Annotated in this window: 67 protein-coding genes and 1 riboswitch (2 of these 68 running past the window's edge); of the genes, 16 read left to right on the top strand and 51 right to left on the bottom strand. The window is 40.4% G+C overall.

Annotation, left to right across the window (positions count from 1 at the left end):
- From AC3E9F_RS00925 to AC3E9F_RS00905, 5 genes are all read right to left on the bottom strand, one after another.
- A protein-coding gene (locus tag AC3E9F_RS00925) for a GNAT family N-acetyltransferase (RefSeq protein ID WP_263393977.1) crosses the window boundary here: on the bottom strand, positions 1–56 show its start. 436 nt of this gene lie to the left of the window's left edge; only the first 56 of its 492 coding nucleotides appear in the window; its start codon is at positions 54–56; its stop codon lies off the left edge, out of view.
- Positions 31–450 carry a ParB N-terminal domain-containing protein gene (locus AC3E9F_RS00920; protein ID WP_263393978.1) on the bottom strand — a complete coding sequence of 140 codons (420 nt, stop codon included), beginning with the start codon at positions 448–450 and terminating at the stop codon, positions 31–33. The genes AC3E9F_RS00925 and AC3E9F_RS00920 overlap by 26 nt, the downstream gene beginning before the upstream one ends.
- Before the next feature lie 27 nt (positions 451–477).
- A complete protein-coding gene (locus AC3E9F_RS00915) occupies positions 478–1,128 on the bottom strand; it encodes a phosphatase PAP2 family protein (protein WP_263393979.1) in 651 nt (216 codons plus the stop codon).
- The gene (locus AC3E9F_RS00910; protein ID WP_214262338.1) at positions 1,118–1,681 is read right to left on the bottom strand and encodes an ECF transporter S component; all 564 of its coding nucleotides are present in this window, start codon (positions 1,679–1,681) and stop codon (positions 1,118–1,120) included. Before AC3E9F_RS00910 ends, AC3E9F_RS00915 begins: the two co-directional genes overlap by 11 nt.
- A gap of 150 nt (positions 1,682–1,831) precedes the next feature.
- Positions 1,832–2,050, bottom strand: a riboswitch (FMN riboswitch).
- 54 nt (positions 2,051–2,104) lie between these two features.
- The gene (locus tag AC3E9F_RS00905) at positions 2,105–2,608 is read right to left on the bottom strand and encodes a tRNA (cytidine(34)-2'-O)-methyltransferase (RefSeq protein ID WP_263393980.1); all 504 of its coding nucleotides are present in this window, start codon (positions 2,606–2,608) and stop codon (positions 2,105–2,107) included.
- Between the two features lie 426 nt (positions 2,609–3,034).
- Between AC3E9F_RS00905 and trkA the strand changes: the two genes are divergently transcribed.
- The 4 genes from trkA (at position 3,035) to AC3E9F_RS00885 (ending at position 7,386) form a co-directional block, all read left to right on the top strand.
- A complete protein-coding gene (trkA, locus tag AC3E9F_RS00900; RefSeq protein WP_263393981.1) occupies positions 3,035–4,384 on the top strand; it encodes a Trk system potassium transporter TrkA in 1,350 nt (449 codons plus the stop codon).
- Positions 4,385–4,387: 3 nt separating this feature from the next.
- Positions 4,388–5,827, top strand: coding sequence for a TrkH family potassium uptake protein (locus AC3E9F_RS00895; protein WP_263393982.1), 1,440 nt, complete (start codon positions 4,388–4,390; stop codon positions 5,825–5,827).
- Between the two features lie 167 nt (positions 5,828–5,994).
- On the top strand, positions 5,995–6,621 hold the full coding sequence (locus AC3E9F_RS00890; RefSeq protein ID WP_490672685.1) for a hypothetical protein: 627 nt from the start codon (positions 5,995–5,997) through the stop codon (positions 6,619–6,621).
- Between the two features lie 153 nt (positions 6,622–6,774).
- Complete coding sequence (locus AC3E9F_RS00885) at positions 6,775–7,386, top strand: CPBP family intramembrane glutamic endopeptidase (protein WP_490672684.1); 612 nt, start codon at positions 6,775–6,777, stop codon at positions 7,384–7,386.
- Positions 7,387–7,739: 353 nt separating this feature from the next.
- Here the strand turns inward: AC3E9F_RS00885 and AC3E9F_RS00880 are convergent, their stop codons facing one another.
- From AC3E9F_RS00880 to AC3E9F_RS00860, 5 genes are all read right to left on the bottom strand, one after another.
- Positions 7,740–9,284 carry a peptide chain release factor 3 gene (locus tag AC3E9F_RS00880; protein WP_247921858.1) on the bottom strand — a complete coding sequence of 515 codons (1,545 nt, stop codon included), beginning with the start codon at positions 9,282–9,284 and terminating at the stop codon, positions 7,740–7,742.
- A 180-nt stretch (positions 9,285–9,464) separates the two neighbouring features.
- Positions 9,465–9,785, bottom strand: coding sequence for a hypothetical protein (locus tag AC3E9F_RS00875; RefSeq protein ID WP_490672683.1), 321 nt, complete (start codon positions 9,783–9,785; stop codon positions 9,465–9,467).
- A gap of 10 nt (positions 9,786–9,795) precedes the next feature.
- On the bottom strand, positions 9,796–10,203 hold the full coding sequence (locus tag AC3E9F_RS00870; protein ID WP_490672682.1) for a helix-turn-helix transcriptional regulator: 408 nt from the start codon (positions 10,201–10,203) through the stop codon (positions 9,796–9,798).
- Between the two features lie 123 nt (positions 10,204–10,326).
- Positions 10,327–11,025, bottom strand: coding sequence for a YwaF family protein (locus AC3E9F_RS00865; protein ID WP_490672681.1), 699 nt, complete (start codon positions 11,023–11,025; stop codon positions 10,327–10,329).
- A 34-nt stretch (positions 11,026–11,059) separates the two neighbouring features.
- Positions 11,060–11,734 carry a YwaF family protein gene (locus AC3E9F_RS00860; protein WP_490672680.1) on the bottom strand — a complete coding sequence of 225 codons (675 nt, stop codon included), beginning with the start codon at positions 11,732–11,734 and terminating at the stop codon, positions 11,060–11,062.
- 212 nt (positions 11,735–11,946) lie between these two features.
- Here AC3E9F_RS00860 and gatC point away from each other — a divergent pair, with 212 nt between their 5' ends.
- The 9 genes from gatC to nusB all read left to right on the top strand — a co-directional run bounded on the left by gatC (position 11,947) and on the right by nusB (position 19,410).
- Positions 11,947–12,249: an Asp-tRNA(Asn)/Glu-tRNA(Gln) amidotransferase subunit GatC gene (gene gatC / locus AC3E9F_RS00855; protein WP_490672679.1), complete on the top strand. Its 303-nt coding sequence runs from the start codon at positions 11,947–11,949 to the stop codon at positions 12,247–12,249.
- Positions 12,249–13,715: an Asp-tRNA(Asn)/Glu-tRNA(Gln) amidotransferase subunit GatA gene (gene gatA, locus AC3E9F_RS00850; protein ID WP_490672678.1), complete on the top strand. Its 1,467-nt coding sequence runs from the start codon at positions 12,249–12,251 to the stop codon at positions 13,713–13,715. The genes gatC and gatA overlap by 1 nt, the downstream gene beginning before the upstream one ends.
- A complete protein-coding gene (gene gatB / locus AC3E9F_RS00845; protein ID WP_263393988.1) occupies positions 13,715–15,160 on the top strand; it encodes an Asp-tRNA(Asn)/Glu-tRNA(Gln) amidotransferase subunit GatB in 1,446 nt (481 codons plus the stop codon). The genes gatA and gatB overlap by 1 nt, the downstream gene beginning before the upstream one ends.
- Before the next feature lie 58 nt (positions 15,161–15,218).
- On the top strand, positions 15,219–15,611 hold the full coding sequence (locus AC3E9F_RS00840; protein WP_263393989.1) for a hypothetical protein: 393 nt from the start codon (positions 15,219–15,221) through the stop codon (positions 15,609–15,611).
- 7 nt (positions 15,612–15,618) lie between these two features.
- Positions 15,619–16,605, top strand: coding sequence for a zinc-ribbon domain-containing transport protein (locus AC3E9F_RS00835; protein ID WP_263393990.1), 987 nt, complete (start codon positions 15,619–15,621; stop codon positions 16,603–16,605).
- 9 nt (positions 16,606–16,614) lie between these two features.
- Complete coding sequence (locus AC3E9F_RS00830) at positions 16,615–17,943, top strand: SPFH domain-containing protein (RefSeq protein WP_490672677.1); 1,329 nt, start codon at positions 16,615–16,617, stop codon at positions 17,941–17,943.
- A gap of 80 nt (positions 17,944–18,023) precedes the next feature.
- The gene (gene efp / locus AC3E9F_RS00825) at positions 18,024–18,584 is read left to right on the top strand and encodes an elongation factor P (RefSeq protein WP_004251910.1); all 561 of its coding nucleotides are present in this window, start codon (positions 18,024–18,026) and stop codon (positions 18,582–18,584) included.
- A gap of 21 nt (positions 18,585–18,605) precedes the next feature.
- On the top strand, positions 18,606–18,995 hold the full coding sequence (locus AC3E9F_RS00820) for an Asp23/Gls24 family envelope stress response protein (RefSeq protein WP_006150382.1): 390 nt from the start codon (positions 18,606–18,608) through the stop codon (positions 18,993–18,995).
- Entirely contained in the window at positions 18,988–19,410 is a 423-nt protein-coding gene (gene nusB / locus AC3E9F_RS00815) for a transcription antitermination factor NusB (protein WP_178895406.1), read from the top strand. The genes AC3E9F_RS00820 and nusB overlap by 8 nt, the downstream gene beginning before the upstream one ends.
- A gap of 118 nt (positions 19,411–19,528) precedes the next feature.
- Here nusB and AC3E9F_RS00810 read toward each other — a convergent pair whose 3' ends face one another.
- The 13 genes from AC3E9F_RS00810 to AC3E9F_RS00750 form a co-directional block, all read right to left on the bottom strand.
- Complete coding sequence (locus AC3E9F_RS00810; RefSeq protein ID WP_263393992.1) at positions 19,529–20,296, bottom strand: acetyl-CoA carboxylase carboxyl transferase subunit alpha; 768 nt, start codon at positions 20,294–20,296, stop codon at positions 19,529–19,531.
- Entirely contained in the window at positions 20,296–21,159 is an 864-nt protein-coding gene (gene accD, locus AC3E9F_RS00805; RefSeq protein ID WP_263393993.1) for an acetyl-CoA carboxylase, carboxyltransferase subunit beta, read from the bottom strand. Before accD ends, AC3E9F_RS00810 begins: the two co-directional genes overlap by 1 nt.
- A gap of 34 nt (positions 21,160–21,193) precedes the next feature.
- Positions 21,194–22,561 (bottom strand): acetyl-CoA carboxylase biotin carboxylase subunit, encoded by a 1,368-nt coding sequence (gene accC, locus AC3E9F_RS00800; protein WP_049508931.1) that lies wholly within the window; start codon positions 22,559–22,561, stop codon positions 21,194–21,196.
- Between the two features lie 11 nt (positions 22,562–22,572).
- Complete coding sequence (gene fabZ / locus AC3E9F_RS00795; protein WP_214262358.1) at positions 22,573–22,995, bottom strand: 3-hydroxyacyl-ACP dehydratase FabZ; 423 nt, start codon at positions 22,993–22,995, stop codon at positions 22,573–22,575.
- Positions 22,992–23,474, bottom strand: coding sequence for an acetyl-CoA carboxylase biotin carboxyl carrier protein (accB, locus tag AC3E9F_RS00790; RefSeq protein WP_263393995.1), 483 nt, complete (start codon positions 23,472–23,474; stop codon positions 22,992–22,994). The genes fabZ and accB overlap by 4 nt, the downstream gene beginning before the upstream one ends.
- Positions 23,475–23,476: 2 nt before the next feature.
- Positions 23,477–24,712, bottom strand: coding sequence for a beta-ketoacyl-ACP synthase II (gene fabF, locus AC3E9F_RS00785; RefSeq protein WP_263394539.1), 1,236 nt, complete (start codon positions 24,710–24,712; stop codon positions 23,477–23,479).
- Between the two features lie 22 nt (positions 24,713–24,734).
- The gene (gene fabG / locus AC3E9F_RS00780; RefSeq protein ID WP_263393996.1) at positions 24,735–25,469 is read right to left on the bottom strand and encodes a 3-oxoacyl-[acyl-carrier-protein] reductase; all 735 of its coding nucleotides are present in this window, start codon (positions 25,467–25,469) and stop codon (positions 24,735–24,737) included.
- A gap of 32 nt (positions 25,470–25,501) precedes the next feature.
- Positions 25,502–26,422, bottom strand: a complete 921-nt coding sequence (gene fabD / locus AC3E9F_RS00775; protein ID WP_263393997.1) for an ACP S-malonyltransferase — start codon at positions 26,420–26,422, stop codon at positions 25,502–25,504.
- A complete protein-coding gene (gene fabK, locus AC3E9F_RS00770; RefSeq protein ID WP_004251880.1) occupies positions 26,415–27,389 on the bottom strand; it encodes an enoyl-[acyl-carrier-protein] reductase FabK in 975 nt (324 codons plus the stop codon). The genes fabD and fabK overlap by 8 nt, the downstream gene beginning before the upstream one ends.
- Before the next feature lie 116 nt (positions 27,390–27,505).
- Positions 27,506–27,730: an acyl carrier protein gene (locus AC3E9F_RS00765; RefSeq protein ID WP_000257840.1), complete on the bottom strand. Its 225-nt coding sequence runs from the start codon at positions 27,728–27,730 to the stop codon at positions 27,506–27,508.
- Positions 27,731–27,788: 58 nt separating this feature from the next.
- Positions 27,789–28,763, bottom strand: a complete 975-nt coding sequence (locus AC3E9F_RS00760) for a beta-ketoacyl-ACP synthase III (RefSeq protein ID WP_049494246.1) — start codon at positions 28,761–28,763, stop codon at positions 27,789–27,791.
- Positions 28,763–29,197, bottom strand: coding sequence for a fatty acid biosynthesis transcriptional regulator FabT (gene fabT, locus AC3E9F_RS00755; RefSeq protein WP_263393998.1), 435 nt, complete (start codon positions 29,195–29,197; stop codon positions 28,763–28,765). The genes AC3E9F_RS00760 and fabT overlap by 1 nt, the downstream gene beginning before the upstream one ends.
- Before the next feature lie 91 nt (positions 29,198–29,288).
- Positions 29,289–30,074 (bottom strand): enoyl-CoA hydratase, encoded by a 786-nt coding sequence (locus tag AC3E9F_RS00750; protein ID WP_263393999.1) that lies wholly within the window; start codon positions 30,072–30,074, stop codon positions 29,289–29,291.
- Between the two features lie 253 nt (positions 30,075–30,327).
- Here AC3E9F_RS00750 and AC3E9F_RS00745 point away from each other — a divergent pair, with 253 nt between their 5' ends.
- The 3 genes from AC3E9F_RS00745 to serS all read left to right on the top strand — a co-directional run bounded on the left by AC3E9F_RS00745 (position 30,328) and on the right by serS (position 33,554).
- A complete protein-coding gene (locus AC3E9F_RS00745; protein WP_263394000.1) occupies positions 30,328–31,692 on the top strand; it encodes an aspartate kinase in 1,365 nt (454 codons plus the stop codon).
- Positions 31,693–31,694: 2 nt separating this feature from the next.
- Entirely contained in the window at positions 31,695–32,066 is a 372-nt protein-coding gene (locus AC3E9F_RS00740; protein WP_263394001.1) for a DUF956 family protein, read from the top strand.
- 213 nt (positions 32,067–32,279) lie between these two features.
- Entirely contained in the window at positions 32,280–33,554 is a 1,275-nt protein-coding gene (serS, locus tag AC3E9F_RS00735) for a serine--tRNA ligase (RefSeq protein ID WP_490672674.1), read from the top strand.
- Positions 33,555–33,647: 93 nt separating this feature from the next.
- On the opposite strand, the gene groL is transcribed toward serS, so the two are convergent.
- The 28 genes from groL to ccrZ all read right to left on the bottom strand — a co-directional run.
- Entirely contained in the window at positions 33,648–35,267 is a 1,620-nt protein-coding gene (groL, locus tag AC3E9F_RS00730; RefSeq protein WP_263394002.1) for a chaperonin GroEL, read from the bottom strand.
- Between the two features lie 15 nt (positions 35,268–35,282).
- Positions 35,283–35,567 (bottom strand): co-chaperone GroES, encoded by a 285-nt coding sequence (gene groES, locus AC3E9F_RS00725; protein ID WP_049494252.1) that lies wholly within the window; start codon positions 35,565–35,567, stop codon positions 35,283–35,285.
- Between the two features lie 136 nt (positions 35,568–35,703).
- Complete coding sequence (locus tag AC3E9F_RS00720) at positions 35,704–35,997, bottom strand: hypothetical protein (RefSeq protein ID WP_000256768.1); 294 nt, start codon at positions 35,995–35,997, stop codon at positions 35,704–35,706.
- 101 nt (positions 35,998–36,098) lie between these two features.
- A complete protein-coding gene (locus AC3E9F_RS00715; protein ID WP_029689583.1) occupies positions 36,099–36,953 on the bottom strand; it encodes a PTS system mannose/fructose/sorbose family transporter subunit IID in 855 nt (284 codons plus the stop codon).
- On the bottom strand, positions 36,937–37,779 hold the full coding sequence (locus AC3E9F_RS00710) for a PTS mannose/fructose/sorbose/N-acetylgalactosamine transporter subunit IIC (RefSeq protein WP_000156207.1): 843 nt from the start codon (positions 37,777–37,779) through the stop codon (positions 36,937–36,939). Before AC3E9F_RS00710 ends, AC3E9F_RS00715 begins: the two co-directional genes overlap by 17 nt.
- A 57-nt stretch (positions 37,780–37,836) precedes the next feature.
- Positions 37,837–38,331, bottom strand: a complete 495-nt coding sequence (locus tag AC3E9F_RS00705) for a PTS sugar transporter subunit IIB (protein ID WP_000261775.1) — start codon at positions 38,329–38,331, stop codon at positions 37,837–37,839.
- A 14-nt stretch (positions 38,332–38,345) separates the two neighbouring features.
- A complete protein-coding gene (locus AC3E9F_RS00700; protein WP_214262372.1) occupies positions 38,346–38,783 on the bottom strand; it encodes a PTS sugar transporter subunit IIA in 438 nt (145 codons plus the stop codon).
- Positions 38,784–38,921: 138 nt separating this feature from the next.
- Positions 38,922–40,220 carry an ABC transporter substrate-binding protein gene (locus AC3E9F_RS00695; protein WP_263394003.1) on the bottom strand — a complete coding sequence of 433 codons (1,299 nt, stop codon included), beginning with the start codon at positions 40,218–40,220 and terminating at the stop codon, positions 38,922–38,924.
- A complete protein-coding gene (locus tag AC3E9F_RS00690; protein ID WP_025173290.1) occupies positions 40,217–40,900 on the bottom strand; it encodes a response regulator transcription factor in 684 nt (227 codons plus the stop codon). Before AC3E9F_RS00690 ends, AC3E9F_RS00695 begins: the two co-directional genes overlap by 4 nt.
- A 21-nt stretch (positions 40,901–40,921) precedes the next feature.
- Positions 40,922–42,223: a sensor histidine kinase gene (locus AC3E9F_RS00685; protein ID WP_263394004.1), complete on the bottom strand. Its 1,302-nt coding sequence runs from the start codon at positions 42,221–42,223 to the stop codon at positions 40,922–40,924.
- Entirely contained in the window at positions 42,223–43,146 is a 924-nt protein-coding gene (locus AC3E9F_RS00680) for a substrate-binding domain-containing protein (RefSeq protein WP_414254505.1), read from the bottom strand. The genes AC3E9F_RS00685 and AC3E9F_RS00680 overlap by 1 nt, the downstream gene beginning before the upstream one ends.
- A gap of 249 nt (positions 43,147–43,395) precedes the next feature.
- Complete coding sequence (locus AC3E9F_RS00675; protein WP_263394006.1) at positions 43,396–43,791, bottom strand: single-stranded DNA-binding protein; 396 nt, start codon at positions 43,789–43,791, stop codon at positions 43,396–43,398.
- 73 nt (positions 43,792–43,864) lie between these two features.
- Positions 43,865–44,626: an SDR family NAD(P)-dependent oxidoreductase gene (locus AC3E9F_RS00670; RefSeq protein WP_263394007.1), complete on the bottom strand. Its 762-nt coding sequence runs from the start codon at positions 44,624–44,626 to the stop codon at positions 43,865–43,867.
- 41 nt (positions 44,627–44,667) lie between these two features.
- On the bottom strand, positions 44,668–45,294 hold the full coding sequence (gene ytpR, locus AC3E9F_RS00665) for a YtpR family tRNA-binding protein (RefSeq protein ID WP_263394008.1): 627 nt from the start codon (positions 45,292–45,294) through the stop codon (positions 44,668–44,670).
- A gap of 9 nt (positions 45,295–45,303) precedes the next feature.
- Positions 45,304–45,621 (bottom strand): thioredoxin family protein, encoded by a 318-nt coding sequence (locus AC3E9F_RS00660; protein ID WP_263394009.1) that lies wholly within the window; start codon positions 45,619–45,621, stop codon positions 45,304–45,306.
- On the bottom strand, positions 45,618–45,908 hold the full coding sequence (locus AC3E9F_RS00655) for a DUF4651 domain-containing protein (protein WP_263394010.1): 291 nt from the start codon (positions 45,906–45,908) through the stop codon (positions 45,618–45,620). Before AC3E9F_RS00655 ends, AC3E9F_RS00660 begins: the two co-directional genes overlap by 4 nt.
- Before the next feature lie 75 nt (positions 45,909–45,983).
- Complete coding sequence (locus AC3E9F_RS00650; protein ID WP_263394011.1) at positions 45,984–46,238, bottom strand: DUF1912 family protein; 255 nt, start codon at positions 46,236–46,238, stop codon at positions 45,984–45,986.
- A 9-nt stretch (positions 46,239–46,247) separates the two neighbouring features.
- On the bottom strand, positions 46,248–47,582 hold the full coding sequence (locus AC3E9F_RS00645; protein WP_263394012.1) for a DUF438 domain-containing protein: 1,335 nt from the start codon (positions 47,580–47,582) through the stop codon (positions 46,248–46,250).
- Positions 47,582–47,815 (bottom strand): DUF1858 domain-containing protein, encoded by a 234-nt coding sequence (locus AC3E9F_RS00640; protein WP_000368732.1) that lies wholly within the window; start codon positions 47,813–47,815, stop codon positions 47,582–47,584. The genes AC3E9F_RS00645 and AC3E9F_RS00640 overlap by 1 nt, the downstream gene beginning before the upstream one ends.
- 101 nt (positions 47,816–47,916) lie before the next feature.
- A complete protein-coding gene (locus tag AC3E9F_RS00635; protein ID WP_263394013.1) occupies positions 47,917–48,696 on the bottom strand; it encodes a hypothetical protein in 780 nt (259 codons plus the stop codon).
- Positions 48,697–48,848: 152 nt separating this feature from the next.
- Positions 48,849–49,199: a 30S ribosome-binding factor RbfA gene (gene rbfA, locus AC3E9F_RS00630; RefSeq protein ID WP_001273601.1), complete on the bottom strand. Its 351-nt coding sequence runs from the start codon at positions 49,197–49,199 to the stop codon at positions 48,849–48,851.
- Between the two features lie 250 nt (positions 49,200–49,449).
- Positions 49,450–52,191, bottom strand: a complete 2,742-nt coding sequence (infB, locus tag AC3E9F_RS00625) for a translation initiation factor IF-2 (RefSeq protein ID WP_263394014.1) — start codon at positions 52,189–52,191, stop codon at positions 49,450–49,452.
- Positions 52,192–52,207: 16 nt separating this feature from the next.
- On the bottom strand, positions 52,208–52,507 hold the full coding sequence (locus AC3E9F_RS00620; protein ID WP_263394015.1) for a YlxQ-related RNA-binding protein: 300 nt from the start codon (positions 52,505–52,507) through the stop codon (positions 52,208–52,210).
- Positions 52,500–52,793, bottom strand: coding sequence for an RNase P modulator RnpM (rnpM, locus tag AC3E9F_RS00615; RefSeq protein WP_006144965.1), 294 nt, complete (start codon positions 52,791–52,793; stop codon positions 52,500–52,502). The genes AC3E9F_RS00620 and rnpM overlap by 8 nt, the downstream gene beginning before the upstream one ends.
- Before the next feature lie 21 nt (positions 52,794–52,814).
- On the bottom strand, positions 52,815–53,951 hold the full coding sequence (nusA, locus tag AC3E9F_RS00610; protein WP_263394016.1) for a transcription termination factor NusA: 1,137 nt from the start codon (positions 53,949–53,951) through the stop codon (positions 52,815–52,817).
- A gap of 41 nt (positions 53,952–53,992) precedes the next feature.
- Positions 53,993–54,472, bottom strand: coding sequence for a ribosome maturation factor RimP (gene rimP, locus AC3E9F_RS00605; protein ID WP_004251813.1), 480 nt, complete (start codon positions 54,470–54,472; stop codon positions 53,993–53,995).
- Positions 54,473–54,598: 126 nt separating this feature from the next.
- Complete coding sequence (trmB, locus tag AC3E9F_RS00600) at positions 54,599–55,234, bottom strand: tRNA (guanosine(46)-N7)-methyltransferase TrmB (RefSeq protein ID WP_074324355.1); 636 nt, start codon at positions 55,232–55,234, stop codon at positions 54,599–54,601.
- Positions 55,231–55,332, bottom strand: the 3' end of a protein-coding gene (gene ccrZ, locus AC3E9F_RS00595; RefSeq protein ID WP_263394017.1) for a cell cycle regulator CcrZ. Its footprint extends 693 nt past the window's final position; 102 of the gene's 795 nt are visible here — the last part of the coding sequence; the start codon falls outside the window, past its right edge; the stop codon is at positions 55,231–55,233. The genes trmB and ccrZ overlap by 4 nt, the downstream gene beginning before the upstream one ends.

Raw genomic sequence — 55,332 nt, 5'->3', positions numbered from 1 at the left:
GCTAAAAAATAGGGAACTAGACGTAGGGAATCATCTATCTGAATAATCTTTGGCATCTTTTTTTGCTCCTAACAACTGCTTCGCTGCTTGATTAAAACCATCACACCAATTGTACCATTTTGCTTCATACTCATCTTCAGGTAAGATATGATTTTTTAAATCCAGAACAGAGTATACCTTTCTTTCCTCGCAAACTTGCGCATAGAGATGATATAGTTCATCACCACCATCTTTATCCCACTCAGCAGAAATCGTATTTTGACCTGCTAACAAAGCTTGGTAAGCTCTGTGATGCCCGTCTGTAATCAACAAGCGATCTCCAAACACAAGAATACTAATTGGATCCATATTGATGATTTCAGCCGACTGATAAAGCATCTGAATATAATGCAACTTCTTTTCTGATAAGTATAGTTGAGTCGGATGAAGATCTTTTATGTTGACTTCCATTTTTATCTCCTCAAGAAGGGCTAAACCCTACTTTTGTTTGCCTGTAAAGCGCCATTGAAAGCGAAGTTTGTCATAAAACGGAAATTCAATGAATAGAATTCCAAGACCCAGACAGAGACTGGCAAGAACATCTGATGGGTAATGAACTCCCAGATAGACTCTAGAAATGATTACACTTACTAGATAGACTCCAAGTAAAATCTGGAAAATGAGCTTTACAGTCCTATCTTTCACTCTCTGTCCCACAATGATAATTAGAGAACCGATTAAGAGGGTTACTGCTAGCGAGTGACCACTAGGGAAAGAAAAGCCCTCTTCTTCGACCAAGTGTAAAATTTCAGGTCGCGGACGTTGATAGAGGTGTTTTAAGGACACAATTAAAATTCCAGCCAAACTAAGATTGCCAGCTACTAAAAGGCTTTCTGACTTCCACTTTTTCAGATAAAAAATAACAGTCAATAGAATTGCCCAAGAAATAACGATTGGTAAGTCAATCAGACGAGTAATTCCACGAAAGATAGTTGTTAATATAGCTGGTAAATCTCCACGGATTGCTGTCTGAATAGACGAATCAAATGGTATCAATTGTTCTGGATAAAACTTAACTACATAACCCAGAATCACAAATAGTAAAAGGGCAAAAGAGCCCTTTGTTAAAAATGTTTGTTTATTTTTCATAGCGTTTCAAAGTTGGTTTTAGAAGGACAAATAATAACCAGAATGAGATGGCAAAAATAAGACCTTCAATCAAATTAAATGGCAAGACCATTGTCAACAAGTAATTACTAAGTCCTAAAATATTCTCAATATCGAAGTTAGCAAATTTTGCATACAAAGGTACAGCATAAACGTAGTTTAGAACGAGCATCGCTATAGTAAGACCAATCGTTCCGGCTAATGAAGCTAGGACAAAACGCATGGTTGTACGCTCTTTTTTCCAAATCAGACCAAAAGCAAGAACAAAGACTCCTAAGGCTACGATATTCATCGGCAAACCAATGTAGGTACTAACTCCTTGGTTGTTCAGAAGGATTTTCAGCAAGGACCGAAGGAATAGCACTCCTAAAGCTGCTGGTAAATCCAAGACCACCAAGCCCACAAGGACAGGTAAGATACTGAATTCAATCCTCAAAAAGGACGCCGCAGGCAAGAGCGGAAAGTCAAAGTACATCAACACAAATGAAAGTGCTGATAAAATTGCAATGGTCGAAAGTCGACGTGTGTTTGTCATAACAGGTTCCTCCAATTTTCTATAAAATCAGAAGAAGTTGGAAAGTTTCTCTCTATCTACTCTCTTAACTATCTCAAAAAATAACCTAGATTTCTAACAAAACCGGTTTTGTTTCTATTATATGTTGAAGCAGAATAGACAAAGCTATCCTTTCGTCTTCTCCCATCCAGACTATACTGTCGGTTGTGGAATCTCACCACATCAGCTTGCGCTCGCGGACTTATTTGGCTAAGATATTTTAGATTTATCTAGATGTCTCAGTCGAAGATAATACTTAAAGTATATCGAGACAAGACAACGAAGAGAAAGCTAAAATAGCTAGTCAAATTTACCGCCGGTCGGGAATCACACCCTGCCCTGAAGACCCTTTTATGATAACAAAAAAAGCATGCAAGCGCAAGCTTTTGATATCTTATAACTATTTTATTTCAACTTATCTGTTTCATAGGTGTGAACCAATTCAAGACCTGCAAAGTTTTGCTGACGGAGAGCCTCGTAGACAATCATACATACTGTATTAGATACATTCAGACTACGAACATGTTCATCATTCATAGGAATTCTGAGAGCTTTTTCTGGATGTTCACGCATAAAATCTTCAGGCAAGCCCTTATCTTCGCGTCCAAAGAGAAAATAGTGATCCCCTTCTGTCGTAAAGTCTGCATCGGAATAGACCTTTTCTGCAAATTTGGAAATCAGGTAAAGTTGACCATTCATTTTTTCAATAAATTCATCTAAACTATCATAGAAATAAATCTCAAGCTTGTCCCAATAGTCGAGCCCAGCACGCTTCATTTTACGATCATCAATTGGGAATCCCATAGGTCTAATAATATGAAGGGGTGCATTCGTCGCTGCACAGGTACGTGCAATATTCCCCGTATTTTGTGGAATTTGTGGTTCAAACAATACAATATGATTTACCATGTCTTGCTTCCTCTCACTGGTGCAAAAAAATAGCCACACTGCCCGGAGTCAAGCTCAGCAAACAGCGTGGTTAAGGCATCGTTAACTTACCTCACAACAGGTTTGAAGTAAATCAGCGAAACTACTGTTTTAGTATATCACTTTCAGCCTGATTGTCAATAGAAATGACTTGATTTTTTTCATTTTTTTTACAAGCATATTTACAAAAGTTAAAAATTTAACTTTAAGGCAGCTATATCCTTGAATTTACCTAGATTGAGAATTTTCGGAACAAGTTTTTTTCATAAATAGATTTTGTATAAAGCAAAATATTCCTTCAAATCCACCGAATCCCTTTATTAAAGAAGGAAACAGTCGGTTGTTGAGTGCTTTTTTTTCTAAAAAAAGGTATGATAGAGACATATTGAAAAAGTAGGTTAACTAACTATGAAGATTATTCTTGTCGGAGGGGGAAAAGTAGGTTCTGCCCTCTGTCGTTCACTCGTTGCTGACAACCATGATGTTGTCTTAATTGAACAGAACGAAACTGTTCTAAAATACTTGACCAGCCGTTTTGACATTATGGGAATCTCAGGTAACGGAGCTGACTTTGCTATGTTAGAGGCAGCCAACGTCCAAGATTGTGATATTTTCATTGCCATGACTCAATACGACGAGGTCAACATGGTTTCGGCTGTTCTCGCTAAAAAAATGGGAGCAAAAGAAACTATTGTTCGTGTGCGCAATCCTGAATATTCCAACCCTTACTTTAAAGAAAAAAATATTCTTGGATTTTCAGTCATTGTAAACCCAGAACTCCTAGCAGCTCGTGCTATCGCTAATATTATAGACTTCCCCAATGCTCTTTCTGTTGAGCGTTTTGCAGGCGGATTGGTCAGTTTGATGGAATTTAAAGTTCGAAATAATAGCAATATTTGTCAGATGTCTATTGCAGATTTTCGTAAAAAGTTTGGTAATGTTATTGTCTGTGCTATCGAACGCGACCATAAACTCATGATTCCTAGTGGAGATATGATTTTAGAAGATAAAGACCGTATCTTTGTGACAGGAAGTCGTGTCGATATGATGCTCTTCCACAACTATATTAAGTCCAGAGTTGTTAAGAGTTTACTCATCATAGGAGCTGGGAAAATTGCTTACTATCTCTTAGGTATGTTAAAAGACAGTCGTATCGATACCAAGGTTATTGAGGTCAATCCTGAAAGAGCTGCCTTTTTCAGTGAGAAATTCCCTAAACTCTACATCGTACAAGGAGATGGAACAACTAAGGATACGCTTTTAGAAGAAAGTGCCCAAAACTACGATGCCGTTGCAACTCTTACAGGCGTTGATGAAGAGAATATTATTACCTCTATGTTCTTGGATAGCGTAGGTGTTCAGAAAAACATCACCAAAGTAAACCGCACTAGCTTGTTAGAAATAATCCACGCAACAGATTTCTCAAGTATCATCACCCCTAAAACAATCGCTGTTGATACCATCATGCACTTTATCCATGGTCGTGTAAATGCGCAATATTCTGACCTTCAAGCTATGCACCACCTTGCAAACGGACAAGTAGAAACTCTTCAATTCCTAATCAAGGAAGCCAATAAAATGACTGGCAAGCCTTTATCTCAATTGAAGCTCAAAAAAGATGTCTTGATTGCGGCTATTATCCGCAATGGAAAAACGATCTTCCCAACGGGAGAAGATATACTCCAGGTCGGTGATAAGTTAGTGGTTATCACTTTGCTTTCAAATATCACCAAGATTTATGACTTGTTAGAGAGGTAAGCTATGAATAGAAGTATGGTACGCTTTCTTCTTGCAAAACTACTCTTGATTGAAGCCGGACTGCTATTAGTTCCAGTTGGTATCGCTCTTTACTATCGAGAATCTAGTCAAGTTTTTACAGCTCTTTTCTCTACCATCGGGATTCTTGTTGTCCTAGGTCTACTCGGAATCATCAGTAAACCTAAAAAACAACGTATCTATGCTAAAGAAGGAGTCTTAATTGTTGCCCTATGTTGGATCCTCTGGTCTTTCTTTGGCTCCCTTCCCTTTGTCTTTTCAGGTCAAATCCCCAATTTTATCGATGCCTTCTTCGAAACTAGTTCCGGCTTCACTACTACGGGAGCAACTATCTTAAATGATGTTTCTGTCTTAAGCCGTTCTCTTCTATTTTGGAGAAGTTTCACCCACCTCATTGGAGGGATGGGGGTGCTAGTTTTTGCCCTAGCTATTATGGACAATGCAAAAAACAGCCACTTAGAGGTTATGAAGGCCGAGGTCCCTGGACCAGTATTTGGTAAGGTGGTATCTAAGCTAAAAAATACAGCACAAATCCTCTACATCCTGTATCTGGCAATGTTCGCCCTCTTTGTAGTGATTTATTATCTTGCTGGTATGCCACTCTACGATAGTTTTGTCATCGCTATGGGAACTGCTGGGACTGGTGGCTTCACTGTTTACAATGATGGAATCGCCCACTATAATAGTTCTCTCATTACCTATCTAACCAGTGTTGGGGTCTTGATGTTTGGTGTCAATTTCAACCTCTACTACTATCTCATGCTTCGTCGAGTCAAGGAATTCTTTTTCGATGAGGAGCTTCGGGCTTATCTCTTGATTGTCGTTGTTTCTACCGGCTTAATTACTCTCAATACACTCCACCTTTATAGTGGCGTTTCACAAAGTTTTGAGATGGCCTTCTTCCAAGTTTCTAATATCATTACGACAACTGGTTTCGGTTACGGAAACATTACAAATTGGCCTTTATTTTCTCAGTATATCCTACTGATGCTGATGGCCATTGGTGGTTCTGCTGGATCTACTGCTGGTGGTCTCAAAGTGATGCGTGGAGTTATTCTAGCTAAAATTGCTAAAAATCAATTTTTGTCTACCATATCACCTCACCGTGTTTTAACTCTCCATGTTAACCAAACAGTAATTGATAAGGATACCCAGCATAAGATTCTGAAGTACTTTGTAGTTTACGTCATGATTCTACTCAGCTTAATGTTCATTATCAGTTTAGATGCTGACAATTTAATGATTGTTACGAGTGCCGTTTTCAGTTGCTTTAACAACATCGGCCCAATTCTCGGAACAACTGCAAGTTTCTCAATTTTTAGTCCATTTTCAAAACTCCTCCTATCCTTTGCAATGATTGCAGGACGTCTTGAAATTTATCCAATCATACTACTCTTTATGAAGCGAACCTGGTCTAAACGTTAGAAATTGTATTATCAAAAGCACATCCCTCAACAAATGAGAGATGTGCTTTTTCTGTTGGATAAGATTTTTTAAAAGACAGTTGAGAATCAAAAAATAACACTTGGGATAAAGTTGATTTTTCGTGAATCATTTTAGTTATAATTTTAAAAAAAACGTAGGGGTATTATATGGAAAAAATGAACAAATCAATCCAACTTCTTTTATTGATTTCCTTGGTATACTTAGGATTCTGTAGTTGCTTATTTTGGCCTGGCATTGTTTTAACTCTCAAACAATCCTGCTTTTACTTTTTACTTCTCTTACTGTTATTAGCAGCCATCTGTACATTTATCCACTATCTCTCAGGACATGATCATGTGAGAAGTCAGCTACACAATCGTAGTCGATCCTTCTTTTTATTGTATGGCAGCATGGTGATCATTAACGTTGCTGGCGCAAGTTTTATTTTATTTGAAAGCATAAACACTGACAGTCTACTACAAAAAGAAATAGTGGACTTGTTACTAATCTCTTTCTTTTTCCTTTTCGGACTTGATCTTGCTACTTTTCTGCCGTTAAACAAATGGAAAAAATTACCAACTCATAAAAAGACAGGCAAGCTCACGACCCTTATCTTTTTTAGTTTGTTTTTTCTGCATAATCCCTTAACCATACTTTCTGTTGGCTTTTATATCCTTTTGGGAGCCAGCTTTCTAAACTTTATATTCCCTAAAACCTTAAGACAAGATTTATCTTTTTATAGTCATATCATCCGAAATATCTTACTTGTATTATCAACACTTATGTTCTGGTAGTTAATAGAATTCCTGTGAGAAGTGTGCTATAATGAAATAAATTTTTTAGGAGATATATGAATGAATTTTTTTAAAGATTATCGTAAACGATTGATTTGGCTAGGAATCTTTCTTGTAGCAATGTGCCTATCGCAAGTTCCTATCGTGACTTTAATGTTACTTCAGAAAACTCAACTTGGATCTATCTGGTCATCTCTAATAGTGGGGCTTGTCTCTACCGCTATTGTGACACTCTTTTTATACGGTGCTCACAAAAGTAAGTTATTAAATTTAAAATCGAAACTCTTTGCTATTAATGACGCCCCTCGAATTGCTCTTAGTTATGTAGCCATTGTCACAGGAAATCTGATTGGTGCGATTTGGTTACAACTTCTGAAGCAAACAACTACTTCGAATCAAGAGGCTATCAATAGCATCATGTCAGAAAGCTCTCTAATTTCCAGCATTTTCGTGGTTGCAATAGTGGCACCTATTTGTGAGGAAGTTATCTGTCGGGGTATCATCCCTACTAAACTCTTCGAAGGATACGAGAAAATTGGATATATTTTAGGTTGGTTTCTCTTCACTATAGCCCATATACCAAATAATCTCCCTTCTTTCTTGATCTATGGCTGGATGTCTGCAGTACTAACTTGGACTGCTTATCGCACCAAACGACTAGAGATGTCTATCTTCCTCCATTTAGTAATTAATGGAGTCAGCATTCTATTGCTTATCCTCCTTACATTCCTTATCAAGGTTGTTGGTATAGATGCCATTCAATAAATGAAGGTTCCACTACTAGTATAATTTAAAATAAAAAGACTAGAAATCTATTTAATTTCTAGTCTTTTTGTTTATTCTTTGAGTGATTCCAAACTAAGTTAATGAGGCAGGTAGCTAATCCACTTTTTAACTGTTACGACGAAAAAGTCCACGAATCGATACCATCCGTGGACTTTTCCTAGTGAAACGTTTAGGTGAACTGCCATAACTGTTACCGTTTATTAGATTACGACACGGAGTTTGGCAAATCGATTATATTTGCCAAACGTAGTTAGTAGGGCAGTTAGCTAGTTCGCCGAATAGCGACTAGCGTCCAACAATTAGGAACTTTAGTTCCAATTGTTGGTACTGAGTTACATTTTTTCTTCCAACTCCACATCTGGATACTTGTCCGCAAACCAGCGGAGGGCAAAGTCATTTTCGAAAAGAAATACTGGTTGATCAAAGCGGTCTTTAGCCAAGATGTTTCGACTTGAAGACATGCGCTCATCTAAGTCTTCTGGTTTAATCCAACGAACGGTCTTTTTACCCATTGGAGTCATGACCACTTCAGCGTTATACTCGCCTTCCATACGGTGCTTAAAGACTTCGAACTGGAGTTGCCCAACAGCACCTAGCATATACTCACCTGTTTGGTAATTCTTATAAAGCTGGATGGCTCCTTCTTGTACCAACTGTTCCATTCCCTTGTGGAAGGATTTTTGTTTCATAACGTTCTTAGGTGAAACCTTCATGAAAATCTCTGGAGTAAAGGTTGGCAGTGGTTCAAACTCAAACTTGTTCTTCCCAACAGTTAGCGTATCTCCAACCTGGTAGGTCCCTGTATCATAAACCCCGATGATATCTCCAGCTACGGCATTGGTCACATTTTCACGACTTTCCGCCATAAATTGGGTGACATTAGAAAGTTTAGCTCCCTTACCAGTTCGAGGCAAATTGACACTCATACCACGCTCGAATTCACCCGATACGATACGGACAAAGGCAATGCGGTCACGGTGACGAGGGTCCATGTTGGCTTGGATTTTAAAGACAAATCCTGAGAAGTCTTTATCATAAGGATCAACAATTTCTCCATCTGTCTTCTTATGACCGTGTGGTTCTGGAGCAAACTTGAGGAAGGTTTCAAGGAAGGTCTGTACACCAAAGTTCGTCAAAGCTGAACCAAAGAATACTGGTGTCAAATCACCCGCAAGAATGGCTTCCTCTGAGAATTCATTTCCTGCTTCATTCAAAAGCTCAATATCGTCTTTCACTTGTTCATAGAAAGGATTGCTAGCAAAGAGTTTATCGCCATCTTCTAGGCTGGCAAAACGTTCATCCCCTTTATAAAGTTCTAGACGTTGGTTATAAAGGTCATAAAGTCCTTCAAAGGCTTTCCCCATCCCAATCGGCCAGTTCATTGGGTAACTCGCAATTCCCAAGACTTCTTCCAATTCTTGCAAGAGATCTAGTGGTTCACGACCGTCACGGTCCAGCTTGTTCATAAAGGTAAAGACTGGAATTCCGCGGTGTTTGACAACCTCAAATAATTTTTTGGTTTGGGCTTCGATACCCTTGGCAGAGTCCACTACCATGACCGCAGCATCCACCGCCATCAAGGTACGATAGGTATCTTCTGAAAAGTCCTCGTGTCCTGGAGTGTCTAGGATATTGACTCGTTTCCCATCGTAGTCAAACTGCATAACAGATGAGGTTACCGAAATCCCACGTTGTTTCTCGATATCCATCCAGTCTGACTTAGCAAAGTTTCCTGTTTTCTTCCCTTTTACAGTACCTGCCTCACGAATCTCTCCTCCAAAATAGAGCAATTGCTCAGTGATGGTTGTTTTCCCCGCGTCCGGGTGAGAGATGATGGCAAAGGTACGGCGTTTCTTAATTTCTTCTTGAATAGTCATATTTCTCTTTCTTTCTACTTTTTTAATGATTTCAATTTATAATCACTCTTTATTACATCGGACCCTAACATTCCTTTCAACACTCCATTATATCGGATTTGGCCTTTTTTTTCAATTATCTAAAGAATAAAAAAATCGCTCTATTAGAGCGATTCTATCTTTTTATTTGAATGTGTTTTATTAGATATTAACAATAAAGCTACTGAAAAGAAAAATTGCGAATATGATGTTCAAAATTAATAAATAAAGCAGGCGCTTTTTTCTATTTTCCAGTTCTTCTTGTTCTTCAATTTCCATTGGATAAACAGCTTTATCCCGCATCAATAGATAGAACAACAGTCCTTCACCTCTTTGACCACCCGCTGTTAAGATTCCCCAAAATTTAGGGTGTTTCATTCCACGAATCGAAGCATCTAATTCAACCAATTTAAACAATTGATAAACAAATATCCCATTTGTCACAACAAGTAAACAAATCAAAGTCAATACATACCAAGTCATGATAAACCTCCTATATTTTACGAATAATCTGCACTAAGATATAGCCCGTCGTACTGATGACGAGTGTTACAGCTAATAAGGTTAGCAGGTAACTTTTCGAAATTGGAATAATAAAAATAAAGAAGAGAAATAGCAAGCAAATATTACATAAAAAAGCTAACATAATCTTGCGATTACTCTTAACAGTATTAGTTGATTCTTCCAAATGCTGAATCATGCTCTCATCTCCTTTCAGCAATTCATCCAAGCTAACTTGGTACAAGTCGCTTAGTTGTAAAACATATAAAATATCTGGATAAAATTTTTCTGTTTCCCAATTTGAAATAGTCTGTCTCGATACATTTAATTTCTCTGCAACACTTTCCTGTGTCATACTACACATTTGTCGAGCTTCTTTTAATTTTTTTCCAATTTCCATCGCTTTTCTCCTTGTTTTTATATCTACATTTTACTCTTTTCCTGTCTAAAATCTAGCAAAATTTTTTTACATCGGCAAAAAATAACCAAAAATCCTGTCAAATTATCTTGACAGGAGTGTAAATTATGAGTTGATTTGTCTTTTGTTAAAATTTAATTGTTTTTGCCAGCGTTTCTTAAACAAGATATCAAAGAGTACTAGGGCTGAAGATAGAATGATTGAAACCAGCAGATACTTTATCCAAATAGGAGCATCCGGAATAAACGGCGTCGTATTCAAAAGCCCGTAATTCCCACCCGTTACTTGATTGACCCCAACCAAGAATAGATTGAGAATAAACGTGTAGGCGATAATCTGATATTTTTTAAGTAAGGTTTTATCGTAATGATTCATCAGATAAACCAGAGAATTAACTAAAAGAGCGTAATGCCCTATCAAGAATGAAAAGCTAGTGATATGAGGGAAATCATATGGATCAAAAACGGGATAGCCCAAAGCAAATACTGCGCCACTGGCTCCCATTAGGGCAAAATACTGCTTGGTTTTACATTTATCTGGTAAGAAAACAACCGCAAACATGGCCAAACGACAATGGTAAAGAGGTAGGCTGTTCGAAAATGGAATGCTAAAACCAATATTCCAAGTGTAAAGAGCCAGCAGTTGCGCTATTTGAATCCACTTAAATAATCGAACAAATTTAGGATTTTTATAGTAAGTAAGGGACCCATATATAGACAAGGCAAGAAGACCTATCATGACTCCATACCAAAAAATGGGAATGGGAGGTGGTGTGGTTTGGGTTCTTGTAATAAAATGATGCATAAAATCTCCTTAAGGTAACGAATTCAGTTGTATATTACCTATTCTTATGTTTATATTTAACGAGTTGATTGATAAGGATGAGAATACCTGTCATCAAACTAGTCACTATCAAATAGTTAAGCAAAACGCCATGATCCCCAATCACAGGGGGTTTGCTCATAAAGCCGTAATTCCCTCCTGTCAAGAGGTTGGCTAGACAGATAATGGCATTGACTCCAAAAGTCATCTGGCATATTTTCCAAATATCCCCTTTTTCAACCTCATAATATCTAACAAGATAAATCAAACAGTTGGCTGAGAGTGCCCAGTGTCCGAAAACATTGTTCAGCGAGGAGACATGAGGGAAAGGAAAGGGATAAAAGACTGGATAAACTAAAGCCATGATAGAACCAAAGACTCCCACTAAGGCAAAATATTGCTTTAAAAATGTCTTATTAGGGGCAAAAAGAATCATCCACATAGCCATCCGACTATGGTAAAAAGGGAGGGCCTCAGACAGCGGTAGGCGCGCTGAAATATACCATGCGTTGATAATCAGCAGTTGAAGCAATTGTCCCCAATACCAAAAATCTCGATAACGTTTAGAGCTTGCATAACGAATCGATAAAGCCGCTACAAGCACCAATGATGTTGGCAATAAAAAGTACCATACTCCCAAATGAGGAGGGACAGTCTTTTTACTGGTAAAAAACAATTCCCAAATTGTCATGTGTCATCCTTAACTTCCAGTAATTCATAAAGAATTCTACCTTTTTGGAATACCAAAATCCCATGCAATTGTATTTTCTAATTTCAACTATTATATCGAAATAAAAAGTATTTTTCAATTTCTACTTCTTTTCAGCTTGACTTGCCTTATTTAGGGGAAAATATGGTAAAATAGAACAGATAAAGAATCATCATTTCACGAAAGGATATCAGATGAAAATTACGCAAGAAGAGGTGACTCACGTTGCCAATCTTTCAAAATTAAAATTCTCAGAAGAAGAAACTGCTGCATTTGCGACAACACTCTCAAAAATTGTTGATATGGTCGAATTGCTAGGCGAAGTCGACACAACTGGTGCCGCACCTACTACAACTATGGCAGACCGTAAAACTGTTCTCCGACCTGATGTGGCTGAAGAAGGAACAGACCGTGACCGCCTGTTTAAAAACGTACCTGAAAAAGAAAACTACTATATCAAGGTACCAGCTATCCTAGATGATGGAGGAGATGCCTAATGACTTTTAATAACAAAACTATTGAAGAGTTGCACAATCTCCTAGTCTCTAAGGAAATTTCAGCAACTGAACTAACCCAAGCAACGCTTGAAGATATCAAATCTCGTGAGGAAGCTATCAACGCTTTTGTGACAATCGCTGAAGATCAAGCTCTTGCTCAAGCTAAAGCTATTGATGAAGCTGGTATTGATGCTGACAATGTCCTTTCAGGAATTCCCCTGGCTGTCAAAGATAATATCTCCACAGATGGTATCCTCACAACTGCTGCCTCAAAAATGCTCTACAACTACGAGCCTATCTTTGATGCAACTGCTGTTGCCAATGTAAAAGCTAAAGGCATGATCGTTGTTGGAAAAACAAACATGGACGAGTTTGCCATGGGTGGATCAGGTGAGACTTCCCACTACGGTGCTACTAAAAATGCATGGGACCAGACCAAGGTTCCTGGTGGGTCATCAAGTGGTTCTGCTGCAGCTGTAGCTTCGGGACAAGTCCGCTTGTCACTTGGTTCTGATACTGGTGGGTCTATCCGCCAACCTGCTGCCTTTAACGGGATTGTTGGTCTCAAGCCAACTTACGGAACTGTTTCACGATTTGGTCTCATTGCCTTTGGTAGCTCATTAGACCAGATTGGTCCTTTTGCTCCAACCGTTAAAGAAAATGCGCTCTTGCTCAATGCTATTGCCAGCGAAGATGCTAAAGACTCTACTTCTTCCCCTGTTCGCATTGCTGACTTTACTTCAAAAATCGGTCAAGACATCAAGGGCATGAAAATTGCTTTGCCTAAAGAATATCTTGGCGAAGGGATTGACCCAGAGGTTAAAGAAACGATTCTGAGTGCTGCTAAACACTTTGAAAAACTCGGTGCTATCGTTGAAGAAGTTAGCCTTCCTCACTCTAAATACGGTGTAGCGGTTTACTACATCATCGCTTCATCAGAAGCTTCATCAAACTTGCAACGCTTTGATGGTATCCGTTATGGCTACCGTGCAGAAGATGCAACTAATCTTGATGAAATCTATGTAAACAGCCGCAGCCAAGGTTTCGGTGAAGAAGTTAAACGTCGTATCATGCTAGGTACTTTCAGCCTTTCATCAGGTTACTATGATGCCTACTACAAGAAGGCTGGACAAGTTCGCACCCTTATCATCCAAGATTTCGAAAACGTCTTTGCGGATTACGACTTGATTTTGGGACCAACTGCTCCTAGCGTTGCCTACGACTTGGATTCACTCAACCATGATCCAGTTGCTATGTACTTAGCTGACCTCTTGACCATCCCTGTCAACTTGGTGGGTCTCCCAGGTATTTCTATTCCTGCTGGATTTGTCCAAGGTCTACCAGTAGGACTCCAATTGATTGGTCCTAAGTATTCAGAAGAGACTATCTACCAAGTTGCTGCTGCCTTTGAAGCAACAACAGACTACCACAAACAACAACCCGTGATTTTTGGAGGTGATAATTAATGAACTTTGAAATAGTCATTGGACTTGAAGTCCACGTAGAGCTTAACACCAATTCAAAAATCTTCTCACCTACTTCTGCCCACTTTGGAAACGACCAAAATGCCAATACAAACGTGATTGACTGGTCTTTCCCAGGAGTTCTGCCAGTTCTCAATAAGGGTGTTGTCGACGCTGGTATCAAGGCAGCTCTTGCCCTCAATATGGACATTCATAAAAAGATGCACTTTGACCGCAAGAACTACTTCTATCCTGATAATCCAAAAGCCTACCAAATCTCTCAGTTTGATGAACCAATCGGTTACAAGGGCTGGATTGAAGTTGAACTAGAAGATGGTACGACCAAGAAAATCGGTATTGAACGTGCTCACTTGGAAGAAGATGCCGGTAAAAACACGCATGGTGCAGATGGTTACTCTTATGTCGACCTCAACCGCCAAGGGGTCCCATTGATTGAGATTGTATCTGAAGCAGATATGCGTTCGCCAGAAGAAGCTTATGCTTATCTAACAGCCCTCAAGGAAGTTATCCAATACGCAGGTATTTCAGACGTTAAGATGGAAGAAGGCTCTATGCGTGTGGATGCTAACATCTCCCTTCGTCCTTATGGTCAAGAGAAATTCGGTACCAAGACTGAGTTAAAAAACCTCAACTCCTTCTCAAACGTTCGCAAAGGTCTTGAATACGAAGTCCAACGCCAGGCTGAAATACTTCGCTCAGGTGGTCAAATCCGCCAAGAAACGCGTCGTTACGATGAAGCTAATAAAGCTACTATCCTCATGCGTGTTAAGGAAGGCGCTGCAGACTATCGTTACTTCCCAGAACCTGACCTACCACTCTTTGAAATCTCAGACGAGTGGATTGAAGAAATGCGCACAGAGTTGCCAGAGTTTCCAAAAGAAAGACGTGCTCGCTACGTATCTGCCCTTGGTTTGTCAGACTACGATGCTAGCCAGTTAACTGCAAATAAAGTCACTTCTGACTTCTTTGAGAAAGCTGTTGCCCTCGGTGGTGATGCCAAACAAGTCTCTAACTGGCTCCAAGGCGAGGTTGCTCAGTTCTTGAATGCAGAAGGCAAGACACTAGAACAAATCGAGTTAACTCCAGAAAACTTAGTTGAAATGATTGCCATCATCGAAGACGGTACTATCTCATCTAAGATTGCCAAAAAAGTTTTTGTTCACCTAGCCAAAAATGGTGGCGGTGCTCGTGAATACGTCGAAAAAGCTGGTTTGGTACAGATTTCAGACCCTGAAGTCTTGATTCCAATTATCCACCAAGTCTTTGCGGATAACGAAGCCGCAGTTGCTGACTTCAAGTCAGGAAAACGTAATGCAGACAAGGCCTTTACTGGTTTCCTCATGAAAGCTACTAAAGGACAAGCGAATCCACAAGTCGCCCTCAAGTTACTTGCCCAGGAATTAGCTAAGTTGAAAAATAACGAATAAACTATACTTAGATAAATAGCCTTTTCTACTGGAAAATAAACTTGGATAAGGAGAATCTATGAATAAGTTTTTAAAATTTTTATTTGCTTTTGTCGCCCTTGCAATGGTAGGAGCCTCTGTATTACAACTCTTTTTCCCATCCTATATGGCTAATCACTCAGGTTACGGTTTCTCAGTCGGATGGCAGAGAGAGATCGGAATTTGGAATCTAGCCGTTTTAATCATGATTGCTGCTGCTAATCTAAAATACGACTGGTTTTACTTGCGAATGATTCTCCTATCTCTCATCATTGGTGGTGCCGGAATAGGAACCAACCACCTCTTCAATTTTATAGATTCTCATTCGCCCGTAAATGCCATCGGCGCAATCGAAAATTACCTCTTGGTATTTGGATGGATTCTTGGTTGGGTAATTGAAAACCATACTAGGAAAAATAACTCACATAGTTAGGAGACATATGAAAAAGTTATATACTCTTATCGCTACTTTCTTGCTTCTTCTCTTTGTGACACCCCTGCAATCAATCGATGCAGGTGTTGGACATTCTCGAAGTGGTAGCTCTAGCCACAGTAGCTCACGAAGCAGTAGCAGTTCTCGAAGTAGTAGTTCTAGCCGAAGTCGTTCAAGTGGTAGTTCTTCTTCTAGAAGCAGCTATCGTTCTGGCGATAGTTACTCAAGTTTAGATGGTTCTCTAGGGACAGGAATGAGCATTCTTATCATGTTTGGTGTCGGAGCTTTCTTACTCTTCATGCTCATCAAATATTTGAGTGACCAGAATTCATCATCTGGTAAATCTTATGGCAGCTCGCCTAGCTACAATGCTGAACCAACACTTCACCGTCGAGTGATAAACAACACCTTGGCTATCGATCGTGTCCGTTCTGGGGACCCAAACTTTGATGCAGACACTTTCACTTCATGGGTTAAAGAAGTCTATATCCAATTACAGGCAGCCTGGACTAAAAAAGATTGGAATTTGGTGCGTTCTCTTGAAAGTGCCAGCCTCTACTCTCAACATAGTGCCCAACTGGAAGACTATATCCAATCTCAAACAACGAATATTTTGGAACGAGTTTATGTCGAGAATGTTCGAATCAAAGATTTCTACGAAAATCCAGATGGAAATGATACTCTAGTTGTTATCCTTTCATCTACTTTGAGAGACTATGTCATCGAAGATAAGACTCGTAAGGTTATTGAGGGAGACCCTCAAAAAGATTTATTTACAGTTTATCAAATGAACTTCATCCGCAAACATGGCAGTCAAACCGAAAGCTCTGTCCAAGATGAAGCCGTTAGCGACCGCTGTCCAAACTGTGGCGCTCCACTGAAAATATCAGCTATCAGCAAATGTGACTATTGCGGATCTGATATCACCCGTAGTCCAAACCAATGGGTTCTTGATACCTATGAAGTTGTGGATGAAGACGAACTATATAATTAGGAGGAAATTATGGGATTTATTCGTATGGCCAAAGAGCAAATTAAGGGAGTTGTTGATGTTGCCAAAACTGCTGGTATTAATAGTATTAATGACAGTAAATTTAAGGAAGCCGTTGTACTTCCCGAACACGTATCATCAGAAGCATTAGCTGTTAAAGGAATTCTTCTTACAAAAGACCCTGACGGAGTTTCTAGACAAGGTAATCAACATACCGGACTTTTAACAGATGGTTCAGTTGTCATTGTTCCTCAAGGTTATGTTGCTATCCTTGTAAATAATGGTACTTTCCTTGGTGATGTCTTAGAAGCTGGTAGCCATGAATGGCGCTCTGGCGACAACGCTTGGCTTCTAGAAAAAGGCGGAATAAGAGGAACTTGGGAAAACTTCAAGCACCGCTTTTCATTCGCTGGTCAAGTCGTTACTCAACAAGAAATCATCTTTGTCCGTGTCCAACCGATTGCGGGTAATAAATTTGGTACACAAAACGCTGTAGAATACTTCAGTGAACGTTACCAACAATTACTCAATATCCGTTTCTATGGTTTGTTTGATATCAAGATTTCTGACCCAGTACTTTTCTACGTTAGCTCTATCAGTCAACAGATTGACGAACATAAACCATTTACACTCCAAAATATTGCTCAAGGAACTCTTCGACAAAATATCTCTCCTAAAATTGCGATTGCAATTGCCAAATTTACTAATGAGTACCGAGTTGATATCTATAGCCTAAATGCTAATCAAGATACTTTTAATGAGATTGCTAAACAAGAAGTCAATAAGGTATGGACTGGTCTTTACGGTATTGAAGCAACCAATATCCTTCTTGAGGATTTGAGCTACGACCAAGAAAGCTTGGAACTTGTACGTAAACTTGATAGCGAACTCGTTGCTATGAAATACAATACCATCGAAATTGAAGAACGTCGTGCTCGTAACGAAGCTCTCATTGCTGCAGCTAATAACGAAGGTAATGGCAATGGTATGAACATGTTTATGGGTATGAATCTCGGTCAAACTCTCGGTGGTCAACTAACCCAACAAGCTCAGCCTGTTAGCCCAAATCAAACCGTTCCCCCAGTTCAACCCGCTGATCCAAACCAAGCATTTACTCCGGTCCAAACTGCAAGTCCTGAGCAAGTTGCTAGCCCAGTAGAAACTGTTATCCCTGAACAACCCGCTAACTCAGTAGAAACTACTAATCCAGAAGTAACAACTCCTGCAGAAGAAACTACTAGTCAAGAAAAACCAACTAATAAAAACTTCTACATCGAAGTCGATGGCAAGTACGTATTGGTAACCAAAGATGAAGAAGGAAACATCGTTCCTGTCAACTAATTTCACTTCCCTGATATTTGAGAAATCTTACGACTTATGATACAATAAAGAGTAAATTATTTTATTAAAGAGGTAAAAACATGATTGAAGCAAGTAAATTAAAGGCTGGTATGACCTTTGAAACAGCTGACGGAAAATTGATCCGCGTTTTGGAAGCTAGCCACCACAAACCAGGTAAAGGAAACACTATCATGCGTATGAAATTGCGTGATGTCCGTACTGGTTCAACATTTGAAACTAGCTACCGCCCAGAGGAAAAATTTGAACAAGCGATTATCGAAACTGTGCCAGCACAATACTTGTACAAAATGGATGATACAGCTTATTTCATGAACACTGAAACTTACGACCAATACGAAATTCCTGTTGTAAATGTTGAAAATGAATTGCTTTACATCCTTGAAAATTCTGAAGTTAAAATTCAATTTTATGGAACTGAAGTAATCGGTGTAACAGTACCTACAACTGTTGAATTGACAGTTGCTGAAACTCAACCTTCTATTAAAGGTGCTACTGTTACCGGTTCTGGTAAACCAGCTACAATGGAAACTGGACTTGTCGTTAACGTTCCAGACTTCATCGAAGCAGGACAAAAACTCGTTATCAACACTGCAGAAGGAACTTACGTTTCTCGTGCCTAATCTCTAGAAAGAGGTCATTCTATGGGAATTGAAGAACAATTAGGCGAAATCGTTATCGCCCCACGTGTACTTGAAAAAATCATTGCAATCGCTACAGCTAAAGTTGATGGTGTCCACTCTTTTTCAAACAAATCAGTATCTGACACCCTTTCAAAACTTTCACTCGGCCGTGGTGTCTATCTAAAAGAATCTGAAGAAGAGCTAACAGCTGATATCTATCTCTATCTTGAGTATGGTGTCAAGGTTCCTAAGGTTGCAATGGCTATTCAAAAAGCTGTAAAAGATGCCGTTCGTAATATGGCTGATGTTGAACTCAATGCTGTGAATATTCACGTTGCTGGTATTGCACCAGATAAGACACCAAAACCAGCATTAAAAGATTTGTTTGATGAGGACTTCCTCAATGACTAGTCCATTATTAGAATCTAGACGCGAACTACGAAAATGTGCCTTCCAAGCACTGATGAGTCTTGAATATGGTTCTGATATTGAAACAGCTTGTCGCTTCGCTTATACTCATGATCGAGAAGACGACGAGGTAAAACTCCCTAGCTTCCTAATCGATCTTGTATCTGGTGTTCAAGCTCAAAAAGAGGAACTAGACAAACAAATCACTCAGCATTTAAAGGCTGGTTGGACGATTGAACGTTTAACCTTAGTTGAAAAGAATTTATTGCGTTTGGGAGTTTTCGAAATCACTTCATTTGATACTCCTCAACTCGTAGCTGTGAATGAAGCTATTGAACTTGCAAAAAGCTTTTCAGATCAAAAATCAGCCCGTTTCATCAACGGACTGCTCAGCCAGTTTGTAACTGAAGAAAACTAAATATAGAAAAAAGTGTTTGACTATTATCAAACACTTTTTTACTACACTTCCATCGAAACTTGGAGTCCAGGTTAACAAAAAAGCTAGAACTTATAATAGTTCTAGCTTTTTTATGTTTTTAATATTTTCTAAAGCGTTGGTAACGATCTTCAATGAGTTGATCTAGTGGCAGTTTACCAAGTTCATCAAGTTCTGCTCGGAGTTGTTCTTTGACTTGCTTGATTAAATCTTTGCTTGATAGGCCCACCTCAGAAATAACCTTATCTACAATCTTCATATCTAGCAATTCGAAAGAAGTAATTTTCATCAACTCTGCAGCTTCCATGGCACGACTGCCATCTTTCCAAAGAATAGACGCAAATCCTTCAGGACTGAGAACTGCATAGATTGAGTTTTCTAACATCCAAACACGGTCTGCTACGGCAAGAGCGAGGGCTCCACCAGAACCACCTTCACCAATAATAATAGCGATTATCGGCACCTTAAGATCGCTCATCTCCATGAGGTTACGAGCAATAGCTTCACCTTGACCACGTTCCTCTGCTCCAACACCAGGATAGGCACCTGCCGTGTTGATAAAGGTTACAACAGGGCGGCCAAATTTTTCAGCCTGCTTCATCAAGCGAAGGGCTTTTCGATAACCTTCAGGATGAGGTTGTCCAAAGTTACGATTAAGATTATCTTGTAAGCTTTTACCTTTTTGGATCCCAACAACAGTTACCGCTTGGTCTCCCAACCAACCGATACCACCAATAATGGCACCATCATCTCGGAAAGAGCGATCACCATGTAGCTCTACAAAGTCATCAAATATTCCTGTTGCGAAGTCCAAGGCAGTTAAGCGGGTTTGTTCACGTGCTTCTCTGACGATTTTTGCAATATTCATCAACAATCCCCCTTATGTAACCTTACTAATCGAGCAATCATATCTGGCAATTCTCTCCGTTTAACAATCGCATCCACAAAGCCATGTTCTAACAAAAACTCTGCCTTCTGGAAATCCTCTGGCAAATCTTCCCTTACGGTATTTTCAATGACACGGCGTCCAGCAAATCCTACTAAACTTTGAGGCTCTGCCAAGATGATATCACCCTCCATAGCAAAGGAAGCTGTCACTCCCCCAGTTGTTGGATCCGTAAGGATCGTCAGATAAAAGAGACCTGCATTGGAATGACGTTTAACTGCAGCAGAAATCTTAGCCATCTGCATCAAACTCATGATTCCTTCCTGCATACGTGCTCCACCAGATGCTGTAAACAAGACGACTGGTAATTTTTCAGCTGTCGCGTATTCAAACAAACGAGTGATTTTTTCACCAACTACTGTTCCCATAGATGCCATGATAAAATTAGAATCCATGATTCCGAGAGCAACTTTTTCACCCTTAATCAAAGCAGTTCCTGTGACAACAGCCTCATCAAGACCTGTTTTTTCACGCATAGAGGCTAATTTTTTCTGGTAACCTGGAAATTCCAATGGATCTTGCGTCTCAATTCCTGTGAACATCTCTAGGAAGCTTCCCATATCAATGGTTAAAGCAAGGCGCTCTTGTGCTGAAATACGGAAGGTATAGCCACAGTGAGGACAAATACGTTCACTCCCCAAGTCCTTTTGGTAAATCGTATATTTGCAACCTGGACATTGGGAGAAGAGCTCATCTGGAACCTCTGGCTTGGTCTGAGGTTGATTTACAGTCGAACGATTGGGATTGATTCGAATATATTTATCTTTTTTACTAAATAGAGCCATACATCCCCCTTTTCAGTCTTATACTATTTTTACATTATTCTTTTTCTTGATAGTGTGGTAAGAAAGTTTCCATCAAGAATGAAGTATCGTAGTCTCCTGCTATCACGCGACGATCTGAAATCAAATCGAGTTGGAAATCAGCATTAGTGACAACCCCTTCAATTTCGAGCTCATAAAGAGCTCGTTGCATTTTCATGAGTGCATCAAAACGATTTTCACCATGAACAATAATTTTAGCAATCATACTATCATAGTATGGCGGAATGGTATAACCAGGATAAACTGCAGAGTCCACTCGCAAGCCCACACCACCACTTGGTAGATAAAGATTGGTAATTTTCCCTGGACTTGGTGCAAAATTAAAGGCTGGGTTTTCTGCGTTGATACGGCACTCAATAGCATGTCCTTTTAGAACAATGTCTTCTTGCTTCAAGGTCAATGGTTGACCCGCTGCGATACGGATTTGTTCCTTAACAATATCTACACCTGAAACAAATTCAGTTACCGGGTGTTCCACTTGGACACGCGTATTCATCTCCATAAAGTAGAATTTGCCAGTCGCTTCATCTAGTAGGAATTCAATCGTACCAGCATTTTCGTAGCCTACAGACTCCGCTGCACGAACTGCCGCAGCACCAATTTCATTACGAAGGGTTTTTCCAATAGCAATCGAAGGACTTTCTTCTAAAACCTTTTGGTTATTCCGTTGAAGTGAACAGTCACGCTCACCTAGGTGAATAACATGTCCCATTTGGTCGGCAAGAATCTGTACTTCAATATGGCGAGCAGGATAGATCACACGCTCAAGGTACATCGCTCCATTACCAAAGTTGGCTTTGGCTTCACTTGAGGCTGTTTCAAAGGCTGACACAAGATCTTCTGCTTTTTCAACCTTACGAATCCCTTTACCACCACCTCCAGCTGAAGCTTTCAGCATAACTGGATAACCAATTTTTTCAGCAATAGCGAGGGCCTCTTCTGCAGTATGGACTTCGCCATCTGATCCTGGAATGACAGGTACATTAGCTTTAATCATTTGAGCACGGGCGTTAATTTTATCTCCCATGACATCCATGACACGAGCTGATGGTCCGATAAATTTGATACCGACTTCTTCACACATGGTTGCAAATTTGGAATTTTCACTTAAAAAACCAAATCCAGGGTGAATAGCTTCAGCTTCAGTCAATACCGCAGCTGATAGGATGGCATTGATGTTCAGATAAGATTCTGTAGCCTTCCCAGGGCCGATACAGATAGCCTCATCAGCCAAAAGCGTGTGGAGAGCTTCCTTGTCAGCAGTTGAATAAACAGCAACTGTTGCAATTCCTAATTCTCGTGCCGCACGAATAATACGAACAGCGATTTCACCACGATTTGCAATTAAAATCTTACGAAACATGGAAAACCTCCCTAGTTTCCAATAGCAAAGGTTAGTGTACCGCTTGCTGCAAGCTTACCATCTACTTCTGCCTTCGCTTCTACAACGGCGATTGTGCCACGACGTTTGACAAAAGTTGCTGTCATGACAAGCTGATCACCAGGAACAACTTGCTTTTTAAATTTGACTTTGTCCATACCAGCATAGAAGACAAGCTTCCCTTTATTCTCAGGTTTTGAAAGTTCCAAAACACCTGCTGTCTGTGCTAAGGCTTCCATGATTAGTACGCCTGGCATCACAGGATAAGCTGGGAAGTGTCCGTTAAAGAAAGGTTCATTAATCGTTACATTTTTAATGGCAACGATTGTATCTTCATTGACTTCTAAAACACGATCCACTAAAAGCATAGGATAGCGGTGGGGTAAAGCTTCTTTAATTCCTTGAATATCAATCATTTGATACGTACCAAGCCTTTCCCGAACTCAACCATTTCTTCATTTTCAACAAGAATTTCTGTTACAACACCATCTTTAGGTGCTGGAATTTCATTCATGACCTTCATAGCTTCGATGATGACCAGGGTTTGACCTTTTTTAACAGCATCACCGACTGAAACAAAATTAGGTTTGTCTGGTCCGGCAGCCAAGTAAGCAACTCCGACAAGCGGACTTTCTACAAGGTCTCCTTCGGCTACAGATTCACCAGCACCTGATTCTGAAACTGCTTCTACAACTGGAGCTACAGTTTGGGTTTGTGGTGCAACAGTAGATTCAGTTGCTGAAACCACTGGTTGAGGTGCTGGACTTGTTTCTGAAATAAGTTTTGCTTCATTCTTACTGAAGAGCAACTCATCCGTTCCATTTTTATAAGAAAATTCTCTCAAGCTTGACTGGTCAAATTGTGCCATCAAGTCTTTGATTTCATTTAAATTCATCTTTACTTATTCTCCCAACGTTTGAAAGCAAGAACTGCATTATGCCCACCAAATCCAAAGGTGTTTGAGATAGCATAAGGAATTTCACGTTCCACGCCTTGTCCATAAATAACGTTTGCTTCGATGTAGTCTGACAACTCTGTAGTTCCAGCTGTCATTGGTACATAGTTGTTACGGATTGCTTCAATTGTTGCAATGGCTTCAACTGCACCAGCTGCACCAAGTAAGTGTCCTGTAAATGACTTGGTTGAAGATACAGGTACTTCCTTACCAAGAACCGCTACGATAGCACCACTTTCTCCCTTTTCATTAGCAGGAGTTGATGTACCGTGAGCATTGACATAAGCTACTTGGTCTGGTGTAATCTCAGCTTCATCTAAGGCAAGTTTGATAGCTTTAATAGCACCTTGGCCTTCTGGATGTGGTGAAGTCATATGGTAGGCATCACAAGTGTTCCCGTAACCAACAACTTCCGCTAGGATAGTTGCTCCGCGTTTTTCAGCATGTTCTAAGCTCTCAAGAACCAACATCCCTGAACCTTCACCCATGACAAATCCATTACGGTCTTTATCAAATGGAATAGAAGCGCGAGTTGGATCCTCTGTTGTTGAAAGAGCTGTCAAGGCTTGGAATCCGGCAATCGCAAATGGAGTAATTGAAGATTCTGATCCACCAACGAGCATGATGTCTTGGAAACCAAATTTGATAGAACGGAAGGCATCTCCGATAGCATCATTTGATGAAGCGCAAGCTGTGTTGATAGATTTACAGATACCATTGGCACCAAAGCGCATAGCTACATTTCCTGCAGCCATATTTGGCAAGGCTTTTGGAAGTGTTAATGGTTTAACACGTTTTGGTCCTTTTTCGTGAAGTCGAAGGACTTGGTCTTCGATTTCTCTGATTCCACCGATACCTGATGCAACGATGACACCAAAGCGGTCTTTATCAAGTGCTTCTACGTCAAGATTAGCATGGTCAACTGCTTCTTGAGCAGCATACAAGGCATACAAAGAATAATCATCGAAACGATTAGTATCTTTTTTTACAAAATATTTGTCAAAAGGAAAATCATTAATCTCTGCTGCATTATGGACGTCAAAAGCACTGTGATCAAACTTGGTGATTTCACCAATCCCAATCTTTCCATTCTTTAAACTGTTCCAAAATTCTTCTGGTGTATTCCCAATTGGAGATGTTAATCCATAACCTGTTACTACTACACGATTTAGTTTCATTTTCATACCTCTATTTTAACTCTTATTGCATGGTAAGTCCACCATCAATTGCAATGACTTGTCCCGTTAGATAATCTTGGCTTGCAAGAAAGGCTGTCACCTCTGCGACCTGCTCAGCTTGGCCAAATTGTTTCATCGGAATTTGTGCTAACATGGCATCTTTTACCTTATCAGATAGGACTGCAGTCATATCTGATTCGATCATTCCTGGTGCAATGGCATTGACACGCACATTACGATTGGCTACCTCACGTGCTACTGATTTGGTAAATCCAATTAGACCAGCCTTAGAAGCAGCGTAGTTCGCTTGACCGATATTTCCCATCAAACCAACGACACTGGACATATTGATAATGGCCCCTTCACGAGCTTTTATCATCTGCTTCAAGACTGCTTGCGTCATGTTGAAGGCTCCCGTTAGATTGACTTTCAAGACCTTCTCAAAATCTTCTTCTGTCATCTTCAGCATGAGAGTGTCTTGAGTAATCCCAGCGTTATTCACTAGGACATCAACTGAACCTAGCTCTTCAATGGCTTGGTCTACCATGCGTTTTGCATCCGCAAAGTCTGAAACATCACCAGAAATAGCAAGTACCTTCACACCATATGGTTTAAACTCGTCTAGAAGCTCCTCGGAGATTTCACCACGACTATTCAAGACAACGTTGGCTCCCAAGCTAGCAAATTTATGAGCAATGGCAAGACCAATTCCTCGACTTGAGCCTGTAATAAAGACATTTTTCTGTTCTAGTTTCATTTTTCTCCTTTCAGAACTTCTACCATTTTGGTCTAATTTTCTAAGAGTGCTTGTAGACTTGCTTGATCTTCAACATTTGCAAGTTGAGCAGTTTTATCAATCTTTTTGACGAATCCTGACAAGACTTTTCCAGGGCCAATCTCGATAAAACGAGTTGCACCAGCTTCTTGCATGACTGCAATGCTTTCATAAAAACGAACAGGTTCCTTAACTTGACGAGTCAAGAGTTCTGCAATTCGTTCTTTTTCCATGACCTTTGCTTCTGTATTACCAACAAGTGGACAAGCAAAGTCATTAAACTCAACATCTTCTAGGACTTGAGCTAATTTTTGACTAGCAGATTCCAATAAAGCTGTATGGAAAGGTCCAGAAACATTTAGCGGAATTAAGCGTTTTGCTCCTGCTTCTTGCAAGAGTTCAACTGCACGATCAACAGCAACCACCTCACCACCAATAACAATTTGACTTGGGGTATTGTAGTTAGCTGGAGTCACAACACCAAGTTGAGAAGCTTCTTGACAAGCTTGTTCAATAACTTCAACTGGAGTATTGAGAACGGCTACCATTTTACCAGACTCAGCAGGTGCCGCTTCTTCCATATAAGATCCACGCTTAGCAACTAGAGCCACCGCATCCTCAAAATCCAAAGCACCACTAGCTACGAGGGCAGAATATTCACCAAGAGACAGACCTGCCACCATATCTGGTTGGTAACCCTTCTCCTTTAGTAGTCGGTAAATGGAAACGGATGTAGCCAAAATAGCTGGTTGTGTGTAACGAGTCTGATTTAGCTTCGTTTCATCGTTATCAATCAAGTCACGAAGATCATAACCCAAGACCTGGCTAGCTTGGTCGATTGTTTCCTTGACGATAGCATATTGGTCATATAGTTCACGTCCCATTCCAAGGTACTGGGCTCCTTGACCTGCAAATAGAAAGGCTGTTTTAGTCATTTCTTGTAACTCCTGCCCAACGAGCGGCTTCTTTTTGAATTTTCTCAGCTGCACCATAGTAGATATCTTTTAAGATTTCTTCAACTGTTTCTTCTTTAGATACCAAACCTGCAATCTGGCCGGCCATTACTGAACCGCCATCTACATCACCATGGACAACAGCCTTAGCTAAGGCTCCAGCGCCCATTTGTTCAAAGATTTCTAGGTCTGGATTTTCTTGTTTAAAGGCATCTTTTTCAGCTTGCTCGAAATCACGAGTCAATTGATTTTTGATAGCACGAACTGCATGACCAAAATGTTGTGCTGAGATAGTTGTGTCAATATCACGAGCTTTCAAAATCTTAGCTTTGTAGTTTGGATGAGCATTTGATTCTTTAGCAACTACAAAACGAGTTCCTACTTGCACAGCTTCCGCACCAAGCATAAATCCAGCAGCAGCTCCCTCACCGTCTGCGATACCACCTGCAGCGATAACAGGAATTGAAACAGCCGCCGCAACTTGACGAACCAAGGTCATGGTTGTTAATTTACCAATGTGTCCACCAGCTTCCATACCTTCACAAATGACAGCATCTGCACCGATTTTTTCCATACGTTTAGCCAAAGCTACGCTAGGAACTACAGGAATAACAGTGATTCCTGCTTCATGAAATCGCTCCATATATTTACTTGGGTTTCCTGCACCAGTTGTGACTACCTTAACCCCTTCTTCAATCACAAGGTCAACAATATCATCAACAAATGGAGACAAGAGCATGATATTGACACCAAAAGGCTTGTCTGTTAAAGATTTAATCTTATCGATGTTGGCTTTAACCACTTCTTTAGGTGCGTTTCCTCCACCAATGATACCGAGACCACCAGCTTTTGAAACAGCTCCAGCCAAATCGCCATCTGCTACCCAGGCCATTCCACCTTGGAAGATAGGATATTTAATATTTAATAGTTCAGTGATACGTGTTTTCATATTGCCTCCATAAGTCTTGCTTACGTAATAGTTCGACTTTATTATAATTTGACGGTCAAACTATTACCTAAACAAGAGGGAGCGGGTCTCCCCTACTCCTTCTTTATTTATTCTAATTATTTAGTTTGCTCTTCAACGTAAGCAACCAAGTCGCCAACTGTTTTCAAGTTGTCTTCAGCTTCGATTTGGATATCAAAAGCGTCTTCGATTTCTGAGATTACTTGGAACAAGTCCAATGAATCTGCATCCAAATCATCAAAAGTAGATTCAAGTGTTACTTCTGATGCATCTTTTCCAAGTTCTTCAACGATAATTTCTTGTACTTTTTCAAATACTGCCATGATAGACTCCTTTAAAATAAATAGTTTTTTTATAACAATGTGATCACCACATGATTACCTAAATTGTAACAATAAGTGTGCCCCATGTCAAACCTCCACCGAAACCTGACAAGAGAATTTTTTGGCTACCATCCAAATGGATGAGCCCTTCTTCTACACACTCAGAAAGTAAAATCGGGATACTTGCCGCACTAGTATTTCCATACTTCATCATATTAGCAGGAAGCTTGTCACGATCGACACCGATTTTTCTAGCCATCTTATCTAAAATTCGAATATTAGCTTGATGAAGCAAGAGATAATCGAGTTCATCTGCTGATATTGGACTTTTTTCGATGGTCTGTTTAATAGATTTAGCCACGTCTCGAATTGCAAAGTCAAAAACTGCTCTCCCATCCATTTTCAAGAAAATATCTGGTTCTTCTTGAATCGAAAATGGTGAAATCAATCCTGTCTGTCCATAAGTGAGACACTCACCACGAGAACCATCGCTATTGAGACTTTCAGCTAAGAAATGTTTTTGGTCACTTGCCTCAAGTAGTACACCACCAGCTCCATCTCCGAACAAGACAGCTGTTGAACGGTCAGACCAATCCAAAGATTTTGACATGGTCTCACTACCGATAACAAGACCCTTTCGATATGTTCCTGAAGAAATGAACTTTTCTGCAGTCGATAGGGCAAAAACAAATCCACTACAAGCAGCTGTTAAATCATAGGCAAAAGCCTTATGAGCGCCAATCTTTGCCTGAACACGAGCTGCGGTTGAAGGCATCATCGAGTCAGGTGTCATCGTCGCTATAATGATGAAGTCTAGCTCTTCAGCAGAAATCCCTGCCTTCTCTATAAGTTGTCTTGCAACCTCTGTAGCCAAATCTCCTGTTGATTTCGTCTTAGAAATATGGCGTTCTTTAATCCCTGTCCGACTTGAGATCCATTCATCACTCGTATCCATGACCTGAGCCAAGTCTTCGTTAGTGATAATCTGCTCTGGAGCATAATGAGCGACCTGGCTTATTTTTGCAAAAGCCATTACTTCAAATCCTCCAAAAAGTGATAAAGATTAGTCAAGCCTTTTCCCATAACTACAATCTCTTCAGGACTCATGCCCTCGATAATTCTTTCGACCATGGCCTTATGGAAACGTTTATGAAGACGGTGAACGAGACGACCTTTCTTTGTCAAATGCAGATGTACTACACGACGATCTTGATCTGAGCGGATACGTTCGATGTATCCTTTTCTCTCCAAATTATTTAAACTCGTTGTCACAGTCCCTAGAGTTACCATCAACTCTTTGGACACTTGACTTGGAGTCACTTCTGGATACTTACCGATAACATCAATCGTGTGCATTTCTTTGATAGAGATGTCTTTGAAACGACTACCTCGCAAACTTACTTCCTCGATCACTAGGACGTTGTTAAAAATTGATGTTAAATAGTCATTGACTTGTTGGTAGTCCATTTCTCTTCCCTCCTTTATCAAAAAAAGTTTAATAATCAAAACATTTGACAAGAAAAGTATATCAAACTTCAAAGAATAGTGCAAGTATTTTTTATTTCCCGACAAATTTTGGACGTCTTCTTTCAGAATGTGCACGAACACCTTCCTTGAAATCTTCCGTATAGGATAGTGATTTTTGTAGTTCCAATTCAAGTTGAGCATATTCATGCCACTGCTTGAATTCACTTTCCCAAACAAGTTTCTTAATCGCAGCATAGGAATTTGAAGAACCACGTCTCAACTTCTTCAACAATTGTTCTCTTGTTTTTTCTAACTGTTCACTTGTACATAGACGATATAGAGCTCCTGCCTCCATTGCCTTTTCAGCGGTGAAAGCTTCTCCAGTCATAGCTAATTGAGTTGCTCTAGTTGCACCTAGAGATCGCGTCAGCAAGAATAATCCACCCGCATCAGGAGCCAATCCTACACCTACAAAAGCTTGTATAAACTTAGCTTTGTCAGTTGCAATACAAAAATCAACTGCCAAGGCCATGTTTGCGGCTGCTCCAGCAACTGCTCCATCCACTTCCATAATAACTGGCTTAGGAATTTGCTTGATTTTATATGAAATCGTATTCACCAATTCAGCAATTCGAGCGAGGGAGTCAATATCATCTTCATCAACAGCACGCTTCATCTCGACCAAATCGCCACCGACAGAAAACACCTTACCAGCAGCATTGATGAGAATAAATGAAACAGAATCGTCTTTTTCAGCTAATTCCAGTGCTTCTAAAATTTCTTCACACATAGGAATATGGAAACCATTTGCCACCTCGGGACGATTTAAAGTAATCACCGCTAAATCGTCTTGAATTTGAAAGATAATATGATTCATAGCCACTCCTTTAATTTAAAAAGCTGATTAAATTATTTTATCTTCAAAGTATATCTTTTTCTTTTTATTTATACAAGCAAAAATTGTATAAAAGTGTATCAGCCGATTTTTAAAGGGTATTTTCTATACTAAAAATAACTAAGTTAAGCTAATCATGTCCAGACCTCTAATAAGATGTAGCCTTTCCTATTGCAGATTGAAAAAAGCCCTTCTTTCTGCTATAATCGTATAAAATACTAACTGAGGAGTTCTTATGAAGGTTGTAAAATTTGGAGGAAGTTCACTCGCCTCTGCAAGCCAGTTGAAAAAGGTTCTAAACATTGTAAAAAGTGACCCTGAACGTCGTTTTGTTGTTGTATCTGCACCAGGAAAGCGTGATGCTGAGGATACCAAGGTTACTGATGCTTTGATTAAATATTATCGTGATTATGTAGCAGGAAATGATATCAGTGCTAGTCAAAATTGGATTATCGATCGATATGCGGCAATGGTTAGCGAACTAGGACTTAAACCAGCTATTTTAGAACGAATCTCTAAAAGTATCCGAACTCTTGCTACCCTTCCAATTGAAAATAACGAATTTCTATATGATACATTTCTCGCTGCAGGAGAAAACAATAATGCCAAACTCATTGCAGCCTACTTTAACCAAAATGGATTAGAGGCTCGCTATGTTCATCCGCGAGAAGCTGGTATCGTCGTTACGAGCGAACCTGGAAATGCGCGAATCATCCCATCTAGTTATGATAAAATCGAGGAATTGACAAATTCAACTGAAGTTCTTGTTATCCCTGGTTTCTTCGGTGTTACGAAAGAAGATCAAATTTGTACCTTCTCACGTGGGGGATCAGATATTACTGGTTCCATCATCGCTGCTGGTGTCAAGGCTGACCTCTATGAAAACTTTACTGATGTAGATGGAATCTTTGCAGCTCACCCTGGTATTATCCATAAGCCACACTCTATCCCAGAATTGACCTACCGTGAAATGCGTGAATTGGCCTATGCAGGATTCTCTGTACTACACGATGAAGCACTTCTACCAGCCTACCGTGGAAAAATCCCTCTCGTTATCAAAAATACTAATAATCCTGACCATCCAGGTACTCGCATCGTGCTACAACATAGCAGCGATGAATTCCCAGTAGTGGGAATTGCTGGTGACTCTGGTTTTGTCAGCATCAATATGTCTAAGTACCTGATGAACCGCGAAGTTGGTTTTGGTCGTAAAGTGCTTCAAATTCTAGAAGACCTGAATATTGGTTGGGAACATATGCCAACTGGTATCGATGACCTATCTATCATTTTACGTTCACGAGAATTAACTCCTATTAAAGAAGAAGAAATCCTTCGTCAATTAGTTCAAAAAGCTGAAGTTGACCATGCTGAAATCGAACATGACCTGTCTATCATAATGATTGTTGGCGAAAAAATGAAGCGCCATATCGGGGTAACTGCTACAGCCACTCGCGCCCTATCTGAAAACAAGATCAACATTCAAATGATGTCACAAGGTTCTAGTGAAGTTTCTATCATGTTCGTTGTCCACAAAGACCAAGAAAAAGCGGCTCTTAAGGCTCTCTACCAAGCATTTTTCGGTGAAAGTAAGGAAGACTAAACATGGCACAATCCCTCAACAAAGTCATTGACCTACAAACTACCGGAACTTCCTATCTTTCCATTTCAGGAAAGGTTGGAAAGTTCCTTGTTGGAGATCAAGCACTAGAATTTTACGCAGACCGAAATGTCGAGGATTATATTCAAATCCCATGGTCTAGCGTTAATCAAATCGGAGCCAATGTTTCGGGTCGTAAGGTTAGTCGTCATTTTGAAGTTTTTACAGACCAAGGAAAATTTCTCTTTGCCTCAAAAGACTCCGGAAAAATTCTTAAAATTGCTCGGGAAAAAATCGGAAATGAAAAGGTTGTGAAGCTTCCAACCTTACTCCAAATCATCGGTCGTAAAATCAAAAATCTATTTGCAAAAAAATAGAAAGTTTAGTATAATCATAGAAACGGATAAGTAGGTTATCCTCTTCTTCCAGAAAGTCTGCGGGTGCTGCGAGCAGATAGGAGAGATAGGTGAAATTCTACCGTTGTTTTAAATCAAATACAGAATCAAGTGCACACCTGTGAAGTTGGATGGAACCGTGGCTCTGCCACTCCAACGCTTTGTCAGGTGTGCTTTTTTCATAAAGGAGTTTATATGTTAGATATCAAACGTATTCGTACAGACTTTGATGCTGTCGCAGAAAAAGTGGCTACACGTGGTGTAGATGCTGCTATCTTGAACGAGATGAAAGAAATCGATGCTAAACGTCGTGACATCTTGGTTAAGGTTGAAACCCTCAAGGCAGAGCGTAACACAGTTTCTGCTGAGATTGCTCAAGCTAAGCGCAACAAGGAAAATGCCGATGACAAGATTGCTGCCATGCAAACTCTCTCTGCAGAGGTCAAAGCACTCGATGCTGAGTTGGCAGAAATTGACGCTAAATTAACAGAATTTACCACTACTCTTCCAAACATCCCCGCTGACAGCGTGCCTATCGGTGCAGACGAAGATGATAACGTAGAAGTTCGCCGTTGGGGAACTCCTCGCGAGTTCGACTTTGAACCAAAAGCTCACTGGGATCTAGGTGAAGACCTCGGTATTCTTGACTGGGAACGTGGTGGAAAAGTAACTGGAGCGCGCTTCCTCTTCTATAAAGGCCTTGGAGCTCGTTTGGAACGTGCTATTTACAACTTTATGCTAGATGAGCATGGTAAGGAAGGCTATACAGAAGTCATCACACCTTACATGGTTAACCATGATTCTATGTTTGGTACTGGTCAATATCCAAAATTCAAGGAAGATACTTTTGAATTAAAAGATACGAACTACGTCCTCATTCCTACAGCTGAAGTACCTTTGACTAACTACTATCGTGATGAAATTCTTGACGGAAAAGACTTGCCAATCTACTTTACTGCTATGAGTCCATCATTCCGTTCTGAAGCTGGTTCAGCTGGTCGCGATACTCGTGGATTGATCCGTTTGCACCAATTCCACAAGGTTGAAATGGTGAAATTTGCTAAACCTGAAGAATCATACGAAGAATTGGAAAAGATGACAGCCAACGCTGAAAACATCCTTCAAAAACTCAACCTTCCATACCGCGTAGTTGCTCTCTCTACTGGAGACATGGGCTTCTCAGCTGCTAAGACTTACGACTTGGAAGTTTGGATTCCAGCACAAAATACTTACCGTGAAATCTCAAGCTGTTCAAACACAGAAGATTTCCAAGCTCGTCGTGCCCAAATCCGTTACCGTGATGAAGCCGATGGTAAGGTTAAACTTCTCCACACCTTGAATGGTTCTGGACTTGCTGTTGGACGTACCGTCGCTGCTATTCTTGAAAACTATCAAAACGAAGATGGTTCTGTTACTATTCCTGAAGTCCTTCGTCCATATATGGGTGGAGCTGAAGTTATCAAACCATAAAATAAACAAGAGGAAGCATAACTTCCTCTTTTGCATTTCATGTAAAAAAACAGGTAGAAAATCTTTCATCTCTACCTGTTATTTTTATATTCTCTAGTAACCACCCATCATTGATGGATCCATAGCTGGAGCTGTTGCTACAGGTTCTGGTTTATTAGCCACAACTGCTTCTGTTGTCAAGATAAGACTTGCTACTGATGCTGCGTTTTGAAGGGCTGAACGGCTAACCTTAACAGGATCGATGATTCCCGCTTCAATCATGTTAACCCATTCACCTGTCGCAGCGTTGAAGCCTGTTCCAAGCTCTGCATTTTTCAAACGATCAATAACAATTGAACCTTCATAACCTGCGTTGTGGGCAATTTGACGTACAGGCTCTTCTAAGGCACGAAGAACAATATTGCGACCTGTTGCTTCATCGCCTTCTAATTCCAAGGCAGCGACAGCTGAGATGACATTAACAAGGGCAGTACCACCACCTGCAACGATACCTTCTTCAACAGCTGCACGAGTCGCGTTAAGAGCATCTTCGATACGGAGTTTCATTTCTTTCAACTCAGTTTCAGTTGCAGCACCAACCTTGATAACTGCGACACCACCTGACAATTTAGCTAAGCGCTCTTGAAGTTTTTCACGGTCAAATTCTGATGTTGTTGTTTCAATTTGAGACTTGATGACAGCGACACGGTTAGCAATTGCTTCAGGATTACCTGCGCCTTCTACAATAACAGTGCTATCCTTATCTACAGTCACTCTCGCTGCTTGACCAAGCGCTTCGATGGTAGCATCTTTCAACTCAAGACCAAGATCTTCTGTGATAACAGTTCCGCCTGTCAAAATCGCGATGTCTTCTAACATAGCCTTACGACGGTCACCGAATCCAGGGGCCTTAACAGCAACGACGTTAAAAGTTCCACGAATCTTGTTCAAGACAAGAGTTGGAAGAGCTTCACCGTCAACGTCATCTGCAATAATCAAGAGCGGACGGCTACTTTGAAGAATACTTTCTAGAAGTGGCAAAATTTCTTGGATGTTTGAGATTTTCTTATCAGTGATTAAAATGTATGGATTTTCAAGGTCTGCAACCATTTTTTCATTGTCAGTGACCATGTACTGTGATAGATAACCACGATCGAATTGCATTCCTTCTACAACTTCAAGCTCTGTTTCCATACCACGTGATTCTTCAATAGTGATAACTCCATCTTTACCAACTTTTTCCATGGCTTCAGAGATGTATTCACCCACTTTTTCAGAGCGAGAGGATACGGCAGCGACTTGTGCGATTGCTTCCTTGCTTGATACTGGAATGGCATTGTTCTTCAAGGCTTCTACAGCAGTTGCAACTGCTGCTTCAATCCCACGACGGATACCGATTGGATTTGCTCCTGCTGTAACGTTCTTGATTCCTTCACGAACGATGGCTTGGGTCAAGACAGTTGCAGTGGTTGTCCCGTCACCCGCAATATCGTTGGTTTTAGAAGCTACTTCTGATACCAATTTGGCACCCATATTTTCAAAATGGTCTTCTAGTTCAATTTCTTTAGCGATTGTCACCCCATCATTGGTAATCAATGGTGAACCAAATGATTTTTCAAGAACAACGTTACGGCCTTTAGGTCCCAAGGTCACTTTAACAGTATCAGCTAGGATATCAACGCCACGGACCATTGCTGAGCGTGCATCAGATGAAAATTTAATCTCTTTTGACATACTTATTTCCTCCTATTATTCTTCCACAATTGCTAAGATGTTAGCCTCACCAACGATGATATATTTTTCATCACCATCTTTGACATCAATACCTACATGAGCTTCAACTAAAACTTGATCTCCAACTTTTACACTTGGAGCAACAAGTTCACCACTCAAGGTGCGAACACCTTGTCCAATAGCTACTACTTTAGCTGTTTTTGTTTTTTCTTGGGCTGATCCTGCAAGGACAAAGCCACCAACTGTTTGTTCTTTTTCTTCAATTTTCAAGACCACGCGGTCTCCTAATGGTTTCAACATCTGCTTTCCTCCATAAGATAATCATATTATTAGCACTCTTTGTATACGAGTGCTAAACCATAGTTCTATTGTATCACTTAGTCAGAAATAGTCAAGAAAAAAACACCTCAAAAATGAAAGAGATGTTCCTTTAATATTAATTGAGAATCGTCAACTTTTGATTGAAATCATCGATAACCTTTTGGAGATTGATCCGCCCGCGGTAGATACCATATCCAAAAACCACCATTCCTAATATTCCAATCAAGGCAAGTAAAATTCCGAAAATTAAGAGTGGGAGGAAGGTTTTATGAAAAAGATAAATCAATACCACACCAATACTAGCAGTGATAAAGAGCAAACTGAACCAACGACCCAAATTTTCAAGCATGTGGCGTTGATACTTAATTTCTGTTTCATATCCATTAACAAGTTCTTGTTTTGTAACCATGAAAATCCTCCTGATAAAAATTGAGAATGAAGTGTAAGAGAAGGAGATTAGTCTACTTCATTCTCAAAATTTTTACTAGTAAATATTGGGTTCTCTTGACCTTAGTAATTAAGATGTGGGTCAAAGATACCTAGAGCAACACCAATTAAGGCAACAACAACTAGAATTAACATGACTTTGTTTGGTGAAACTTTTTTCTTAGACATCAACCACCAGCAAATAGTGATGAAGGTTGCTGTCAAGAGACCTGGATAAACACCATCAATCTTTTCTTGAATTTTAAGGAAGGCTTCTCCGTTAGCATTTTTGAATTCGAGTGCTGTTGTAACAGAGACCCAAGTCGCTGCTACGGCACCAATAACCATACCACCGACAACGCTGATTGCTTTACGAAGAGCTTGTCCTTTTGGTCCTACTAGGAATTCAACGGCTTTATCCCCTAATTGATATCCTTTGAAGAAGGCAAAGCGCATACCAAAGTAGACTAGGAAGTTCCATACGACGATGTAGAAGATAGCACCAGCGACGTTACCACCTTTAGAAAGACCAAGTGCAATCCCCAAAAGAACTGGAATCAAGGTACCAACGATCAAAGAGTCACCAATACCAGCGATTGGTCCCATCAAACCGGCACGCATCCCATTGATGGTTTCACCATCTACTGCATCTCCATTTGCACGTGCTTCTTCCAAACCAGCTGTAATCCCTACAACAAGAGATCCAAGTTGCGGTTCAGTATTGAAGAAAGCAGTATAGGTTTGCATAGCATCTTTTTGTTCTTCTTTTGTATCATACATTTCTTCTACGATTGGAAGCATAGAAGTCAAGTACCCAAAGGTTTGCATGTGTTCTTGAGAGAAACAAGTCAAATGACCATAATACCAATGATGAAATGCTTTTGCTAATGTTTTCTTTGAAATTTTCTTTCTATCAGCCATTTTAAATATCCTCCTCATCATCGTCTACGTAAACAGCCCCAGCTGGAACAGCTTTCATAGATTTGATTACTTCAAGTTCATAGTAGATTACTGCAAAGATTAATGAAACAACCGCACTCGCTACCAAGTTCAAGCCGAGAGATTTAGCCAAGGTAAATCCAACAAAGAATGGAATGAAGTCAGTTGCTTTTGTAACAATTTGTTTCAACAAGATAGCAATACCGACACATGGGAGAAGGGCTCCGACTGTAAAGAGAGCTTTCATCCAGAAACCATCCATAGGAAGGTAAAGTTTCATCAAATCAACCATGTTTTCACCATATTTGGTGATAATCATAGTTGGAAGGAAAGAGAAGAGGAAGTGAGAGATCCATGGGTAAACCCAGTCAACTGCGTAGAGTTTTTTGAAGTTTCCTTCTTCAACAGCCTTCCAACCAATGTGTTGCCAAAGTAAGTTCATTGTAGCTGTACCGTAGAAAAGAACAGTACCGATTGTCCCAACGGCTGCACCGATTGGGGCTGCAGCTGCCGCAATTCCAGCTTCGTCTGTGATGTGATTTGCATGCACAAACAAGATAGCAAGAGGAACACCAATATAAGAAATAGCACGAACGTCGGCAGATACGGTTCCACCAGGTGTTACCAAGGCGATATAAACGACTTGAAGGGCAACCCCGACCATAATACCGGTTGTCACATCTCCAAGAATTAAACCTGAAATCAACCCACCGATCAAGGGACGACCGAGTGTATAGTTCCCGATACTGGAACCTCCCATACCAGGCATTGAAGACAAGCTGGCGAAAACTGCAAGCAAGATTGCTTGAATCCATGAAATTGTCATAACAAACGCTCCTTTTTGTTTGTAAATTTATTTACCTAATTAATAAAATTGTTAGGTTTAAAAACCAAATTTAGATTTGAAATCATCCCAGTAACCAATCGAAACATCAGGCAACAACTGGAATTTCACCTTATAGCCTGCTGCTTGAATGGCTTGGAAGGCTTCTGCTTCTTCCTGTGTGATGGATTGGTTATTACCCAATTTCACTGCACCAGGTCGATCATTTGCAGGGCCAACGATGATTTCTTTAACATCTCCTGGGACAAAACCTTGATCCACCAAAATTTCCTTCATATCGATTGGGTTTTTGGTAATCAAGAAATACCGACTGTCAGATTCCGTTACTTTTGCTGACTTTTCTTTAAAGGCTTCTTTTGTCCATACAAAGGTTTTCTTGTCTGATGCTCCTTTGTAAGCTTGGATCAAAACCTTGTTTGATGCTGCTGCATCGTTTACGGCAATCAAACCATCACATGGTTTTTCTTTTGCCCAGCGTGTGACTGTTTGACCGTGAATCATGCGGTCATCAATCCGTACAAATGTTACTACCATAAGGTACCTCCCTATTAAATATCGTCATCATCTTCTTCAGCACTAGTGGCTGAAACTTCAAAAGGTTGTAGTGCAGATTGTGCTTCTGATAAGATAGTTGCTGACAAATCGTCTCCATCCAACACATCCTTCATCACAACTGCTGTCAAGGCCATGGTGAGGTTCATCCCACCAAGGATTAAAGCTCCATCTAGCTTTCCAGCTTCTTCTAGGACAGTGGCTGCCGTGGTTAATGGACTACCACCTACAATATCTGCCAAGACCAGCACAGAATCATCTGCTGTCAATTCTGAAATGCTCTCTCTAAAATCAACTGCAAAGTCATCAACGGATTTTCCTTCTTTAAGTCCAACTGCGATGACCTGATTCATCTTGTCACCAGCAAACATAGCTAGCGATGTTTTTAGCCCTTCTGCCAATCCTCCATGACTGACTAAAATGAGGTATTTCATTTTACTACGCCTCCTTTATTTGACTCTATTGTAGATTATTTGAAAACGTTTTTACATTGTCAAATGTCACATTATAAACATGACATTTAGCAATAAAAAAATGACATCTGTCACTTGATACAATGTCATCTTTTTTTCTTAAAATTCTACCTGAAGACTACTTTCAATCTCCCTTTGAATTTGCGGCAAGCGGTTCTCAACATCTTGATCGCGCAAGGCATTGCCAATCAAGTAGTCTAGCTTTTCTAACACCTCTTTTGAGACATTTTTTGGACTACTTTCAACAGCTTGTTCCATAATCCGGTTCAAGGTCTGATTGGTTAAGGAATCTACCCCAAAATCATCCACTTGCAGAAGATCTTTACTAGAACGACTCTTGACTACATCAGGCATGACAGAAATCCCTTGAGATTCAGCAAAAAGAGTTTGTTGGATTTCTGGATCCTCTGTCAACACTTGCATCAACTCCCAAGCCAACTTTGAATGAGGAGTCCGAGCAGACATGGCAAAAGAAGTCGTCGTAACCAAGGTCGCCTTGGTGGTTTTTGACTTAGCAGGCATAGGAATACAGGTCCAGGTGAAGTTTGAATATTTGGAAACATGATAGGGATAAGGTTTATAAGTCCTATATTGAGCCAAAGTCATGGGGTAAAATGCTACTTTCCCCTGGTCAAAATCTTTGGAACTCACCTTATAATTTTTATTTAACTCTTCCAATTTTTGCAGAAAAGTCAAAGATTCTTTGACTTCTGGAGCTGTGAGCTTGAGCATCCCTCCTTGAAAGAGACTGCCTCCATTTGCTGCCAAAGCTTCTTTCCAGGTGTATTCTGTACTCCCAAATTGGTCCAATTGCCCATCTCCATTGGTATCTTTGGTTAGTTCCTTACAAATCTCATAAAATTCTTCAAGACTCCAACCTTCTTTGGGAACCTCAATACCTTCCTTATCCAGCAAATCATTATTGACACACATTAAAATAGGATTGCTTTCGTAAGGTAAAGCATAGGGTTGTCCCTGATAGACACAGGATTCAAATGCAGCAGTATAAAAAGTAGCCTGATCTTTTTGACTCATATAACCATTCAAATTTTCTAAAACGCCTCGCGCTGCCAATAAAGAAATATCTTGTTCAGAGACCATAAAGACATCCGGTGTCTTTCCTGAAACAATTTTTTCTGAGAGCCAGTTTGAATATTCAGACTGTGGAATTCCATTTTCATATTCCACACGGACATTGGGATGGGACTTTTCAAATTTTTCAATTGCTCGATCTAAAGCATGCGAACGTTGACTGGTTGGTACATCCCAACTAGAACCTGCATAAACTCCTATATGAAGTACGGTTGGTTGCTGTTTCCACCAATAAACCCCCGCACTTACACAGAGCATAATAAGGAGTCCAACCCCAAAATAAAGATGCTTTCGCTTTAATTTCATTCCGTATTTCCTTTTGAAAAATCGCGTCTGGTCACTCCTGTTTGGACTGACCAAATCGCTAATTGTGTTCGATCCCGTAGGTTTAATTTTGCCAAAATCGTTGATAAGTAATTGCGCACGGTTCCTTCTGACAAGAAAAGTTTGGCGGCAATTTCTTTGTTTGACTCGCCATAACCAATTTCTTGAATAATTCGCCATTCCGTAGTGCTTAAATCTTTGACATTATCTTCATCCACAGTAATAGAAAAGTTGGATTTAGCCATCTGTGAAAAAATTTGAAAGACTTTGCTAGCGATATTAGGGTTAATCATAGCTCCACCCTGATACACCACCTTAATAGCTTCGTAGAGCTCGTCTGTCGAGGTCCCTTTTAAGAGATATCCTGAAGCACCATATTTGAGCGCACTATAGATAAATTCATCATCATCAAAGGTCGTTAAAATAATAATTTTGATATCCGGATAATGCTCTTTTACTTCTTTTGTAGCCAAAACTCCATCCATACCTGGCATCCGAATATCCATCAAAATTAAATCAGGATGAGTTTGTGGGATGCTCGACAAGACATGATTCCCATCTTCTACTGTTGCTACCACTTCGATATCGGAGTGAGCTGACAAAATAATTTTCAGAGATTCTCGAATCAAAGACTGGTCATCTGCCACCATTACTTTTATCACCATCTCTTATCTCCCTTCTTTTTATTTCGGTAAACTGACTCGTGTGAAAAATCCATCGCGACTTTCAAATTGGAGCTGTCCTCCTAGGATAGAAATACGCTCCATCATCTGCTTGAGCCCATATCCATAGGTCAAGGTTTCAAACCCAACTCCATTGTCCTGCAATTCTATTATGTAATCTGCTTCATCCTCAAAAAAATGAAGTTCCATTAGACTAGCATGGCCGTGACGAACCGCATTGGTCATAGATTCTTGAATCACACGAAAAATCGTATCTTCAATCATGACGTCCATATCGACATCAACCCATTCATAGATTAAATCAACCTGTAAATTTGAAAGATTCTGATACTCATGAATCATCTTTTCTAAAGCATCTTTGAGAGTTCGTCCCTCAAGAGCTCCTGGCCGAAGGCGATTGAGAGAGCCTCTCACATCTTGAATCCCTTCGCGGACGACTTCTGACACATTTTTCACCTGTTCTTTTGCCCGATTAGGATCGATATCAATCAAGACTCCAACTGCATCTAAACCAGCTGAGATTCCTGTTAATACATGCCCCAAGGTATCGTGAATCTCACGAGCAATCCGCTTACGCTCCCGATCCTCTGCAATTTTCTCAGATAAGGCCATATAGTTGTTCAACTCCGTATTAACTTTGGATACCATGGCCAATTCCTCTTCCACTTCGTGGTTCTCCGCAAGGACATTCATAATATAAAACAAAAGCGAAATAATGAAGAACACCAAATTTGAGGCATAGAGAGAATTCTTCAGAAAAAAGGCCAAAATTCGGAGGGAGGACGGATAAAACTGAATATACGTATCCAAGGACGGAATCGGAAAGAAAAGTGAAAAGACGTCTGAGTTGGTCACAAGAAGCATCAGGAAACTCACTAGTATAAACGCAAACCAATACTTGCGGTCTCGTTTAGTATTCAACTCTTTAGAACCATAGAAAATATCCGCAAAAACCAAGAGAATAATCCCATTATAAGCTATATTTTGAACCCACATCAAGAGCAACATCAGGAGAATCTCTAGAATATTTCGTTTATCAAAGATAGACCATCGGCTCGTTTGAGGACGATAACGACTCATTGATATTAAGGCAATCCCAGCAAATAAGATTGCTGACAAGCAAAAAGTCGTAGATGGAGCAAAAGGAATACGCTCTAGGCGCTCCAATAATAGAGAGGCTTGGCGTTGAGCGATGATATAGTTGGTTGCTTGAAGATAGATGATGCTGTTGAGCATAACAGCAATAAAATTCACGACCATAAGAATGGCCAAACTGTATCGAACACCTCTAAACTTTCTCATTACTGCCACCCATTCACATCAAACTGATCAATGTTTTCCTTTGTCATCATTTCAACTGGAATGGTCACCTCTTTGGTATAGCTCTTCCCTTCAGAAATATCTTGGATAACTTCCATAACACGGTCTCCCATCTTCAAGGGAGATTGAGCAACGGTTCCCACTACATCATCCGTCGAGTGCAACAAGGATTTCATATCTGGTGAGCCATCGATTCCATAAATTGCAATGGACTGGCTATTTCCTTGCTCCTTAATTGCAGCTAAAGCTCCTATAGCCGAGCGGTCATTTAAGGCAACCAAGGTATCAATTTCAACCCCTGATTGTAAAAAATTCTGGACAGCCGGCATGGCGATCTCCGTTTGCCCCTTGGTTTCTAGTTCCGATACAATCTGATAAGAACTGTGCCCCTCTATAGTGTCTTTAAACCCCTGAATCCGCGTATCTGCTGAAACAGTCCCCTTATGCTCCAAAAGGAGGACCCGAGCGCTAGAGGAACGTTTCATCAGCTCTTTAGCAATCAATACTCCCGCTTGGTAGTTATCAGATACAATACTTGCATCGGGCTTAAAATTTTTCAGTTGGGTATCGACTGCAATGATTTTAATTCCTTGTTTTCTAGCTTTTTCAAGAGCAGTTAAAATGGACTGGCTATCCCCCTTGACCGGATTGATCACAATCACATCAACTTTTTGAGCACAAAAATCATCAATCTGCTGGCTCTGCCTTTCTTCATCCAATTCTGGATCTCGGACGCAAACAAGAGCTCCTCTTTCATCGGAAATTCGACTAATTTCCGAATGAATACTTTTATAGAACTCATTGTTCATGGTCATATAGGTTACACCAATTTTAGTCTGATCCTTGATGCCACTTGTTTGACAACGGCCAAAAATCCAAAAGAGAATACAGACCACTGGAATCATCAGTAATATACGCTTTATCAGCCATTTCAACAATTCTTTTTTCTCTTTATTTTCCTTCAAATTTTATTCCTTTTCTGAAAATTTTGAATATATATTACTTTATTCTACTACTTTTTCAAAAAAAGTGCTTGATTTTATTGTACAAGTACATTTATTTGACGTATCTTAAGAAGTAATTTCCGAACAATATAACTAGAAATAATAGAAAAATCCGGTCTATAAACGAACCAGCTTTTTCTATAATCAATCCTAGAAAGGAAGTTCCTCCTCTTCCAAGACCAAATCTGCTAAGTCTTGACCTGCATTATTTTCACGCATAGCACGTTGAGCACGACTTTCCAAAAGTTGAAATCCAGTACAGAGAACCTCTGTCACGTAGTTGCTCTGACCATTCTTCTCAAACTTACGGGTACGGAGCTCCCCATCTACAGAAATGAGACTGCCTTTAGTCGCGTAGCTAGCTAAGGTTTCAGCCAATTTCCCCCAGACAACAATATTGATGAAGTCAGCTTCACGTTCCCCGTTTTGATCCTTGAAACGACGGTTAATGGCAATGGTCGCACGAGCAACTGACTTGTCATTGTTGGTTTTGTGCAATTCTGGTGTAGACGTCAAGCGTCCAATCATGATAACTTTATTATACATTTTTCATCCTCCTACTTAATAATTCGGAAGAATACAAAAAAAGTTACAAGATTTGTAACTTTTTTAAATAGTATTAATCTCTATGAATCGTAAACCCAGTAGCTTGTTGATTAGCCATGATTGTCATATCTGTGATTTGTACTCGTCGTGGTTGACTGGTAACATAAACCACTGCATCAGCGATATCTTGTGCCTGTAAGGCTTCAAGCCCCTGGTAAACAGTCGCAGCCCGTGCTTCATCTCCATGAAAACGTACCTTAGAAAAATCCGTCTCTACAATTCCAGGTTGAATAGTGGTCACCTTGATATCTGTAGCAATGGTATCAATCCTTAAGCCATCCGAAAAGGTTTTTACTGCAGCCTTGGTTGCTGAATAGACTGCTGCACCCGCATAGGCATAAATACCTGCGGTTGAACCCATGTTAATGATATGACCTTGATTGGCAGCTACCATGGAAGGCAAGAAACACCGCGTAACCGCCATCAATCCCTTGACATTGGTATCTAGCATGGTCAACATATCCAACTCCTCATAGTCCTGATATGGAGCTAAGCCTAAAGCAAGTCCAGCGTTATTAACTAAAACATCAATCGAACCTACTGCTTCAAGAATATCTGAACAAACCGTTTTAACCATTGTCATATCGGTTACATCTAGCTGAAAGGTCCAAACATTTTGATTCGGAAAGGCTTCTGCAAACTCTGCTTTTAGAGCTTCAAGTCTTTCTATTCGACGTCCTGTGAGAACAATATTTTCACCTTTTTCTAGATAGGCACGCGCAATTGCTTCACCAATACCTGATGTTGCACCTGTAATCACAACATTTTTTGCCATCTTATTTCCCTCAAGCAAAGATTATAAATCACTTTTAGTGATTAAGCAGTCCAGTGTGTAGCTGGGTCAAAGGGTGTTCCAACTACCTGGTCGTCTGACAATTCAATGACACCACGTTTTTGGGGAGCATTTGGCAAGGCAAGTTCACGAGGACTACACATCATCCCAAAACTCTTTTCCCCACGAAGTTCGCCTGGAAAAATGAGATTGCCTTTTGGCATCATAGCTCCAGGAAGAGCAACAATGGTTTTCAAACCAACACGTGCATTGGGAGCACCAGCAACGATTTGTACTGTCTTGTCATTCCCAACAGCAACTTGGCAGATATTGAGGTGGTCACTATCTGGATGCGCAACCATCTCTACAATCTCTCCAACGACAAATTTCGGTTCCTTGTCATTGATAATCTCTTCTGTAAATCCTTCTGCCTGCAATTCTTGGTTCAAACGTGCTACTTGCTCGTCAGTTAAAAATACTTGCCCGCGCTCAGCGATTTCAAACATGCTAGAAACTTCAAAAATGTTCCATGCGACAGTTTGACCAATTTCTTTTAGGAAAACACGCGCAATATTGCCTTTACGCTCAGCATCTAGCTTGGCGTCACCACTGTTTTTCACGATAACCATAAGGACATCGCCTACATATTCTTTATTGTATGTAAAAATCATTCTTTTCTCCTATTTCAAACTTGCTAAAAAGTCATTGATTTGCCCCTTGGTTTTACGGTCACGATCGACAAAGCGTCCAATTTCCTTGTCCTTGTCTAAAACAACAAGACTCGGAATCCCGTAAACATCCCAAAGTTTAGCAAGTTCCATGTACTCATCACGGTCTACTCGTATAAAAGTAAACTCTGGATTTGCCGCTTCAATCTCTGGCAAGGCGGGATAAATATAACGGCAATCGCCACACCAATCCGCAACAAAAAGGAAGACCTTCTTGCCATCCTGCTCTACTAAATTCGCTAATTCTTCTAAACCGTTAGGAGAAATCATAAGCCCTCCTCCTCGTAGATGAGATCTTCATCTTCAAAGACAAAGGTATAGTGACGACCATCTTCAAAAATGACACCGCCAACGAGACGCTCTAGGCTGCTTTCATATACTTGGACATAGAGAGTCGCAATTTCACCCATCTCTGAAAAGTAGTCACGCACAATCGCAGTCAACTCTTCTTGCGTCTTCATGAGCTTGTGCTCATCAGCTACTTTCTTTGCTCCAAAAGCAAGTGCTCCAAGACCTACTAATGCCAAACCTGTTTTAATGATATTTTTCGTTTTCATGCTAACATTGTAACACAAAAAGGTTCTAGGAACAATGAAAAAGGGAGTTGAACTCCCTTTTCTAATTCCTAAATTTTAATAATGTCTCTCACCAAACAAATCTTCTGGCAAATCATGGAAATCCTTACCTGCCTTGAAATTTTCAAACTTGCCTAGCAAAAACTGGTAGGCATCCAAGCGGCTTTCATAGCGAATCATGGCATCTTTAGCACGCTCATCTTGATCTTCTTCATAGACTTTTTGGCTTTCTTTGAGGGCCATTTCATTAATCATGATTTGAGTATTGACCCAGGCTTCAAATTCTTTCATAAATTCTTGTTCGTAACTCATCGTCTCTCCTTATTCTATTCCTCGATAGTAGTCTGTATCAATCTCACGGTAAGGCTGGATATCCTGAACATACTCCAAGACTCCTTGAAACTCTCCGTCTTCATCGTGTACCGCAGCATAGGTGATATGGACAAACTTGCCCCGTGACTCCGACTTGAACCACATCTCATACTTGTCTTTTTCCCCCTCACGAAGACCTTTCATAATGGCCTTTACCTTGTCAAGGTACTTGGGTGGGTGACAAAGCTCAACATTTCGCCCGACTTGGGATGGTATCCGTTTGAAAATCATCTCATCTGCTGGCGTATTGTCATTGTAATACTGGAAGATATCATCCTTATTAACAAAGGTAATCTCCATAGGCAAGTGATTGAGGATAAGATTTGCTTGTTCAACCGAGAGATAACCGTTGCCAAAAGCCTGTTGACTATGACGGTCTAGCACCGCTTCCTTTTCCTTAGGTGTAAAGGTAATAGTAAACTGCCCTTCTGGCGTATCAATGACTTGCTGAACTTGGCCATCTACAGTTTCTGGCTGAATTGGTTCTTCTACACTTTTCTCCTCAACAAAACTTTGACGTTCTGGAATCCATTTTTCAGACGGACGGATGATAGCATAGCCATAGGCATCACTTTCCTCAGCAATCTGAATCCAGTCATCTTGGGTAAAGGATTCGAGCAGAATCATGAGAAGGATGGACTCTTCCTTGAAAATCATACTCTCAAATTCTGTCGCAAAAGCTTCAAAAGCTTCCTTTACAGTACTAATAGACACTTCTGGTAAGGATTTGACTGTCGCCATTGCTTTTTGATAGAGTTCCCTGATTTGGTCATCCACTCCCCACATGACCTTTGGAGGCGAGTCATGTCCGTAACGCTCCATGACAGGAAAGAAGAGTTCTTCCTTGCGCTGATAGTGACGGTCAAACTGACCTACAAGCCCCATCTGACGCACCAAACCCTTACGCATCTCCGCCAGCATTTCCTCGTCGTCCACAGATTCATAAGTTGAGAGCAATCTACGGACCCGAATCAAGGCAGCACGGAGAGCTAGATTTTCATCCTTAAAGACTCGCACAGGGTGACCAGGATGCTCGGTATCCTCAACTTCTACGCCCTTAACAGCATTTTTAAAAAGATTGGCATGCACATCACAGAGCTCCATGACATCCTCAAAGGTTACACCTGAGTCCGAGTTCATCAACTCGTGCTCCATAAGGGAAATCTCAATAGCAGATACACCTGTAAAGGTCTCATCAAAGCGTTCCTGAACGGACTCTGGAGAGGCTCCATTATGCAATTCTAATAAAATATCCCGCAGGATATGAATACGTTCATCTGTCATTAGTCTAACCCGATCACTTCGTAACCATTTGCTTCAAGCGTACGCACAATCTTATCCATAGGTGTTCCCTCGAGTTTAGAACCCTGCTTAAGCGATACTTTACGCCCAACCGTATTTCGCATCAAGGGATTTGCAAGAGGTTTAAAACCAAGCTCAACTAAAATATCTAAAACTTCTGGATGTTTATCCACCACTTCTGCAACGGGAATAGATACGTCAATAATATTATCCATCACAACCTCCATTCTGTTCTCACACTGGATTTTCTTTTTTTATTATACCACAAGGACTAGGATAAAAAAACTAGCAGTACAAGCCTGCTAGTTTCTTCTTATTACTCTGCTTCGATGATTTCTGCTTCTTTTCGAATCGTTTCCACATCTCTTTGATACTGAACTTCACTGTAATTGACTAGTTTGGATAATTCCCTTTGCAAACTTTTACCCATAGGTTTCATGGTCGTATAGGTTAAACCACCTGAAATTACTCCACCTAGAATAGGAATCACTTTTCCCACCCCTTTTGCTAAGCCTCCCTTTGTAAGGGTAACACCAAAAATTTTCAGGATTTTTTCTAAAATAGGATACCACAAAGTCTTAGCCAAAGCCTTCTGAGGAACTGTCTTCATGACATGTTTAGCAACTGAAATTCCACCAGATCGAAGAAGGGCTCCAGCACTATTGACTCCAAGCATAACTCCGAGATAGAGTAAGAGTGTATTTTTAGCTTCTTCACTCAATTCATTTCGTGAAGCCCAAAGATCATCATAACCATAAATATATCCCAATTCTTGCGCTAGTTTTAAGGAAAAGGCATAAAACTGAGCCACATCAGTTGGAATGGTGATTGCAAGGGCTAGACCACCAGGAATACCTGCAAGAACAGAAGTTCCACTCGCCAATAGAACATTATCCTTAATACAAGAATCGGCAACTTTATCTAAAACATCTTGAGACAATAAAGCTGTTGGGCCCTCTTCTAATAATCTAGGAATATCCTTGGGATCCAATACTTTGGAAAATTTATCTACTAAAAATTTTGACCGATCAACTTTGACAATAGGGAGCTTCACGACTTGTTGCAATACTTGCAAAGCTATATCTTGTTTAGACATATTGTTGTTTTCTCTTCTTCTTTCAATTTTGAACTATATCATATCACATTTATTCTTGAAAAGAAATTTTCTGAACTTATTTTTTCTTGATAAGATTTTAGTAAAGCAGAGTCCTCGTTTTTAAAACAAAAAAAGAGGGTTGCCCCTCTTTCTTAGTTCTTATCCAGATTGCGTAGCATCTCGTCAATCTTGTTTCCATACTCGATGGATTCGTCTTTAACGAAAGTTAAGTCTGGAATTTTATACAATTTCAAATTGCGACCAAGTTCACGTTTGATAGTTCCAGTTGCTTTTTCAAGCCCGATTTGGGCCTTTTGATTATCTGAGGCAAGGTTACTCAAAATAGTGTAGTAAACCTTAGCTACAGACAAGTCGCCTAACATCTGAACATCTGTGATAGTCACGCCTTGGACACGCGGATCACGGACTTTCTTTTGTAAAATCTCATTGACTTCACGCTTGATTTCCATGCCCACACGATCCGTACGGAAATGATTTGCCATGCTATTCCTTCCTCTCTATTGAACCAAAAGCTAGGCCAGCAGACCTAGCTTTTTCTAAACTTATTGATTTTCAATTCAAATTGGAACGAAGTTCAATTTGAACTCATCGGCTTCTTTCGCCGTGGTGAAAGTGATTGGGCTGATAATTCAGTTCAATCACTGGGGATTTTTGAGACTCTAGGCTCAAAAATAAGCAATGAAACCATCGGTTTGCTTGCGTCCCTCACCACCTAAGAAAGGAGCAAAAATCTTATCTCTTGATTTCTTCCATAACATAAGCTTCAATCACATCATCCATCTTGATATCATTGTAGCCATCAATCATGAGACCACCTTCACGGCCATTTGTAACTTCTTTGACGTCATCTTTATAGTGTTTCAAGCTTGCAAGTTCACCGTCGTAGATAACGACTCCATCACGAATAACACGGACTTTAGAGTCACGGGTAATTTTACCGCTAGTAACCATAAATCCACCGATCGTTCCGACTTTAGATACTTTGAAGGTTTCACGGATGATTGCTTCACCGATAACTTTTTCTTCAAATTCTGGATCGAGCATCCCTTTCATGGCTTCTTCCATCTCTTCGATAACCTTGTAGATAATGCTGTGGAGACGGATTTCTACATCGTCTGCTTCTGCTTGTTGACGAGCTTGTGGTGTAGGGCGTACGTTGAAACCTACGATAAAGGCATTTGAAGCTTCGGCAAGGGTGACGTCAGATTCATTAATAGCACCAACTGCTGAGTGAACGATGGTAACTTTTACACCTTCCACATCAATCTTTTGAAGGGAAGCAGCAAGAGCTTCAACAGAACCTTGTACGTCAGCTTTGATGATGACGTTAACAGATTTAAGTTCACCAGCTTTAAGAGTGTCAAATAGATTTTCTAGGCTGACACGTTGAGTAGCTTGACGTTGCTTCATAAGAGCACGTTTAGCACGTTCTTCACCAGCTGCACGAGCAGATTTTTCATCTTCGTATACAGCAAAGTGATCACCCGCCATAGGTGCTTCGTTCAAACCTGTAATAGATACTGGTGTTGATGGTCCTGCAACCTTAACACGACGTCCAAGGTCATTGGTCATGGCACGGACACGTCCGAAAGTATTTCCGACAACGATTGGGTCTTGAACGTTCAAAGTACCTTGTTGAACAAGAAGAGTTGCAACCGCACCTTTTCCTTTATCCAAGCGCGCTTCGATAACAGTACCGATGGCACGAACTGTCGGATCTGCTTTAAGTTCTTGGATTTCAGCTACAAGAAGGACAGTTTCCAAGAGCTCATCGATATTTTGGTTGAACTTAGCTGAGATCTCTACAAACTCAGAATCTCCACCCCAAGCAGTTGACATAACACCGTGTTCAGCCAATTCACCGATCACACGTTCTGGGTTGGCACCTGGTTTATCAATCTTGTTAATGGCAACGATGATTGGAACATTAGCTGCTTTTGAGTGGTTGATAGCTTCGATAGTTTGAGGCATAACCCCGTCATCTGCCGCTACGACCAAGATGGTAATATCGGTAACAGAGGCACCACGTGCACGCATAGAAGTAAAGGCCGCGTGTCCTGGTGTGTCGAGGAAGGTAATCTTCTTACCATTTTCTTCGATTTGGTAGGCACCGATATGCTGAGTGATCCCACCGGCTTCTCCTGTTGCAACACGTGAATTACGAAGGGTATCCAAAAGGGTTGTTTTACCATGGTCAACGTGTCCCATGATAGTTACAACTGGTGGACGTTCAACCAACTTGTCTTCATTTAGATATCCATCTTCTACGAAGAAACGTTCGATATCCGCATTGTCCACTTCTACCTTTTGTTTAGCTTCAATTCCATAATCAACCATGAGGAGTTCGATTGTTTCTCCATCCAAAGATTGGTTTTGAGTGGCCATAACGCCCATCATAAATAGTTTCTTAACAATCTCAGCTGGTTCACGTTTGATACGTTTTGCGATTTCCGCAACGGTCATACCATCTGTATATTCAAATTCTGTTGGCAATTCATGGAATTTACGCTCTGTAATAGGTTTTGGAGCCTGATTACGGTTATTTTGTTTATTGCCTTTTTTATTTTTCTTATTGTTATTCCAGTTACTATTTCTTTGATTTCTCACTTGATTCTGACTACTTCGATTCTTTTGTTGTTTTCTAGGACCATCTTCCTCGTGATCATAATCATCACGTTCTTTGTCTGGTCGAGCTTGCTTTTTACGACGTGTATCCACTACAGCCTCTTTGACTACAGGAGCTACTTCAACTACAGGCTGAGTTTGTTCAGCTAGTTTAGCAGCTTCCTCAAAGAATTCTTCTGGCTCCTTGCGTTTATTAGCTTGAGCCAAGGCTTCTTTGGCAACTTGAGACTGTTTGAAGCGTTCCTCACTTGAGCGTGCGTATTCTGCATTTTGCTCAGCCTTCAGAGCTGCTGCTCGGGCTTTAAAGTCAATACGAGGACCAGCTTGGTTAGAACGATTATCAGCTTGTTGGCGATAATCATTGCCACGATTTCCTTGGCCTTGTGGTTTCTTCCCTTGGTCGTTAAAACGACGATTGTCACGGTTCCCTTGACCAGGTTTCCCACCATTACGGTTATCGTTCTTTTGACGGTTACCGTTTTGTTGTTGATCGCGGTTGTTACCCTTGTTTTGCTTGCGTCGTTCTGCTTGCTCTTTGGCACGCGCTTCACGTTCCGCCTTAAAGTTTCGACTCTGCGGTCTTGCAGCTACAACTTTTTCTTCCTTAGGAGTTGCTGGCGTAGCTGGTTTACTTTCCACCTTCGCTTCACTTGCTTTTGGCGCTACAGGTTTTGCTTCTGATTTAGGAGCAGCAGGCTTAAAGCTGGCTACGATTTTTTCAGCAGCAGCAGCCTCTACGCTTGATGCATGGCTTTTTACTTCCAAGCCCAACTCTTTTGCACGCGCTACAACTTCCTTACTTTCTTTTCCAAGTTCTTTTGCGATTTCGTACAATCTTTTCTTAGACAAATCATGTCCTCCTCTTCTATTCCATAAGAGACCTCATTTTCTTTGTAAATCCAGCATCTGTCACAGCTAAAACCTTTCTTGATTTCCCAACTGCTATGCTTAATTCCAGTGTTGAAAACACGGTTACAACTTCTACTTGATAATAGTGACTTTTATCTTGAATCTTCTTGGTTAGATTTGGGCTAGCATCATGAGCTAGAAATACCAATTTAACTTTCCGGTCTTGAATGGCTTTGACAACCATTTCTTCACCCGAGATGATTTTCCCCGCTCGCTGAGCCAATCCCAAGAGATTACTTACTTTTTGCTTATTCAAGTCCTAACTCTCTTCTTTTTACTTTGTGATCAACATAAGCGATCAACTCGTCATAAAAACTTTCTTCAACTTCCATGTTGAAGCTACGGTTAAAGACTTTTTTCTTTTTAGCCTCTAGGGCCTCTGCATTGTCTAGCTTGATATAAGCGCCACGGCCATTAGCCTTGCCTGTCGGGTCGATAAAGACTTCGCCTTCTTTGTTCTTGACAATACGGAGTAAATCTCGCTTATCAATTACTTCGTTAGAAACAACAGACTTGCGCAAAGGGATTTTTCTTGTTTTCATCTTTCCCTCCTCTTGCAGCTTTTATTCTTCTATCAATTCGTCTGTGTCAGCGAAATCAACTTGACCCGCTTCTTCCATAGCTTCAAATTCACTTGCAGACTTGATATCGATACGGTATCCAGTCAAGTGAGCCGCCAAGCGAACGTTTTGTCCACGACGACCGATTGCAAGAGATAGTTTGTTATCTGGCACGACGACCAAAGCACGCTTGCTATCATTTTCATCAAAGATAACTTGGTCAACTTCGGCAGGAGCAATGGCATTGTAGATAAATTCAGCTGGATCTGCTACCCACTCGATAACATCGATATTTTCTTCTACAGGTACCATGCGGTCGCTCTTAGCATCGTAGCGAGCTGGGTGGAATTTACTAGTGATTTTCTTGATGTTTGCACCACCACGTCCAACGATTGTTCCGATAGCATCCACGTTTGGATTGTGGCTGCGAACAGCAACTTTAGTACGGTCACCTGCTTCACGGGCTACGCTCATGATTTCAACAGTTCCATCATATACTTCAGGAATTTCTTGCTCCATCAAACGTTTGATCATTTCTGGATGGCTACGGCTAACAAAGACGTTTACTCCACGAGGATTATCTTCAACCTTGTAGACATAAACTTCGATACGATCATGAGAAGCAAAAACTTCTCCAGGAATTTGGTCTTGTTTTGACAATTGAGCTTCGATGCTTCCAAGGTTGACGTAAATGAAGCGGTTGTCAAAACGTTCAACTGTACCTGACATGATTTCTTGTTCATGCTCTTTGTAAGTATTGTAGGTAATGGCACGTGTTTGCTTACGCATTTTCTCCATGATGGTTTGTTTTGCAGATTGGGCTGCTACACGACCAAACTCTCCTGGTGCTTCTTCAAATTTGATTTTATCACCAAGCTCATAGGCTGAATTAATGGCAAGGGCATCTTTTAAACTGATTTCCAAACGGCTATCAAATACTTCATCAACAACTTCACGGACAGTATAGACAGTAAAGTCACCTGTTTTTTCGTTGAAGTCGATAGCTACGCTATCTGATTGGCCATAGCGTCTACGGTATGCAGAACGAAGTGATTCTACCACTGCGTCGATGATATCTTCTTTCTTGATTCCCTTGTCTTCTTCCAAAATGCGGAAGGCCTCTAGCATTTCTTTACTCATGTTCTTTTTACTTTTGAATTCTCAAAAGCTATCCTTTCTTTCTATAATTTTACTGCTAAACGTGCTTTTGATACCAAGTTATATGGAATTTGGACTGTTTTCTTGCGAGTTTTATCCATATATTCCATGGTCAACTCATCCTCTTCAAAGGACAACAAGGTTCCTTCAAAAACCTTTTGCTTATCGATGGCTTGATAGAGCCCGACATGGATGTATTTCCCAACCGCTCCAGCGACTGCTTCCTTGGTTTTCAAAGGACGCTCCAATCCTGGACTTGTAATTTCTAGGAAATATTGTTCTGGGAAGGGATCCGGCTTGATAGTATCCAGGACAGGACTGATAATTTCAGTCAAGTCTGCCGTATCATTCAAGGTGATTCCTTCAGGCTTGTCTACAAAAATACTAAGAATCATGTCACTGCCAATCTTTCCGTACTCGATATCTACGAGTTCAAAAGGAGCTTCAATAACAGGTTCTACGACTTCTCTGACTAATTCAACGATAGTTGCGATTGCGTCCACCTCCTCATAAGCAAGAGGCGAAGATATCTCCCCGCCTCTCTTTCTTATATTCTTGCTAATAGTATAGCACTTTTATGTACTAATGTAAAGCATAAGCACCCAAATAGCTTGGATTCAAGCTTTTTCTTAAAATTCTGCCTCAACTCGATAGATGACTTGGCCCTTGCTTGAGAACTTTTGCTCATACTCCGTCATAACATTTCCTTCAAAGTCGCTGGCATGTAAATCTAACCAAACGCCATTGAGTTTCATGCCATATTGTGAAAAGCTCACTAAGCTATATTCAAACAAGCCACGATTATCTGTCTTGAAATGAATTTCACCGTGTTCAGGCAAGATTCGTTTGAAAGTATCCAAGAAGCTCTTATAAGTCAAACGACGCTTCTCATGGCGTTTTTTAGGCCATGGATCCGAGAAATTCAAATACAAGCGATCAATTTCACCATCTTCAAAATAATTGGTCAATTCTGAACCATCAACCCATAGAAGTTTGATGTTGGGAACTCCAACTTCTAAGACCTTGTCTAAAGCATAGCTTAATACAGACTTCTGAATATCAATCCCGATATAGTTGATGCCAGGATTTTGTTTGGCCATTCCTGTTACGAAAGCACCTTTACCGCTACCAACCTCTACATGGATTGGATTGTCATTGCCAAACAAATCTCGCCACTTCCCTTTAGCCTCTGCGGGATTTAAAACAACATACTGCGGATTAGCCTCTAACAGTTCTGTTGCACCTTTACGATTTCTAACTCTCATTTCTTCTTTCCATACTTATCTCGGAAGCTACGCAAAGCATAGATTTCCCGATTTACATTATCCAAATCTTGATTTTCATAGTATTTGGTAATGAGGCT

The organism is Streptococcus sp. SCPM-O-B-15277 (M60), from assembly GCF_058200335.1.
Note: the sequence above shows the minus strand (reverse complement) of the source record. Positions and strands in the feature narration are given on the sequence as shown.

What these genes read in the sequence shown, in the direction of transcription:
- AC3E9F_RS00920 (WP_263393978.1), bottom strand. Translation starts at nt 450, where the DNA reads ATGGAAGTCAACATAAAAGATCTTCATCCGACTCAACTATACTTATCA.
- AC3E9F_RS00915 (WP_263393979.1), bottom strand. Translation starts at nt 1,128, where the DNA reads ATGAAAAATAAACAAACATTTTTAACAAAGGGCTCTTTTGCCCTTTTA.
- AC3E9F_RS00910 (WP_214262338.1), bottom strand. Translation starts at nt 1,681, where the DNA reads ATGACAAACACACGTCGACTTTCGACCATTGCAATTTTATCAGCACTT.
- AC3E9F_RS00905 (WP_263393980.1), bottom strand. Translation starts at nt 2,608, where the DNA reads ATGGTAAATCATATTGTATTGTTTGAACCACAAATTCCACAAAATACG.
- trkA (WP_263393981.1), top strand. Translation starts at nt 3,035, where the DNA reads ATGAAGATTATTCTTGTCGGAGGGGGAAAAGTAGGTTCTGCCCTCTGT.
- AC3E9F_RS00895 (WP_263393982.1), top strand. Translation starts at nt 4,388, where the DNA reads ATGAATAGAAGTATGGTACGCTTTCTTCTTGCAAAACTACTCTTGATT.
- AC3E9F_RS00890 (WP_490672685.1), top strand. Translation starts at nt 5,995, where the DNA reads ATGGAAAAAATGAACAAATCAATCCAACTTCTTTTATTGATTTCCTTG.
- AC3E9F_RS00885 (WP_490672684.1), top strand. Translation starts at nt 6,775, where the DNA reads ATGTTACTTCAGAAAACTCAACTTGGATCTATCTGGTCATCTCTAATA.
- AC3E9F_RS00880 (WP_247921858.1), bottom strand. Translation starts at nt 9,284, where the DNA reads ATGACTATTCAAGAAGAAATTAAGAAACGCCGTACCTTTGCCATCATC.
- AC3E9F_RS00875 (WP_490672683.1), bottom strand. Translation starts at nt 9,785, where the DNA reads ATGACTTGGTATGTATTGACTTTGATTTGTTTACTTGTTGTGACAAAT.
- AC3E9F_RS00870 (WP_490672682.1), bottom strand. Translation starts at nt 10,203, where the DNA reads ATGGAAATTGGAAAAAAATTAAAAGAAGCTCGACAAATGTGTAGTATG.
- AC3E9F_RS00865 (WP_490672681.1), bottom strand. Translation starts at nt 11,025, where the DNA reads ATGCATCATTTTATTACAAGAACCCAAACCACACCACCTCCCATTCCC.
- AC3E9F_RS00860 (WP_490672680.1), bottom strand. Translation starts at nt 11,734, where the DNA reads ATGACAATTTGGGAATTGTTTTTTACCAGTAAAAAGACTGTCCCTCCT.
- gatC (WP_490672679.1), top strand. Translation starts at nt 11,947, where the DNA reads ATGAAAATTACGCAAGAAGAGGTGACTCACGTTGCCAATCTTTCAAAA.
- gatA (WP_490672678.1), top strand. Translation starts at nt 12,249, where the DNA reads ATGACTTTTAATAACAAAACTATTGAAGAGTTGCACAATCTCCTAGTC.
- gatB (WP_263393988.1), top strand. Translation starts at nt 13,715, where the DNA reads ATGAACTTTGAAATAGTCATTGGACTTGAAGTCCACGTAGAGCTTAAC.
- AC3E9F_RS00840 (WP_263393989.1), top strand. Translation starts at nt 15,219, where the DNA reads ATGAATAAGTTTTTAAAATTTTTATTTGCTTTTGTCGCCCTTGCAATG.
- AC3E9F_RS00835 (WP_263393990.1), top strand. Translation starts at nt 15,619, where the DNA reads ATGAAAAAGTTATATACTCTTATCGCTACTTTCTTGCTTCTTCTCTTT.
- AC3E9F_RS00830 (WP_490672677.1), top strand. Translation starts at nt 16,615, where the DNA reads ATGGGATTTATTCGTATGGCCAAAGAGCAAATTAAGGGAGTTGTTGAT.
- efp (WP_004251910.1), top strand. Translation starts at nt 18,024, where the DNA reads ATGATTGAAGCAAGTAAATTAAAGGCTGGTATGACCTTTGAAACAGCT.
- AC3E9F_RS00820 (WP_006150382.1), top strand. Translation starts at nt 18,606, where the DNA reads ATGGGAATTGAAGAACAATTAGGCGAAATCGTTATCGCCCCACGTGTA.
- nusB (WP_178895406.1), top strand. Translation starts at nt 18,988, where the DNA reads ATGACTAGTCCATTATTAGAATCTAGACGCGAACTACGAAAATGTGCC.
- AC3E9F_RS00810 (WP_263393992.1), bottom strand. Translation starts at nt 20,296, where the DNA reads ATGAATATTGCAAAAATCGTCAGAGAAGCACGTGAACAAACCCGCTTA.
- accD (WP_263393993.1), bottom strand. Translation starts at nt 21,159, where the DNA reads ATGGCTCTATTTAGTAAAAAAGATAAATATATTCGAATCAATCCCAAT.
- accC (WP_049508931.1), bottom strand. Translation starts at nt 22,561, where the DNA reads ATGTTTCGTAAGATTTTAATTGCAAATCGTGGTGAAATCGCTGTTCGT.
- fabZ (WP_214262358.1), bottom strand. Translation starts at nt 22,995, where the DNA reads ATGATTGATATTCAAGGAATTAAAGAAGCTTTACCCCACCGCTATCCT.
- accB (WP_263393995.1), bottom strand. Translation starts at nt 23,474, where the DNA reads ATGAATTTAAATGAAATCAAAGACTTGATGGCACAATTTGACCAGTCA.
- fabF (WP_263394539.1), bottom strand. Translation starts at nt 24,712, where the DNA reads ATGAAACTAAATCGTGTAGTAGTAACAGGTTATGGATTAACATCTCCA.
- fabG (WP_263393996.1), bottom strand. Translation starts at nt 25,469, where the DNA reads ATGAAACTAGAACAGAAAAATGTCTTTATTACAGGCTCAAGTCGAGGA.
- fabD (WP_263393997.1), bottom strand. Translation starts at nt 26,422, where the DNA reads ATGACTAAAACAGCCTTTCTATTTGCAGGTCAAGGAGCCCAGTACCTT.
- fabK (WP_004251880.1), bottom strand. Translation starts at nt 27,389, where the DNA reads ATGAAAACACGTATCACTGAACTATTAAATATTAAATATCCTATCTTC.
- AC3E9F_RS00765 (WP_000257840.1), bottom strand. Translation starts at nt 27,730, where the DNA reads ATGGCAGTATTTGAAAAAGTACAAGAAATTATCGTTGAAGAACTTGGA.
- AC3E9F_RS00760 (WP_049494246.1), bottom strand. Translation starts at nt 28,763, where the DNA reads ATGGCTTTTGCAAAAATAAGCCAGGTCGCTCATTATGCTCCAGAGCAG.
- fabT (WP_263393998.1), bottom strand. Translation starts at nt 29,197, where the DNA reads ATGGACTACCAACAAGTCAATGACTATTTAACATCAATTTTTAACAAC.
- AC3E9F_RS00750 (WP_263393999.1), bottom strand. Translation starts at nt 30,074, where the DNA reads ATGAATCATATTATCTTTCAAATTCAAGACGATTTAGCGGTGATTACT.
- AC3E9F_RS00745 (WP_263394000.1), top strand. Translation starts at nt 30,328, where the DNA reads ATGAAGGTTGTAAAATTTGGAGGAAGTTCACTCGCCTCTGCAAGCCAG.
- AC3E9F_RS00740 (WP_263394001.1), top strand. Translation starts at nt 31,695, where the DNA reads ATGGCACAATCCCTCAACAAAGTCATTGACCTACAAACTACCGGAACT.
- serS (WP_490672674.1), top strand. Translation starts at nt 32,280, where the DNA reads ATGTTAGATATCAAACGTATTCGTACAGACTTTGATGCTGTCGCAGAA.
- groL (WP_263394002.1), bottom strand. Translation starts at nt 35,267, where the DNA reads ATGTCAAAAGAGATTAAATTTTCATCTGATGCACGCTCAGCAATGGTC.
- groES (WP_049494252.1), bottom strand. Translation starts at nt 35,567, where the DNA reads ATGTTGAAACCATTAGGAGACCGCGTGGTCTTGAAAATTGAAGAAAAA.
- AC3E9F_RS00720 (WP_000256768.1), bottom strand. Translation starts at nt 35,997, where the DNA reads ATGGTTACAAAACAAGAACTTGTTAATGGATATGAAACAGAAATTAAG.
- AC3E9F_RS00715 (WP_029689583.1), bottom strand. Translation starts at nt 36,953, where the DNA reads ATGAGGAGGATATTTAAAATGGCTGATAGAAAGAAAATTTCAAAGAAA.
- AC3E9F_RS00710 (WP_000156207.1), bottom strand. Translation starts at nt 37,779, where the DNA reads ATGACAATTTCATGGATTCAAGCAATCTTGCTTGCAGTTTTCGCCAGC.
- AC3E9F_RS00705 (WP_000261775.1), bottom strand. Translation starts at nt 38,331, where the DNA reads ATGGTAGTAACATTTGTACGGATTGATGACCGCATGATTCACGGTCAA.
- AC3E9F_RS00700 (WP_214262372.1), bottom strand. Translation starts at nt 38,783, where the DNA reads ATGAAATACCTCATTTTAGTCAGTCATGGAGGATTGGCAGAAGGGCTA.
- AC3E9F_RS00695 (WP_263394003.1), bottom strand. Translation starts at nt 40,220, where the DNA reads ATGAAATTAAAGCGAAAGCATCTTTATTTTGGGGTTGGACTCCTTATT.
- AC3E9F_RS00685 (WP_263394004.1), bottom strand. Translation starts at nt 42,223, where the DNA reads ATGAGAAAGTTTAGAGGTGTTCGATACAGTTTGGCCATTCTTATGGTC.
- AC3E9F_RS00680 (WP_414254505.1), bottom strand. Translation starts at nt 43,146, where the DNA reads ATGATTCCAGTGGTCTGTATTCTCTTTTGGATTTTTGGCCGTTGTCAA.
- AC3E9F_RS00675 (WP_263394006.1), bottom strand. Translation starts at nt 43,791, where the DNA reads ATGTATAATAAAGTTATCATGATTGGACGCTTGACGTCTACACCAGAA.
- AC3E9F_RS00670 (WP_263394007.1), bottom strand. Translation starts at nt 44,626, where the DNA reads ATGGCAAAAAATGTTGTGATTACAGGTGCAACATCAGGTATTGGTGAA.
- ytpR (WP_263394008.1), bottom strand. Translation starts at nt 45,294, where the DNA reads ATGATTTTTACATACAATAAAGAATATGTAGGCGATGTCCTTATGGTT.
- AC3E9F_RS00660 (WP_263394009.1), bottom strand. Translation starts at nt 45,621, where the DNA reads ATGATTTCTCCTAACGGTTTAGAAGAATTAGCGAATTTAGTAGAGCAG.
- AC3E9F_RS00655 (WP_263394010.1), bottom strand. Translation starts at nt 45,908, where the DNA reads ATGAAAACGAAAAATATCATTAAAACAGGTTTGGCATTAGTAGGTCTT.
- AC3E9F_RS00650 (WP_263394011.1), bottom strand. Translation starts at nt 46,238, where the DNA reads ATGAGTTACGAACAAGAATTTATGAAAGAATTTGAAGCCTGGGTCAAT.
- AC3E9F_RS00645 (WP_263394012.1), bottom strand. Translation starts at nt 47,582, where the DNA reads ATGACAGATGAACGTATTCATATCCTGCGGGATATTTTATTAGAATTG.
- AC3E9F_RS00640 (WP_000368732.1), bottom strand. Translation starts at nt 47,815, where the DNA reads ATGGATAATATTATTGACGTATCTATTCCCGTTGCAGAAGTGGTGGAT.
- AC3E9F_RS00635 (WP_263394013.1), bottom strand. Translation starts at nt 48,696, where the DNA reads ATGTCTAAACAAGATATAGCTTTGCAAGTATTGCAACAAGTCGTGAAG.
- rbfA (WP_001273601.1), bottom strand. Translation starts at nt 49,199, where the DNA reads ATGGCAAATCATTTCCGTACGGATCGTGTGGGCATGGAAATCAAGCGT.
- rnpM (WP_006144965.1), bottom strand. Translation starts at nt 52,793, where the DNA reads ATGAAAACAAGAAAAATCCCTTTGCGCAAGTCTGTTGTTTCTAACGAA.
- nusA (WP_263394016.1), bottom strand. Translation starts at nt 53,951, where the DNA reads ATGAGTAAAGAAATGCTAGAGGCCTTCCGCATTTTGGAAGAAGACAAG.
- trmB (WP_074324355.1), bottom strand. Translation starts at nt 55,234, where the DNA reads ATGAGAGTTAGAAATCGTAAAGGTGCAACAGAACTGTTAGAGGCTAAT.